Source organism: Vibrio sp. 10N.286.55.E10, assembly GCF_002872555.1.
Lineage (GTDB): Bacteria > Pseudomonadota > Gammaproteobacteria > Enterobacterales > Vibrionaceae > Vibrio > Vibrio crassostreae.
In genome coordinates this window covers 213,577-270,406 of record NZ_MCSD01000001.1, presented here as the reverse complement: position 1 = coordinate 270,406, position 56,830 = coordinate 213,577, and the positions used below count along the sequence as shown (strand labels likewise).

At 44.4% G+C, this 56,830-nt stretch carries 57 protein-coding genes and 1 riboswitch (2 of these 58 running past the window's edge); of the genes, 27 read left to right on the top strand and 30 right to left on the bottom strand.

Going from position 1 to position 56,830, the window contains the following annotated elements; genetic code table 11:
* On the top strand, positions 1-354 hold the 3' portion of the coding sequence (gene sigZ, locus BCV39_RS01185) for an RNA polymerase sigma factor SigZ (RefSeq protein ID WP_102432027.1). It extends 246 nt beyond the left edge of the window; only the last 354 of its 600 coding nucleotides appear in the window; the start codon falls outside the window, past its left edge; it ends in the stop codon at positions 352-354.
* A gap of 152 nt (positions 355-506) precedes the next feature.
* Here sigZ and BCV39_RS01180 read toward each other — a convergent pair whose 3' ends face one another.
* Complete coding sequence (locus BCV39_RS01180; RefSeq protein WP_017065874.1) at positions 507-1,121, bottom strand: YitT family protein; 615 nt, start codon at positions 1,119-1,121, stop codon at positions 507-509.
* A gap of 408 nt (positions 1,122-1,529) precedes the next feature.
* On the opposite strand from BCV39_RS01180, the gene BCV39_RS23305 reads away from it, so the two are divergent.
* The 4 genes from BCV39_RS23305 (at position 1,530) to BCV39_RS01160 (ending at position 4,627) form a co-directional block, all read left to right on the top strand.
* The gene (locus BCV39_RS23305; RefSeq protein ID WP_240699548.1) at positions 1,530-1,757 is read left to right on the top strand and encodes a hypothetical protein; all 228 of its coding nucleotides are present in this window, start codon (positions 1,530-1,532) and stop codon (positions 1,755-1,757) included.
* A 15-nt stretch (positions 1,758-1,772) separates the two neighbouring features.
* Positions 1,773-2,978, top strand: coding sequence for an MFS transporter (locus BCV39_RS01175; RefSeq protein ID WP_102432026.1), 1,206 nt, complete (start codon positions 1,773-1,775; stop codon positions 2,976-2,978).
* A 491-nt stretch (positions 2,979-3,469) separates the two neighbouring features.
* Positions 3,470-4,195, top strand: a complete 726-nt coding sequence (locus tag BCV39_RS01165; RefSeq protein WP_198591307.1) for a sulfite exporter TauE/SafE family protein — start codon at positions 3,470-3,472, stop codon at positions 4,193-4,195.
* Positions 4,196-4,264: 69 nt separating this feature from the next.
* A complete protein-coding gene (locus BCV39_RS01160; RefSeq protein ID WP_048659032.1) occupies positions 4,265-4,627 on the top strand; it encodes an MmcQ/YjbR family DNA-binding protein in 363 nt (120 codons plus the stop codon).
* Between the two features lie 66 nt (positions 4,628-4,693).
* On the opposite strand, the gene BCV39_RS01155 is transcribed toward BCV39_RS01160, so the two are convergent.
* A complete protein-coding gene (locus tag BCV39_RS01155; protein ID WP_102432025.1) occupies positions 4,694-5,437 on the bottom strand; it encodes a phosphatase PAP2 family protein in 744 nt (247 codons plus the stop codon).
* Positions 5,438-5,811: 374 nt separating this feature from the next.
* Positions 5,812-5,962: riboswitch (FMN riboswitch) on the top strand.
* A gap of 186 nt (positions 5,963-6,148) precedes the next feature.
* On the opposite strand from BCV39_RS01155, the gene ribB reads away from it, so the two are divergent.
* Together ribB and BCV39_RS01145 are read left to right on the top strand one after the other, a co-directional pair.
* Positions 6,149-6,805, top strand: a complete 657-nt coding sequence (gene ribB, locus BCV39_RS01150) for a 3,4-dihydroxy-2-butanone-4-phosphate synthase (RefSeq protein WP_102432024.1) — start codon at positions 6,149-6,151, stop codon at positions 6,803-6,805.
* A 388-nt stretch (positions 6,806-7,193) separates the two neighbouring features.
* Positions 7,194-8,042: a hypothetical protein gene (locus BCV39_RS01145; RefSeq protein WP_102432023.1), complete on the top strand. Its 849-nt coding sequence runs from the start codon at positions 7,194-7,196 to the stop codon at positions 8,040-8,042.
* Between the two features lie 131 nt (positions 8,043-8,173).
* On the opposite strand, the gene BCV39_RS01140 is transcribed toward BCV39_RS01145, so the two are convergent.
* On the bottom strand, positions 8,174-9,070 hold the full coding sequence (locus BCV39_RS01140; protein WP_048663766.1) for a LysR family transcriptional regulator: 897 nt from the start codon (positions 9,068-9,070) through the stop codon (positions 8,174-8,176).
* Between the two features lie 162 nt (positions 9,071-9,232).
* Here BCV39_RS01140 and BCV39_RS01135 point away from each other — a divergent pair, with 162 nt between their 5' ends.
* Positions 9,233-9,871: an NAD(P)-dependent oxidoreductase gene (locus BCV39_RS01135; protein ID WP_102432022.1), complete on the top strand. Its 639-nt coding sequence runs from the start codon at positions 9,233-9,235 to the stop codon at positions 9,869-9,871.
* Positions 9,872-9,946: 75 nt separating this feature from the next.
* Here BCV39_RS01135 and BCV39_RS01130 read toward each other — a convergent pair whose 3' ends face one another.
* Both BCV39_RS01130 and BCV39_RS01125 read right to left on the bottom strand, forming a co-directional pair.
* Complete coding sequence (locus BCV39_RS01130; RefSeq protein ID WP_057623834.1) at positions 9,947-10,600, bottom strand: cupin domain-containing protein; 654 nt, start codon at positions 10,598-10,600, stop codon at positions 9,947-9,949.
* Between the two features lie 132 nt (positions 10,601-10,732).
* Positions 10,733-11,500 carry an SDR family oxidoreductase gene (locus tag BCV39_RS01125; RefSeq protein WP_048659026.1) on the bottom strand — a complete coding sequence of 256 codons (768 nt, stop codon included), beginning with the start codon at positions 11,498-11,500 and terminating at the stop codon, positions 10,733-10,735.
* 105 nt (positions 11,501-11,605) lie between these two features.
* Here BCV39_RS01125 and BCV39_RS01120 point away from each other — a divergent pair, with 105 nt between their 5' ends.
* The gene (locus tag BCV39_RS01120; RefSeq protein ID WP_004741127.1) at positions 11,606-11,944 is read left to right on the top strand and encodes a helix-turn-helix domain-containing protein; all 339 of its coding nucleotides are present in this window, start codon (positions 11,606-11,608) and stop codon (positions 11,942-11,944) included.
* Between the two features lie 42 nt (positions 11,945-11,986).
* Here BCV39_RS01120 and BCV39_RS01115 read toward each other — a convergent pair whose 3' ends face one another.
* Positions 11,987-12,892 carry a LysR family transcriptional regulator gene (locus BCV39_RS01115; protein ID WP_102432021.1) on the bottom strand — a complete coding sequence of 302 codons (906 nt, stop codon included), beginning with the start codon at positions 12,890-12,892 and terminating at the stop codon, positions 11,987-11,989.
* Between the two features lie 226 nt (positions 12,893-13,118).
* Between BCV39_RS01115 and BCV39_RS01110 the strand changes: the two genes are divergently transcribed.
* Entirely contained in the window at positions 13,119-13,838 is a 720-nt protein-coding gene (locus tag BCV39_RS01110; protein WP_010433036.1) for an SDR family oxidoreductase, read from the top strand.
* Between the two features lie 230 nt (positions 13,839-14,068).
* Here the strand turns inward: BCV39_RS01110 and ompW are convergent, their stop codons facing one another.
* Positions 14,069-14,710, bottom strand: a complete 642-nt coding sequence (ompW, locus tag BCV39_RS01105) for an outer membrane protein OmpW (RefSeq protein WP_102432020.1) — start codon at positions 14,708-14,710, stop codon at positions 14,069-14,071.
* Between the two features lie 399 nt (positions 14,711-15,109).
* On the opposite strand from ompW, the gene glgC reads away from it, so the two are divergent.
* The 4 genes from glgC to BCV39_RS01085 all read left to right on the top strand — a co-directional run bounded on the left by glgC (position 15,110) and on the right by BCV39_RS01085 (position 18,398).
* On the top strand, positions 15,110-16,330 hold the full coding sequence (gene glgC, locus BCV39_RS01100; protein ID WP_048659023.1) for a glucose-1-phosphate adenylyltransferase: 1,221 nt from the start codon (positions 15,110-15,112) through the stop codon (positions 16,328-16,330).
* Between the two features lie 399 nt (positions 16,331-16,729).
* Complete coding sequence (raiA, locus tag BCV39_RS01095; RefSeq protein WP_102432019.1) at positions 16,730-17,086, top strand: ribosome-associated translation inhibitor RaiA; 357 nt, start codon at positions 16,730-16,732, stop codon at positions 17,084-17,086.
* A gap of 252 nt (positions 17,087-17,338) precedes the next feature.
* Positions 17,339-17,494, top strand: a complete 156-nt coding sequence (locus tag BCV39_RS01090; RefSeq protein ID WP_004732998.1) for a DUF3012 domain-containing protein — start codon at positions 17,339-17,341, stop codon at positions 17,492-17,494.
* Between the two features lie 109 nt (positions 17,495-17,603).
* Complete coding sequence (locus tag BCV39_RS01085) at positions 17,604-18,398, top strand: HAD-IIB family hydrolase (protein WP_102432018.1); 795 nt, start codon at positions 17,604-17,606, stop codon at positions 18,396-18,398.
* Positions 18,399-18,531: 133 nt separating this feature from the next.
* On the opposite strand, the gene phnE (BCV39_RS01080) is transcribed toward BCV39_RS01085, so the two are convergent.
* The 7 genes from phnE (BCV39_RS01080) to BCV39_RS01050 form a co-directional block, all read right to left on the bottom strand.
* Complete coding sequence (phnE, locus tag BCV39_RS01080) at positions 18,532-19,335, bottom strand: phosphonate ABC transporter, permease protein PhnE (RefSeq protein ID WP_048663773.1); 804 nt, start codon at positions 19,333-19,335, stop codon at positions 18,532-18,534.
* A complete protein-coding gene (gene phnE / locus BCV39_RS01075) occupies positions 19,335-20,159 on the bottom strand; it encodes a phosphonate ABC transporter, permease protein PhnE (protein ID WP_102432017.1) in 825 nt (274 codons plus the stop codon). Before phnE (BCV39_RS01075) ends, phnE (BCV39_RS01080) begins: the two co-directional genes overlap by 1 nt.
* A complete protein-coding gene (phnC, locus tag BCV39_RS01070) occupies positions 20,147-20,917 on the bottom strand; it encodes a phosphonate ABC transporter ATP-binding protein (protein ID WP_048663776.1) in 771 nt (256 codons plus the stop codon). Before phnC ends, phnE (BCV39_RS01075) begins: the two co-directional genes overlap by 13 nt.
* 128 nt (positions 20,918-21,045) lie before the next feature.
* Positions 21,046-22,086: a phosphate/phosphite/phosphonate ABC transporter substrate-binding protein gene (gene phnD / locus BCV39_RS01065; protein ID WP_008216587.1), complete on the bottom strand. Its 1,041-nt coding sequence runs from the start codon at positions 22,084-22,086 to the stop codon at positions 21,046-21,048.
* Positions 22,087-22,341: 255 nt separating this feature from the next.
* Complete coding sequence (locus BCV39_RS01060; RefSeq protein WP_102432016.1) at positions 22,342-23,562, bottom strand: glycerophosphodiester phosphodiesterase family protein; 1,221 nt, start codon at positions 23,560-23,562, stop codon at positions 22,342-22,344.
* A gap of 263 nt (positions 23,563-23,825) precedes the next feature.
* Entirely contained in the window at positions 23,826-25,178 is a 1,353-nt protein-coding gene (locus BCV39_RS01055) for a sigma-54 dependent transcriptional regulator (RefSeq protein ID WP_102432015.1), read from the bottom strand.
* Positions 25,175-27,148: an ATP-binding protein gene (locus BCV39_RS01050; RefSeq protein ID WP_102432014.1), complete on the bottom strand. Its 1,974-nt coding sequence runs from the start codon at positions 27,146-27,148 to the stop codon at positions 25,175-25,177. Before BCV39_RS01050 ends, BCV39_RS01055 begins: the two co-directional genes overlap by 4 nt.
* Positions 27,149-27,584: 436 nt before the next feature.
* Between BCV39_RS01050 and BCV39_RS01045 the strand changes: the two genes are divergently transcribed.
* A complete protein-coding gene (locus BCV39_RS01045; RefSeq protein ID WP_102432013.1) occupies positions 27,585-27,872 on the top strand; it encodes a carboxymuconolactone decarboxylase family protein in 288 nt (95 codons plus the stop codon).
* A 246-nt stretch (positions 27,873-28,118) separates the two neighbouring features.
* On the opposite strand, the gene BCV39_RS01040 is transcribed toward BCV39_RS01045, so the two are convergent.
* Together BCV39_RS01040 and BCV39_RS01035 are read right to left on the bottom strand one after the other, a co-directional pair.
* The gene (locus BCV39_RS01040; RefSeq protein ID WP_102432012.1) at positions 28,119-29,144 is read right to left on the bottom strand and encodes a zinc-binding dehydrogenase; all 1,026 of its coding nucleotides are present in this window, start codon (positions 29,142-29,144) and stop codon (positions 28,119-28,121) included.
* Positions 29,145-29,246: 102 nt separating this feature from the next.
* Positions 29,247-29,462, bottom strand: coding sequence for a 4-oxalocrotonate tautomerase family protein (locus BCV39_RS01035; RefSeq protein ID WP_102432011.1), 216 nt, complete (start codon positions 29,460-29,462; stop codon positions 29,247-29,249).
* A gap of 174 nt (positions 29,463-29,636) precedes the next feature.
* On the opposite strand from BCV39_RS01035, the gene BCV39_RS01030 reads away from it, so the two are divergent.
* Positions 29,637-30,569 carry a LysR family transcriptional regulator gene (locus tag BCV39_RS01030; RefSeq protein WP_102432010.1) on the top strand — a complete coding sequence of 311 codons (933 nt, stop codon included), beginning with the start codon at positions 29,637-29,639 and terminating at the stop codon, positions 30,567-30,569.
* Between the two features lie 117 nt (positions 30,570-30,686).
* On the opposite strand, the gene dgcA is transcribed toward BCV39_RS01030, so the two are convergent.
* The 5 genes from dgcA to BCV39_RS01005 all read right to left on the bottom strand — a co-directional run bounded on the left by dgcA (position 30,687) and on the right by BCV39_RS01005 (position 35,251).
* Positions 30,687-31,673: an N-acetyl-D-Glu racemase DgcA gene (gene dgcA, locus BCV39_RS01025; RefSeq protein ID WP_057623846.1), complete on the bottom strand. Its 987-nt coding sequence runs from the start codon at positions 31,671-31,673 to the stop codon at positions 30,687-30,689.
* Positions 31,674-31,730: 57 nt separating this feature from the next.
* Entirely contained in the window at positions 31,731-32,738 is a 1,008-nt protein-coding gene (gene dgcN, locus BCV39_RS01020) for an N-acetyltransferase DgcN (RefSeq protein ID WP_102432009.1), read from the bottom strand.
* A gap of 91 nt (positions 32,739-32,829) precedes the next feature.
* On the bottom strand, positions 32,830-33,720 hold the full coding sequence (locus BCV39_RS01015; RefSeq protein ID WP_102432008.1) for a LysR family transcriptional regulator: 891 nt from the start codon (positions 33,718-33,720) through the stop codon (positions 32,830-32,832).
* A 94-nt stretch (positions 33,721-33,814) separates the two neighbouring features.
* Complete coding sequence (locus BCV39_RS01010; RefSeq protein WP_102432007.1) at positions 33,815-34,651, bottom strand: SGNH/GDSL hydrolase family protein; 837 nt, start codon at positions 34,649-34,651, stop codon at positions 33,815-33,817.
* An 87-nt stretch (positions 34,652-34,738) separates the two neighbouring features.
* Positions 34,739-35,251, bottom strand: coding sequence for an RNA methyltransferase (locus tag BCV39_RS01005; protein WP_102432006.1), 513 nt, complete (start codon positions 35,249-35,251; stop codon positions 34,739-34,741).
* Between the two features lie 275 nt (positions 35,252-35,526).
* Here BCV39_RS01005 and BCV39_RS01000 point away from each other — a divergent pair, with 275 nt between their 5' ends.
* Entirely contained in the window at positions 35,527-37,188 is a 1,662-nt protein-coding gene (locus BCV39_RS01000; RefSeq protein ID WP_102432005.1) for a methyl-accepting chemotaxis protein, read from the top strand.
* 117 nt (positions 37,189-37,305) lie between these two features.
* On the opposite strand, the gene BCV39_RS00995 is transcribed toward BCV39_RS01000, so the two are convergent.
* The gene (locus BCV39_RS00995) at positions 37,306-38,175 is read right to left on the bottom strand and encodes a LysR family transcriptional regulator (RefSeq protein ID WP_048669431.1); all 870 of its coding nucleotides are present in this window, start codon (positions 38,173-38,175) and stop codon (positions 37,306-37,308) included.
* Positions 38,176-38,437: 262 nt separating this feature from the next.
* Here BCV39_RS00995 and BCV39_RS00990 point away from each other — a divergent pair, with 262 nt between their 5' ends.
* Positions 38,438-38,785 (top strand): DUF3316 domain-containing protein, encoded by a 348-nt coding sequence (locus BCV39_RS00990; RefSeq protein WP_048659007.1) that lies wholly within the window; start codon positions 38,438-38,440, stop codon positions 38,783-38,785.
* A gap of 152 nt (positions 38,786-38,937) precedes the next feature.
* On the opposite strand, the gene BCV39_RS00985 is transcribed toward BCV39_RS00990, so the two are convergent.
* On the bottom strand, positions 38,938-40,575 hold the full coding sequence (locus BCV39_RS00985) for a methyl-accepting chemotaxis protein (protein ID WP_055319080.1): 1,638 nt from the start codon (positions 40,573-40,575) through the stop codon (positions 38,938-38,940).
* A gap of 260 nt (positions 40,576-40,835) precedes the next feature.
* Here BCV39_RS00985 and BCV39_RS00980 point away from each other — a divergent pair, with 260 nt between their 5' ends.
* Positions 40,836-41,261, top strand: coding sequence for a DUF3010 family protein (locus BCV39_RS00980; RefSeq protein ID WP_017069797.1), 426 nt, complete (start codon positions 40,836-40,838; stop codon positions 41,259-41,261).
* Between the two features lie 104 nt (positions 41,262-41,365).
* Here BCV39_RS00980 and BCV39_RS00975 read toward each other — a convergent pair whose 3' ends face one another.
* Positions 41,366-42,265: a DMT family transporter gene (locus BCV39_RS00975; protein ID WP_048663788.1), complete on the bottom strand. Its 900-nt coding sequence runs from the start codon at positions 42,263-42,265 to the stop codon at positions 41,366-41,368.
* Positions 42,266-42,389: 124 nt separating this feature from the next.
* Between BCV39_RS00975 and BCV39_RS00970 the strand changes: the two genes are divergently transcribed.
* From BCV39_RS00970 to BCV39_RS00955, 4 genes are all read left to right on the top strand, one after another.
* Positions 42,390-43,817 carry a PLP-dependent aminotransferase family protein gene (locus tag BCV39_RS00970; protein WP_048663789.1) on the top strand — a complete coding sequence of 476 codons (1,428 nt, stop codon included), beginning with the start codon at positions 42,390-42,392 and terminating at the stop codon, positions 43,815-43,817.
* A gap of 119 nt (positions 43,818-43,936) precedes the next feature.
* Positions 43,937-44,941: a LacI family DNA-binding transcriptional regulator gene (locus tag BCV39_RS00965; protein ID WP_102432004.1), complete on the top strand. Its 1,005-nt coding sequence runs from the start codon at positions 43,937-43,939 to the stop codon at positions 44,939-44,941.
* Between the two features lie 145 nt (positions 44,942-45,086).
* Positions 45,087-46,550: a Na+/H+ antiporter NhaC gene (nhaC, locus tag BCV39_RS00960; RefSeq protein ID WP_102432003.1), complete on the top strand. Its 1,464-nt coding sequence runs from the start codon at positions 45,087-45,089 to the stop codon at positions 46,548-46,550.
* Between the two features lie 12 nt (positions 46,551-46,562).
* Positions 46,563-47,738, top strand: a complete 1,176-nt coding sequence (locus BCV39_RS00955; protein ID WP_102432002.1) for a MalY/PatB family protein — start codon at positions 46,563-46,565, stop codon at positions 47,736-47,738.
* Positions 47,739-47,832: 94 nt separating this feature from the next.
* Here BCV39_RS00955 and BCV39_RS00950 read toward each other — a convergent pair whose 3' ends face one another.
* The 3 genes from BCV39_RS00950 to BCV39_RS00940 all read right to left on the bottom strand — a co-directional run bounded on the left by BCV39_RS00950 (position 47,833) and on the right by BCV39_RS00940 (position 50,403).
* Positions 47,833-48,381 (bottom strand): carboxymuconolactone decarboxylase family protein, encoded by a 549-nt coding sequence (locus BCV39_RS00950; protein WP_102432001.1) that lies wholly within the window; start codon positions 48,379-48,381, stop codon positions 47,833-47,835.
* 237 nt (positions 48,382-48,618) lie between these two features.
* Complete coding sequence (locus tag BCV39_RS00945; RefSeq protein ID WP_102432000.1) at positions 48,619-49,182, bottom strand: N-acetyltransferase; 564 nt, start codon at positions 49,180-49,182, stop codon at positions 48,619-48,621.
* The gene (locus tag BCV39_RS00940) at positions 49,183-50,403 is read right to left on the bottom strand and encodes a MerR family transcriptional regulator (protein WP_102431999.1); all 1,221 of its coding nucleotides are present in this window, start codon (positions 50,401-50,403) and stop codon (positions 49,183-49,185) included.
* A gap of 489 nt (positions 50,404-50,892) precedes the next feature.
* On the opposite strand from BCV39_RS00940, the gene BCV39_RS00935 reads away from it, so the two are divergent.
* Entirely contained in the window at positions 50,893-52,056 is a 1,164-nt protein-coding gene (locus tag BCV39_RS00935; RefSeq protein ID WP_102431998.1) for an aromatic amino acid transport family protein, read from the top strand.
* A gap of 183 nt (positions 52,057-52,239) precedes the next feature.
* Here the strand turns inward: BCV39_RS00935 and BCV39_RS00930 are convergent, their stop codons facing one another.
* The gene (locus BCV39_RS00930; protein WP_102431997.1) at positions 52,240-52,674 is read right to left on the bottom strand and encodes a MarR family transcriptional regulator; all 435 of its coding nucleotides are present in this window, start codon (positions 52,672-52,674) and stop codon (positions 52,240-52,242) included.
* A 127-nt stretch (positions 52,675-52,801) separates the two neighbouring features.
* On the opposite strand from BCV39_RS00930, the gene BCV39_RS00925 reads away from it, so the two are divergent.
* Positions 52,802-53,224, top strand: a complete 423-nt coding sequence (locus tag BCV39_RS00925; RefSeq protein ID WP_102431996.1) for an organic hydroperoxide resistance protein — start codon at positions 52,802-52,804, stop codon at positions 53,222-53,224.
* 90 nt (positions 53,225-53,314) lie between these two features.
* Here BCV39_RS00925 and BCV39_RS00920 read toward each other — a convergent pair whose 3' ends face one another.
* A complete protein-coding gene (locus BCV39_RS00920; protein ID WP_102431995.1) occupies positions 53,315-55,294 on the bottom strand; it encodes a methyl-accepting chemotaxis protein in 1,980 nt (659 codons plus the stop codon).
* 393 nt (positions 55,295-55,687) lie between these two features.
* Here BCV39_RS00920 and BCV39_RS00915 point away from each other — a divergent pair, with 393 nt between their 5' ends.
* Both BCV39_RS00915 and BCV39_RS00910 read left to right on the top strand, forming a co-directional pair.
* Positions 55,688-55,861, top strand: coding sequence for a hypothetical protein (locus BCV39_RS00915; protein ID WP_008216632.1), 174 nt, complete (start codon positions 55,688-55,690; stop codon positions 55,859-55,861).
* 193 nt (positions 55,862-56,054) lie between these two features.
* A complete protein-coding gene (locus BCV39_RS00910; RefSeq protein ID WP_102431994.1) occupies positions 56,055-56,639 on the top strand; it encodes a TetR/AcrR family transcriptional regulator in 585 nt (194 codons plus the stop codon).
* Between the two features lie 122 nt (positions 56,640-56,761).
* On the opposite strand, the gene BCV39_RS00905 is transcribed toward BCV39_RS00910, so the two are convergent.
* Positions 56,762-56,830, bottom strand: partial view of a fructose-specific PTS transporter subunit EIIC gene (locus BCV39_RS00905; RefSeq protein WP_102431993.1) — the final stretch only. It continues 1,797 nt past the right edge of the window; only the last 69 of its 1,866 coding nucleotides appear in the window; its start codon lies off the right edge, out of view; it ends in the stop codon at positions 56,762-56,764.

Here is a 56,830-nt window from a genome sequence, read left to right as displayed (position 1 = left end):
AAGCACGCTCGACAACAACGTGATAGCCAAATTGATGCTGAAGATCTTTGGTTTACCGATTTAGACCACAATTCTGAGTTCAAGCAGAAGCTTTCATTATGTATTGAACCCTTTATTCAGGCGTTACCAGAACAAAGTTCATCATTACTGCTTGCTGTCGACATCAAAGGCCAAAGCCAGAAAGAGATCGCAGAGGCTCAAAAAATTAGCTACTCAACTGTTAAGTCTCGTGTTCAGAAAAGTCGTGGGGATCTTAAGAACTTATTCGAACAGTGCTGTAACTTGTCACTGGATAAGCAAGGCAATGTGATTGATTGTGAGCTTAAGTCGGACGCTGATTGCGGTAAGTGCTAATAAAAGTACTGATAGTAATTAACTCAAACCCGTTATTTAAATAGAACAAAGCCAGCAATTGATGCTGGCTTTGTTGTTTTCATAATCTGAAAATCACTCTTTGCTTAAACAAATCTAGAGCTTAAGAGAACCTAGTACTTAAGCGAACCGAACTACGCCGCTTCCGCTTTTACGACCGGTTGATAGCGCCCCGGTTTATGGTTCATCGCTAGAATCAAGTTGGTGACTATCGCACCAAGCACAGACAGAAGAACCAATGACACATCAACAATGAACAGAGAAAGCACAACAATCGTGCAGTCTAATGCCATCTGAACCTTACCTGCTCGAATTCCAAAACGTTCTTGTAAGAACAACGCCAGAATGTTGAAGCCACCTAAGCTCATCTTATGACGGAAGATCACCAGCATGCCGGTACCAATCAAGCCACCACCAAGTAAAGCTGCATACAATGCATGAATTTCGGCAATCTGAATCACGTGATACAAGTGATCCACAGCGAACGAAACAATCGAAACCGCGATAAAGGTATTGATGGTGAAGCGCCAGCCCATACGAGCAACCGACAAAATATAGAAAGGTAAGTTAAGTGCGAAGAACACTTGGCCAAAGCTTAGGTCTGTTACTTTGGTAATGAAGATCGCTAGACCAGCCGTGCCTCCGGTGAGCAAACCGACTTGGTTGAAAAAGATAACGCCGAGTGAAACCAGTGCGCTACCTAAGATCAGTGCCAGTAAGTTTTCGCGAAGGTTATGATCTTTATCCATGTGAATGACTCTCCCTGAATCTTTTAACATCGCGTTTCAGTAGTTTTGAAACGATTTATGCCCAAATTTACGATGTTTGACAGATAAGTCGAGTGAATGGCCAATGTTGATTAGTGATTAGTTTGTATATTAGTTTTTACAGTTTTTTGAAATCTTCAATTAAACAGACAGTTACGATCTTGCATTTGGAATTCAATGCTTAATTACATACTTCTATCTATTAACCAGCAAACTTCGAGTTTTCCTATTTATTGGTGACGTTTCGCCCAAATTCTAACGACGCATAAAATCATGCATAGATCTATGCATAAAACGCATAGACTAAATCACAAATGGTCATTTGATACATACCTCACTCGTCATTATGATGCGCGACTTCTTACAACATTGAGCGCATGTAAACACCGTATGTTTTCACAATCTCTTTTTGCCCAACTGGCCAGAATGACACTATTTCTCGTCATTAGTTTGGTCATTGTGCATCACAGTCAGCCATTGATTGATCTTCTAGCTCAACATGCCATAAGCAGTGGATGCCACCAGCAGTCAGCTCATGAGCATTCTGGGCACGAACATCACCATGAGATGACTGACCAACACATGTCAGCGCAAGACCACTCACATCACCACCATTAATTTAAGAGTATTAGAATGAGCATTTTCCGTTTTCCTTTACTGGTATGGCTTGGGATCGGCACACTTATTATCAGTCTAGGGATCAGACAATCATTCGGCATTTTCATGATGCCAATTTCAGATCATTTCGGCACGGGTCGAGAGTTTTTCAGCTTCGCGATTGCGCTACAAAACCTGTTGTTCGGTATGTTCCAACCTTTTGTTGGTATGGCTGCTGACAAATGGGGAGCAAGACGCATCATTATCGCTGGTGCATGTGCTTACGGTTTGGGTTTACTTCTTACCTCAATTTCTACCGAATCGAGTATGCTTTACGTTTCACTAGGCGCACTCGTTGGCCTTGGGTTAAGTGCGACGAGCTATGTGATCGTATTAGGTGCCGTAGCAAAAGTAGTACCTGCAGAGCACGCAGCGAAGGCATTTGGTTTAACCACAGCAGCAGGTTCATTTGGTATGTTCGCGGTAATTCCGGGCGCGCAATACATGTTGAACGAATTTGACTGGCAGAGTGCGATGCAAGTATTTGGCGTACTTTGTTGTTTCATGATCTCTTTTGCGCTGTTTATGCGAGCGCCGAGATCGGCAACCAATAAACAAGTAGAAGACACTCAGACACTAAAAGAAGCACTGTCTGAGGCGTTTGCGAACAAAAGCTACTGGTTAATTCACGCGGGCTTCTTCGTGTGTGGTTTCCACGTAATGTTCATTGCGACGCACCTACCAAGTTACTTAGCAGACAAAAACCTACCGGCGAGCAGCGCAGCAATGGCACTGGCTTACGTTGGCATCTTCAACATCTTCGGGTCTTACTTCTGGGGTGTAATGGGCGATAAGTTCAGCAAACGCCACGTTATGTCCGCACTGTACTTAGTACGTACTGTGGTTATCGGTGCGTTTGTAACTCTACCAGTAACGGAGTCAACGGCTGCTATCTTTGGTGCGGCGATTGGTTTCTGCTGGTTAGGTACAGTTCCGCTAACGTCTGGTTTAGTTCGCCAGATCTTTGGTGCTCGTTACCTGTCGACGTTGTACGGTTTGGTGTTCTTTACTCACCAAGTGGGTAGCTTCTTAGGCGCTTGGGTTGGCGGTCGTATTTACGATTACTACGGTTCTTACGAGCCAATCTGGTGGTCAACCGTAGTACTTGCATTTGCGGCAGCGCTTATCCATTTACCAATCAATGACAAGCCGATTGAGCGACTGAAATTGGCAATGGCTTAACGTTTAACGCTGACTCCCCCCACCAGCGAAAATCGATAAGCAATCCAATAAGAGAGTGGATATTGAAAGGAGCACATCCTGAGATATTCACTCTCTTTTTTATTGGCCGTTGAAATCGAAATTATAATTAGGGGCTGTTGACCTTTCGAGCTGGCTTTTGCAGCACTTTGTGGGAAGTTTATACTAGGCAGAGGGTTTGACGTGTAGCTAGCCTACATAAAAAGCCGATAACGCAGTAGAAATGAACCACAAATGCTGCCCGAAGGGTTCGGCTAAAATCGTTTTATGCATTGTTGAAGAATATTTGCTTAGAATGACTAGGCCACATACTCTTCGCCGCGCCTAAAACGATTTTATCTCGAACAAAATTCAACCACGAAAGTTCAATAGCCCCTAGCGAAACTTGCATAAACCTCACTGAATAATAAGACTATTCCTGCTGTTTTACTTTATAGTATTCGTTCGCTCCTTTAGAACTTATCCGCAGGCTTATGGAATACATAGATCAGACCGCTCTTATCGCGATGGCACTCATTTTTGTCGGCTCGTTTGTGCAAACCGCAATCGGCTTTGGCTTGGCTATTGTGGCTGCCCCGTTATTGTTTTTGGTCTCGCCTGACTATGTACCCGCGCCTATCTGTCTTGTTGGTCTTTTCATTTCTGTATTCAACGCGTTTAAACACCGAGCAAATATCTCTATTGGCGGATTGAAAATCGCACTATTGGGCCGAATTCCGGGCTCATTGGCTGGCGGGACTTTGTTGGTAATGGTATCAACAAGCGTTTTGTCACTGTGGTTAGGCTTATTGGTAGTATTTGCCGTGATTGTTAGCTTACTTCCGTTTAGGTTAGAACCGACGCCTGCCAAAATGGGCATCGCGGGGTTCTTCTCAGGCTTCTTCGGTACCAGTTCAGGCATTGGTGGGCCGCCAATGGCACTACTGCTTCAACACCAAGATGCCAATCAGCTTCGTGGTAACCTTTCTGCGTTTTTTGTGTTTAGTTCTATCATTTCATTACTGGTACAGATCCCGATTGGCTTCTTCACTGTGCACCATTTGATCATCACAATCCCGTTGCTTCCTGCGGCTTGGTTGGGTTACAAAGTGGCGTTATTGACTACGCAAAGCATTCCTAAAGAAAAGATACGTATCGGCTCTTTGTTGCTATGTTTTATCAGCGGCTTTACTGCCATTTGGCAAGGCTTAGCTGGCTAACTCGAAGCAGAAACATCGATAAAACAACAAACACACAGATCCACCACCAAACTATTGAAAGGGCGTTCTATGACATACGATGAGTTCAATACATTCTGTGAATCACAAACCGCCACCAGCTATGTGATGCAGTGGAATAACTCTCACGTTTGGAAAGTGGGAGGGAAAGTGTTTGCCATTGGAGGTTGGGGGCCGAAAGATGAGCCTGCGTTTATCTTCAAAGCGTCCGACCAGAATTTCGATTTTCTCAAAGAAGAACCGGGCTATAAACCCGCGCCCTACTTTGCTTCGCGTGGCATGAAATGGATTCAGCTTTTTGAGAGCACGTCAGAAAGGGATGAGGAGCTGAAATACTACCTCACAGAGTCACACCGAATTGTGTCCTTAGGTTTAACCAAAAAGAAACAAGCAGAACTCGGGCTCAATCAGTAACCAGAATTTCTGCTTGTTAAATATAGATTTATGCACATCTTAAAAACTTAGGCAGCTCTTAAAACCTTAAGACTCTCTTAATAACTGCGGCAATAAAGGTTCTATCTTTTTCGTTGGAATCAGTGGCACCAATAAATAAATTAACCCCGCAAAGGCGATAGACGCCGCTAAATCTTCAGGTCGATGCATACCAAGCCAAACACGGCTATAGGCGACACCACCAGCCCAAACCAACAAACCGCCGACTAGGTAAAAGCGTTTCGCCTCTAGGAACAATCCGCCAAAGAATGCCAAACACACACCGACGAAGATCATGTGTCCAGACGGGAAAGAGTAGTCCGTTTCACCCAACCAATGACGAGTTCTCCAATCGCTGACCTTATCTTGCACAGATTCAATCGCGGCGTTTTTTTCTACCAAAGGCAGCTCATAAAACAGCTCTGGCATTTCAACTACTTCTTGGGTAACCAAATACTCAGTATATGGGCGTGGACTCTCTGTTGATGATTTGAGAAATGTCTTCGCTGCAAAGCTTAATACCAACAAGACACCGAGCTGCAGACAAAGGCTGACTAACTTTGCTTTTGAGAACTTTAGCGTCAACACCAATAAAGAAAGTACCGCGAGTGTGATTAGGAAGCCCTGATTACCCGCAGAGTAAGTCACAAATGTCATCACAGCACCATAGAAAGGCAGAACTGCACTTCCAAGGTCGAAATGAGATCCAAAGATCAGAAAGGGAACGAGAGAATACAGACTTAGAACGAGCAGTAATAAGCCTTTGGATTTGTTAGAGAACAGAGAAGTCATGGCTAAGATCTTTTAGATAAAGTGGTCGGATGCTATCGCAGCTTAGCATCGTCAATATCAATTTTATGTAAAAACGGTCAGTAAGACGTCATGACGTAACATTATTCGGCTATTGGAGATTATTGCCATTGATTCGGTGAACAATGATTTGATCATCAATAACCTTTGCCATCCACTTATACGCATACCGACAGTAAAACCGACCAAAGACCAGCTGTACCGCACTAAACACAACGGTATTGTGTTCTGCTGATAAAGTGAACACTCACCGGGTTAACAGGCCAAAATCTGAAAAACTTTGCTGTCAGTCCTTTAAATCCACTATTGAAAGGATTACCATCTGGTCTGCTTTCAAAGCAAAACAGATTATTAATTTTTATTCTCAGGGCGGGGCGAAATTCCCCACCGGCGGTATGTCCTTAGCAAAATCTAAAGATAAGCCCGCGAGCGCTCGATTCGTCGAGGTCAGCAGATCTGGTGAGATGCCAGAGCCGACGGTTATAGTCCGGATGAGAGAGAATGGAAACACACTCGTTTAAGTTGGAAAGGCGTACTCATTTATTGGGTTCATGCCTCCAACTCGAAAGGGTGCATTTCGTTTTGGATAAAACCATAATGAGCTAAGGTCGACTTATAATGAGTCGGCTTTGTCGTGCTCGGTTGAGATCCCTCATGCAGCCCTGATTCTGGTGATATTTTAGGAGTTTAACCATGAATCAGTCTTCACTACTTGCCGAATTTGGCGAACCAATCACTCGCGTTGAAAACGCACTGCAAGCCCTACGCGAAGGTCGTGGCGTACTTTTACTTGACGATGAAGATCGCGAGAACGAAGGCGACATCATCTACTCAGTAGAACACCTAACCAATGCTCAAATGGCACTTATGATCCGTGAATGCAGCGGCATCGTGTGCTTGTGTCTAACTGACGAGCAAGCAAACCAACTTGAACTTCCACCTATGGTTGTTGATAACAACAGCACAAACCAAACTGCGTTTACTGTCACTATCGAAGCAAAAGTTGGCGTAACAACAGGCGTTTCTGCCGCTGACCGTGTAACAACGATCAAAACAGCTGCAAACCCAACAGCTAAGCCTACTGACCTAGCTCGCCCTGGCCACGTATTCCCACTGCGTGCTCGCAAAGGTGGTGTACTTGCTCGCCGCGGTCACACAGAAGGTACTGTGGATCTGATGCAAATGGCTGGTCTTCAATCAGCAGGTGTACTGTGTGAAGTCACCAACCCAAACGGCACAATGGCAAAAGCGCCAGAGATCGTTGCTTTCGGTAAACTGCACAACATGCCAGTACTGACCATTGAAGATATGGTGATGTACCGCAACGAGTTCGACCTTAAGCTTGCATAACGTTTAGCCCTCAATGCTGAACACTTAGCAGTTAAGGTAACTACACTGCGAAATGAACACTGAAAGGCCTCACTCTTACTGCTTTTTATAGTAAAAGCATATAAGGGGTGAGGCCTTTCTAATTTCTGCAGCTTGAAACAAGCCAGAGGTGGATCGTCAAAGTGTCTCTACTTATCGAAACCTCCCCAACCTAATCGTTAGAAAAGCGTAACCTCTCAAAAAATCCTGCAAAATATGAGAAACATTCACCCGAATGGTGAAGTCATGCACCATGATTGATCATCCATGATTAAAGTAAAAACATAAATCAATGAAATATAACACTTATTTATTTTGGCACGGTGTCTGCACTACCACTAAGTAGGTATACAAATGTTAGGAGTTGAATATGTTTGTAGTTATTTCAGTGGGTTTATCCCTATTAGTACTTGCAGCCCTGTTTCATTTCTCAAGGAAGAGACAAACTGCGTTATCACACAGGTTTGAAACCTTAGTTCTACTTAGAGAGCTATTGTTGTTATCACGTAAACATCGCGCTGCAACGCATTACGCTCTGGCGTATAAATTGTCTAGCGACTCGATTCGTAAAGTGAACGAGATTTACGACAACATACTTGAGGTCTCTGAATTGCTTCAATCTCATGTTTCGTTTGATAGTCGCCCTATGTATCGCATCTATCACCTTAAGCTCATTGCCATGCACAGCGACTGGCAAAACCGCAGCTTGGTGCGTAACCAATCGATTCATGGCAAAACAATTCGCCACAGCATGTTCTTGATGGATGAAGTGATGATCATCTGGCTGATCCAGTCTGAGCGAGAAGACATGAGTAGTGAATACCACATGAATTGGCAACAGATCTTAGACTGCATGGAGATCTTGACCAAGCTGAGAATGTGCATACCTGATATGGAGAAGCCTGAGGAGTATGCGAGATTCAAATTCTACGCATCTCAGACACACCGTAAACTCAACCAATTATCGATTATCTGCCCTATCAGCAGTGGGTCACCCATTTGTACACGTGCGATGCATGCACTTACCGAGATCGCATCAAGCACTGAAGCGATCCAACCAGTAGATAGCATGTACGAATTAACCAGTGATATCTCTAGCGTCGTGTCCCAAGTATACGACCAAGTATTATCCGACATTACGAGAAGCTTGTATCAGCCTTTACCAGACATCAACGAAAAGGTGATAAATACTCGATTATCCGTACATCATTACATGTAAAGACTTCGTGAGAGGAGAGCGTGCTGGAACTCTTAATTATTGAGTTCAAATCCGATATCACCATTGATATCGGATTTTTGTATTTATGGGCTTTTAAATTTCTATCGCTATGTATCATTGCCTATGAAGTTTCAAACATCACCAGACTTGATATCGCTAGCCCAAGCTTGTGCCGCAAAATCAATGAACTGACGAACAATCGGAAGCTGGTAACTGCGAGATAGATACACCGCCCAAAGAACGCTGCTTGGCGAAACAAAATCATCCAATATGCGTATCAATTTGCCATTAGCGATCAGTGGATTGGCTAAGTCACAAGGTAAACGAACCACCCCTTTTCCGTGCTGTGCGGCGCGAGTTAGCACCCCAACATCGTTAGCCTTAATGGTGCCAGACACCTCAACCGAATAGTGCTGGTTATCCTTAACAAAATCCCACTTAGAAACATTCAAGTGACGAAAACAATTGTGTTGTCGAAGCGCCTCGACCGTTTCAGGTTCACCATGTTTGTCTAAGTAGGCTTGCGAGGCACACACTACTGAATCAATTACCATTAGCTTTCGTGCAATCAAACTATCGTCAGGTTGATCCGTATAGCGAAGTGCAATATCGATCCTTTCATCCACTAGCTGGGTAAAACGGTCTGAGGCAAACAGTTCGACCGTGATATTAGGGTGGCGGTCGGTGAACTGTTCGACCACATCCAACAACATGTGCTGAGTTAAACCAATGGGGGCAGCAATTCGAATGGTTCCGGAAAGATCATCGGTTTGATTGAGTGAAGTAACTTCTAGCTCAGCGGTCTCATGGAGGATTTTCTCACAGCGCTGCAGAGCGATTTCCCCTGCCGCCGTCAAGCTCACCTTTCGAGTCGTCCTATGTAATAGCCTCTGCTTCAACCACCCTTCTATCTCTTGAACATGACGTGAAACCTGCAACCGACTCATGTCCAAATGCTCAGCCGCTTGGGTGAAGCTGGCACAATTCGCAACTTCGACAAAGCTACGCATTGCCGTCAACCTATCCATCACACTCTCCTTGAGCTGTTTAGCAGCTAATCGAATCTTATTAGATCAATATATAGATACAATCTACATCATTTTTCGATATTTATCGCAACCTAGTGAGCTATTAGACTGCAATGGCTGTCGAGAAAACGACTCAATAAATTAGATAATTGGAGAGACATTATGAAAATTGCAGTATTAGGCGCATCAGGCTGGATTGGTAGTCACATCGCTCAAGAAGCTCAATCTCGTGGTCACGACGTAGTTGCTGTTGTAAGAGATGCAGACCGCGTGGAAACCAAGGGCATTGAAGTTCGTTCATTTGATTTACAAGATGAAGCCGCTAGTCTAGCAAACGCACTATCCGGCGTTGATGCAGTAATTACTTCGATTGGCGGACGTACTCTGGGTAATCACGAAATCGTAAAAAATACTGCGGCTAAATTGCTGGCAACATTACCGAGCATTGGTATCGAGCGCCTACTTTGGGTTGGTGGTGCAGGCTCACTAGAAGTGGCGCCAAACGTACCGCTAGTGACCGTTCCGGACTTCCCTGCGGATTATAAAAATGAAGCGCTAGCACAGGGTGAAGCTCTTGAAGTGTTCAAGCAATCGAACAGCGAAGTGAACTGGACGTTTGTTAGCCCTGCAGCAGAAATATTCCCGGGTGAGAAACTATCGACCTACCGTACTGGTGGCGACCAGCTGCTCACCGACGAAGATGGCAACAGCAAAATTTCAGTCAGCGATTACGCTATCGCGATGATTGATGAGCTCGAAGCTGGCAAGTTCCCGCGCCAACGTATTGGTGTCGCTTACTAGTCAATTCATATAAAAACTAAAAAAGCCGCTTGTTCAAAACAATGCGGCTTTCTCATATTTATATTGAGCATTCCTTTAATCCAATGGCAAGTGACCCGTTTTCACTAGGATAACCGTCTCTTCTTCCACATAAGGGAAATGCTCGCTCATGTGAGGGCTACGCATCCAAGTATGTTTCGGGTACACGCCGTGTTCATCTTTGAAAGTGCCCGACAACACAAAGATCTCTTCTCCACCAAAGTGACGGTGCGGCTGAAAACGTTCGCCAACAGGCCACTTCACTAAAGCGACATGTTCGTGCTCGAACTCATGCAGTGGCATGACTTGTAAGCCACCAATGCCCGGAAGCCACTCCGTTTCTAGCGTATTGATTCGAACTTGAGTTAAGTCTCTCGCGTCAAACTGGTTGAGCTTAACCAAGATCGTGCAGCCATCTTTACTCGATGGAGAATGCGCACTGCCCGGGGGATTACGGATATAAGTGCCCGCAGGGAAATCTCCAGTTTCATCAGAAAATACACCCTCTAATACGAAGATCTCTTCTCCTTGCGGATGTGGGTGTTCGGAGAATGAAGATTGAGGGTCGTATTTCACCACGCTAGTCGTGTGACCTGATTCTTTCTCTTCTCTTTCTAGGGGCTTACGCCACACTCCTTTGGCAGGGCTTGCAACCCAATCTAGTTTATCGGTTTCGATAACCAATCTCTTTGAAAAGTCCATGTTAAGCATAATGACGACCTTACTCTAAATATTGTTTTAATTATGATTGTCTTTCTAGCTTCTATTCTACGCGAATACTCATCAAGGAGGCCATCTCGCTACTATTTTGCCTGCGCGACAGCCACCTAAAAAGAATCCTGATTAATTGCGGCCAGCGATCACGCCACCATCAACATCCCAGATTGCGCCCGTTACCCAATCTGCACTGTCTGACAGTAAGAAAGAGATGCTGTTTGCGATGTCTTTCGGTTGACCCACTCGACCAATAGGATGGAATGCGTTGAAGCCTTCTAGCGCTTGATCTACTTCTTCCGGCTTAATGAATGATTCGTAGATCGGCGTTTTAACTACTGCTGGAGACACTGCATTCACACGAATATTGTGGTCCGCAAGTTCCATTGCCATGTGTTGCGTTAAAGCGTGTAGTCCTGCCTTTGCCATTGAATACGCAGAAGATGGGGTTGCTTTGATCGCTTGCTTCGCCCACATAGAACCGACATTTACCACGTTTCCGCCACCGTTTTTGATCATCAACTTGCTGACAGCTTGAGTGATAAAGAAGGTTGCTTTGTTAAGTTGCATGTATTGCTCGTAATCTGACTCTTGGTGCTCAATAAACGCTTTTGGGTTGAAGTAGCCAGCGGCATTAACAAGGTAACCAATACCCTCTTCAAGTGACTCTAGATGCGCAATAAGATTCGACACACTTGCATCATCATAAAGATTAGCTTGCCAGCCAGTAGCGTGGCCTAGTGATTGAAGTTCTGATACTGCTTTATCTAACTTAGTTGGGTTATTGCCGACAACTAGCACATGGATATTTTGAGCGACTAACTGCTTCGCTGTTTCAAAGCCCATACCACTTGTGCCACCGATTACTACTGCAATACCATTTTTAGTGAAGTTCATTTTGTTATCTCCTAAGTCATGTGAACGTGGTAATCTTAGGCTTTGAACTAACACTATGAATAGTAAGTACAAATCGGTTAGGTAGGTACTTATTGGTACATCTTTATGAAAAATCAGGAAAACTTTTTTTCAAGAAAATCAGCGCCAGAGCGTTCCGCTCGCATGGTAGAGACCATCTACGGTTGTAAATGGTCGCTCACGGTTTACCAATTATTGGCAAATGGCATCAATCGTCCCGGTGAAATGGTACGCTCGGTCGAAGGGTTATCGACCAAGGTCTTGAATGAATGTTTAAAGCGAAATGTAGAGTTTGGGATTTTAGATAAGCAAATGTTCAACGAACTGCCACCAAGAGTGGAATACCAAGTGACACCCTTTGGTGAGAAGTTCTTACTGATTCTGGATCAACTAGAAAGCCTACAAAACGAAATCGACGAGATGTAAGCTCAAGCCGGTCACACTATTAGCAAAATACAGAAAGCACGATTAGCTCACTGGCATTTGTTCAAAGCGACTTTTCACAAAATCAATAAAGGTTCTAATCCGGCTTGGTTGATAGCGGTCTCGATGGTAGATCGCTGAAAAGTCGACCTTAGGCACCACCCATTCTTCAAATACTTGAAGCAACTGCCCGTCGTTCAGTTCTTGTAAGCAATAGATGGTTGGCACACGAATAATTCCGTTGCCCGACTTCGCGCCTTGTACCAACACTCGACCATTTTTACATTGCAGCCTGCCCGTCACATGCACATCGACCGTTTTCTTAGTGTCGTCCAGAGCTTGAAAGCTCCACTTACGCACCGAGCCGGTTAAGCAATCATGATGGATAAGGTCTTTGGGGTGACTAGGCTTTCCTTTGCGAGCAAAATACTCTGGACTCGCGAGTGTTCCCATCTCGATGTCTAATAGCTTTCTTGCGATAAAGCCCGCGTCTTCTATGCTTCCCATGCGAAAAGCGATATCGAACGCGTCTTCAATCAAGTCAACTCGGTTACTACTGAAATCAAGGCTTATGCTGATATCTGGATAAAGCTGCATGAACTCATTGACCAGATCCGCAATGACTACTTCACCAAGATAACCGCCTACACAGTTTACTTTTATGTCACCACGTACTTCTTCAACATCGTCCACAGCAGCAATCAGAGCTTGGTCTATATTATCTAAGGCTTGTTCGCATCTCGCGTACAGATCTTGCCCTGCGTGCGTCAATCTCAAGGTTCGAGTAGTGCGGATAAACAACGTCACGCCCATCTGCTTTTCTAGGCTACTCACTTGGCGTGATACGTGGGAGCGCGACACATCAAGCTCCTCCGCTGCTTTAGTGAAGTTACCTAAACGAGCGATAAGCACGAAAGAACGAATATCAGACAGGTTAATTTGATTGAGCATGGTCGCCAGCTTAGTTGTGAGATTTTAAGATGATGAAGTAATAGAGAGCACATGCTCATTGTTGCACCACAGCAACAGTGTTTCAAGTAAAGCGCTATATATCAACAATGCTATTTTCCTTAATATACCTCCATCGCAACGAAGCAAGACAACAAGCACTTGATTCGAATGCACTTAAACAACACGTCGTAGCCAACCGACGCAATAAAAGTACAGAGGAAATAAAATGAAAAAACTAATCGTAATTACAGGTGCAAGCTCTGGTATTGGTGAAGCAATCGCTCGTCGTCTAAGCGATGAAGGTCACCCTCTGCTACTTTTAGCTCGTCGTGTTGACCGCCTTGAAGCACTGAACCTACCAAACTCTCTATCAGTAAAAGTAGACGTGACAGACAAAGCGTCTTTTGATGCAGCAATCGCACAAGGTGAAGCGAAATTTGGCCCTGTAGACGCGCTTATCAACAACGCTGGTGCAATGCTTCTTGGTCAAATCGATACTCAAGATGCTCAAGAGTGGAAGACAATGTTCGACGTGAACGTCATTGGTCTTCTAAACGGCATGCAGTCTGTACTTGCTCCGATGATGGAACGCAACACAGGTACTATCATCAACATCAGCTCAATTGCGGGTAAGAAAACTTTCCCAAGCCACGCAGCTTACTGTGGTACTAAGTTCGCGGTACACGCTATTTCTGAAAACGTTCGTGAAGAAGTTGCTGCTTCAAATGTTCGTGTTACGACTATCGCACCGGGTGCTGTAGAGACTGAGCTTCTGTCTCACACAACATCTCAAGAGATCAAAGACGGTTACGATTCTTGGAAAGAAGACATGGGCGGCGTATTGGCAGCTGACGATATTGCTCGCGCGGTATCATTCGCTTACCAACAACCACAGAACGTATGTATCCGTGAAATTGCTCTGGCACCAACTAAGCAGCAGCCATAGGCCTTTGCTATCGCTACTAAATCGGCGATGAAATAAGCAATGAACTAAAAAAGCGCCACTACTTAACAAGTCGTAGCGCTTTTGTTTTAGTGGTAACTATAATTGCAATCGCCACATCAATTTTTACTCATACGTGATTTACTTACGTTCATCGTGAGGTTGTCGATGAAAAGAAAAAAGCGCCCAAGCTGGCTGGTGCTTGAGCGCCTTTTGTAAACTGAATATGTGGATTAGAAGTTGTAACCACCACCAACCATGAATACCCATGGGTCGATATCAACGTCTGTTTTGAACTGTTGACCATTAAACTTATATTTTGCTGTAGTACCAATATCTGCATACCAAACTGATGCGTTCAGGAACCAGTCTTCATTAATCATGTAGTCCATACCAATGTTTGCCGCTAAGCCCCAAGAATCATCAAGAGATAAGTCACTTAAGCCTAGATCTTTCGCTCCTTGGTTTAGTGACTCATCGAAAAATACAGTGTAGTTGATACCCGCACCTACGTAAGGACGGAAATCACTGTTCGCTTGACCAAAGTAGTACTGAACCATAAACGTTGGTGGTAGGTGTTTAGTCTCTGCTATGTCTCCGAGGCCAGTAGCTGAAATGTTATGAGAGAAAGGGCTAGCTGCCAATACTTCAAAACTGATGTTGTCGGTAAACATGTAACCGAAGGTCAAACCAAGTTGAGTATTAGAATCGACACCGAATTTAACTCCAGCTGTATCAAGAACGTCACCGCTGCTGTCGTTTGGAGATACTGTTGCTGCACCTGCACGGATGATGAAATCACCTTCTTTATGAGCAAGAACATTGGTTGACATAAGAGCCGCAATAACCGCAATACCACATACTGTTTTTTTCATTATAATTTCCTTTTGAGGGCTTCATATTATTGGTGAATGAGTAATCATTTCTTATTTTGCGTGCAAGGTAACACACAATAACCCTACTTTATTGATGGAAATCAATTTGTGAAAAGTTATGATTATTTATGTAAATTTATATCGACCTGATCACTTTATTCCTTCATTTTATTGACAGTTTTGTAATGCGACTTTTCCGTGCATCATTTTGTTAATCCAACCCAGTCACTTTGCTCAGATATCTTTGGATCAAAATAGAGCAAGCCAACATCCCGTACGCATCAATTTAGTGCAATCCAACAAGAAATATCCCCTCCTTGTTTAATATTCAATGAGTTACATTTGGCTTAGTGCTTGCAAGTCTATGTTCATAATCATAAATACATTGAGGTTCTGACCATGCAAGACACTCTAACAATCGTTCTGGCCGGCGGTGTTGGCTCTCGGCTTTCTCCCCTCACCGATAACCGCGCAAAACCTGCGGTCCCCTTTGGTGGCAAATATCGAATCATCGATTTCACTCTCGCGAACTGCTTACACTCTGGGTTACGCCAAATTTTGGTGCTGACTCAGTACAAATCACACTCATTGCAAAAACATTTGAGAGATGGTTGGTCGGTGCTTAACCCCGAGCTCGGCGAATACATCACCAATGTTCCCCCACAAATGCGAACCGGTGATAGCTGGTACAGCGGCACTGCCGATGCCATCTATCAAAACTTGTATCTGCTTTCTCGTAGTGAAGCCAAACATGTGGTGGTGTTATCCGGCGACCATATCTATCGCATGGATTACGCGCCAATGCTCAAGCAGCACAAAAAGAACGAGGCTGACCTGACCGTGGCGTGCATGGAGGTTTCGATTGACGAAGCCAAAGAGTTTGGTGTGATGGAAATAGACGAGTCTCTACAAATCAATAACTTTACCGAGAAACCACGTTACCCCGCGTGCGTACCCGGTAGACCAACTCGAAGCATGGCTTCAATGGGGATTTACATCTTTGATAAAGAAGTACTAACACAGGCATTATTGGCAGACGCAGAAGATCCAGACTCAAACCACGATTTTGGCAAAGACATCATTCCTAAGTTAGTCGGCAATAACAGCGTTTACGCGTATAAGTTTGGTGATGAGGAAGGACGTGTGACGCAAGATGCTTACTGGAGAGATGTTGGTACTATCGACTCTTATTACCAATCGAATATGGATCTGTTGAAACCGGCCTCGCCTATCGATTTATACCAACCGGATTGGGCTATTCGCACTTATGAGCCACAACTGCCGCCCGCACGAACCATTGCTTCGGTCGAAGGTAACCAAGGGATATTCATCAACTCGATGATCGCCAATGGTGTTGTGATTGAAGGTGGTTCGGCGCAAAACTCTATCTTCTTCCCAAAAGTGAAAGTCAGCAATGCCGCGATTGTGATTGATAGTATTCTGTTTGAAGATGTTGAGATTGGAAAAAACTGCCACATACAAAACTGCATCATCGATAAGAACGTCAAAGTGCCTGACGGAACCCAGATCGGTGTTGATAGCCTTGCCGACGCCAAACGCTTCCATATATCAAAACAAGGCGTGATTGTGGTGCCCTCTTCTTATCAATTTGAAGAGTAATCTTTGACGTTGGAATAGCTTTTATTTAAACGAGAAAAGGCAGCGAGTTCGCTGTCTTATTATCATTCGAAATAACCTTAACCAAAACCTAAATTCATCCCGCGTTGAAAGAGATTTATAAAACAAGGCTAGAATAAGAATTCGTAAGAATGTTTGATTGAGGCGATAAAGCCTAAGTCCTATAGAAGGCTTAGAGCAATACTTCAAAGATGAGGGATTTTTAAACACGTTTGAAATTCACGAAACATAATATGCGATCAGTTAATCGGACTTTCAAGGGAGTAAGGGGAGATTATTTGATAACACTGAAGTTAATCACACATGTGTACTTTCTCTATTGGTGAATCTATCCGATGTTTGCTACGTTTAAATGACACAGTCATTGGAAAGGTATGATTTATGAAAATAAACGTTCAAACACATCACGTATCAATTAACGACGACTCACGTAAAGACATCGAAGGTAAGTTCGAAAAGATATCAAACCATTTTCCATCACTGATTAGCTGCGACATCATCATTACAAAAGAACACAGCCAATATCAGGTTGAAGTGTTCACCAACTACGAAGGTGTACGTGTAAACGCAAAAGCTACAGATGACGTTATGTATCCAGCTATCGCTTCAGCACTCAAGAAACTTGAAGCAGGCCTAAGTAACCGTAAGGGACAATTGAAAGCCGACCTACACGAGAAGCCAACAAGTACGAAGCCAGAGATTGCTTCAGACATCATCCAAGAGATGAAGTTGGTATAACTCCACAGTAGAAGCTCGCTAATCAATAATAGCAGCGCAAAAGAATTTCAAAGCCAGCACATGTTGCTGGCTTTTTCGATCTATACATCAATTTCCTTGATTTTTCCGACCACCGACCTTCGCTTCCTATATTAGAAATAAGCCCAACTCTATATCGTTTTAACAAACTTATGTCGCTGGCTGCTATAACAATCGCTAGCGGTATTTGATACAGTGATAAGTAGAAATTTAGACAATAAAGGAATGTTTATTATGAAAAAAATCGCGCTAATTCTATTTCTAGCGACTCAACTGATGGCTTGTACAGAAGTGGGCAGTGAAGCTTGGTGTACAGATATGAAAGAAAAGCCGAAAGGCGACTGGACTGCCAATGAAGCCGGTGATTTTGCTAAGCACTGTGTTTTCTAATCACTGTTAAGCGTTAATTAACAACACTTAGTAGCACTGAGTGGAAGACATTTAACAACGAACTGAACACTCCACGCAATACAATAGATCCGAATAAGTGAGTTTGAGGATGGAACACCAACTAGGCAATAACTGGAAGCACATCGAATGGGTATTAACCGATGTTGATGATACGCTCACTTGGCAGGGTTCACTCCCTCCAGAAACATTGATTGCGTTACAAAAGCTAAGAGATAACGGAATTAAAGTGGTCGCAGTAACGGGAGCCTGTGCTGGTTGGTGTGATCATATTGCACAACTATGGCCTGTAGACGCCGTGCTTGGAGAGAACGGCGCCTTCTTATTAGAGAAACAAGATGGTGCATTACAACTCTCATCTGAAACGCCGCTAGAACAAGTGCGCCAGAATCAAGCCAAGCTCAAACAAGAAGTTGAATCGATCTTGCAGAGTTACCCAGACCTATCCCTAACTTTGGATCAATCTTACCGCTTGTGTGAGGTCGCGATTGATATCGGCCAAAACCGTCAACCTGTTGACCCTGAAATAGTGCAAGCGGTACTCGAAAGAATACATGCTTTAGGCGCACACGCGACAGCAAGTTCGATTCATATCAATGCTTGGTATGGCGAGCACTCAAAGAAAAACGCCGTGCACCGTTTCCTTTCGAGTAAAGGCCTATCGCTTGAACAAACCCACAAGCAAGCGTGTTATGTCGGCGATTCAATGAATGATCAACAGATGTTCGAATCACTACCGCTCACCGTTGGCGTGGCTAACATTGAGCATTATTGGGATAAGCTAGATCATCATCCAAGCAAGGTGATGTCACAACCGGGTGGTTATGGGTTTGCAGAATTTGTGGGTTTACTGCTGACGCTTAAAAGTGAGACAGCGAAAAGCTAACCATCCCCTTCTAAACAAGCTTTCTGTCCATTCAAACAACATAAAAAAACGACCGCTAGGTAGACCGAAGTACCTAGGGTCGTTTGAGCTTCAAAATGCTAGATAAGCTCTTAACTTTCACACAAAATATTGTCTATATGAGTTTGTTGCGAATGTGGATCACTACAGCTTCTGCAATGATAACCACAGCAAAAATACTCACCAATACCATCGACACTTTTTGCCACTCGAAAAGGTTCTGCGCATCGTTGAGCACTACGCCAATACCACCAGCGCCCACTAAGCCCAATACCGCAGATTCACGCACGTTGATGTCCCAACGGAACAGTACAATTGAGTAGAATGCGGGCATCACTTGTGGCCAATACCCTTTCAGAAGAATACTCATCCACGAAGCGCCTGTTGCGCGTAAAGCTTCAATAGGCCCCATGTTCACTTCGGCAATGGCTTCCGCTAACAGCTTCCCTACAAAGCCGATACTGCGAATTGCAATTGCCATGATACCTGCGAGAACACCGGGGCCAAATAGTGCGATAAACAGTAATGCCCACACTAGTGAGTTCACTGAACGTGAAGACACAAGGAAGAATTGAGCAACCCAGTTCAACGCTTTATTAGGTGTAATGTTCGGTGCGTTTAACAACGCCAAAGGGATCGCAAACACCAAAGTAAACAGTGTGCCTAATGTCGCGATGTGTAAGGTTTCAATCATCGCCGCGTGAATCGACTCAGGGTAGAAACCATAGTCCATTGGCACCATGCGCTCGAACATATCCGCAAACTGGGCGGGGGCGTCATAAAGGAACTCAGGAATCACTTCTACCGTCTGCCAAGACCAAACGATGGCACACACAAGGCTAAGGTAAACGGCAAATCGAGCCACACGTTCGTTGGGTGTAAAACGCTGCCACTCTCTATCAATAGATGCAGTTGTCATTAGAAGATTCTCCTAACAATGTTGGAAAGGAATTCGCCTACAAGAATCAGCGCGATGATCGTTATCAAAATAGCAGCGACAAAGTCGTAGTCGAAACGTTGGAATGCCGAGAATAACGTCCCACCAAGGCCGCCCGCGCCAACGATGCCCACCATAGTTGAGTTACGTAAATTCGAGTCCAACTGGTAGCTAGCGAAGCCAATAAAACGAGTAAACACCTGCGGCATTACCGCATACAGAATCACACTGATGAAGCTAGCGCCGGTCGCTTTAATCGCTTCAACAGGCTTGAAAGAGATCTCTTCAATCGCTTCTGCGAACAGCTTGGCAATAAAACCAATCGATGCGAACACCAAGGTCAGAATCCCAGCCAGGGCACCAAAACCCACGGCTTTCACAAACAAGATTGCGATGATCACTGGATGAAAAGAGCGACACAGTGCGATAAAGCCCCGAATAGGTGTCGATACAATCGAAGGCATCATGTTTCTTGCAGCAAGTAAGCCAAGAAACAGCGAAATGATGATGCCGAAGAAACTCGAAATGATCGCTATCTGTAAGCTCTCTGCTAAGCCACTTAGCAGTAGATTAGTACGCGAGAAATCTGGCGGAAACATTCTTGATAGTAACCGCTCACTCTCACCAAAACCGATGACCAAACGATCAAAAGTCAGCCCTAACGTTGAGAAACTGTAAAACAGATACGCAACTATCGCAACGATGATTGCTCGGTTAGTCCATGAGGTTTTGAACGGGTTTTCATGCTTCGCTGGCGACTGGTTTGACGATGCACTTGGCGATGAGCTTGGGGTTAATCCAGCCATGATTCACCCCCATAGATGATTTTTAGATCTTCCTCTGAAATGCCTTCAGGGCTGCCGTCGTAATGTACTTTGCCATTACACATGCCGATGATGCGTTTGGCGTAACGCTTGGCTAAGTTGACATCGTGGATGTTAACCAACACAGGGATGTTCTTCTGCTCGGCGAAAGTTTCCATCAGCTCCATGATCTCAACCGCGGTTTTCGGGTCGAGTGATGACGTTGGTTCATCCGCTAATAAGATATATGGGTCTTGCATGACTGCGCGAGCGATACCGACACGCTGTCTTTGGCCGCCTGACAAACTGTCGGCACGTTGGTTTGCAAAGTCTTGTAGGCCTACAAATTCAAGTAACTCGAACGCTTTTGCTAAGTCTTGTGGAGAATAGTTACGACGCCACGCATTCCAAGCCGTCATGTAACCCAAACGGCCGCTTAACACGTTCTCGATAACCGTTAAACGTTCCACGAGGTTATATTCTTGGAACACCATGCCGATGTGTCGACGTTGTTTACGTAGCGCTTGGCCTTTTAATTGAGTCAGGTCTGCGCCATCAAAAATGATTTCGCCTTGGCTTGGATCATTAAGGCGGTTGATACAGCGCAGAAGCGTACTTTTACCGGTACCAGATGGACCAATGATCGCGATGATGCCTGGCTCATCGATATCAATATTAATGCCTTTAAGGATTGGCTTGCCTGCCACATATTCGTGGAAAAGGTTGTTTATCTTTATTCCTTCATAGCTTGCTACGGCCATACTGCATTTCCTTGTGCGAATTTTAGAATGATCTATGCCCTACCCGCGAGGGCATAGATATTTAGTTGAAGTAGGTGTTTTTAAAGAACTAAGTCTTTCGAGAACTTAGTCTTCTAATAGAAAAAGAATTAGCCGTTGTTTGCTTGTTTCGCTAACTCAGCTGCTTTTTTCTTCGCGCGTTTAGCCGCATCTTTTTCCGCGAGTTTCTTAAGGCCAGCTTTAGTGTAAGCCGTACCTGTCGCGTGGGCGATATCACGAATCACGTCCCACTCTTCTTTGTAGCTGATTGGTGAGAAGCGGTCTGCACCTTTGAATGATGCGCTCATCTCTGGTGTGAAGCGGTAGCTAAAGAAAGCTTCGTTGATCTTCTCAACCAGCTCCGGTTTTAGGTTGTACGCGTAACCAAACGCAGACGTTGGGAAGCGCGGGCTACGGTAGATGATCTTAAGCTCAGAATCATCAACACGACCTGCTGCCACCATACGATCGTACACGTCAGATGCCACAGGTGCTGCATCATAGTCTCCGTTGAATACACCTAGAATCGATTGGTCATGCTTACCTGAGTAAAGCACTTTGTAGTCTTCATCTGGCACTAACCCTTTAGCTGGGAACAACGCACGAGGAGCTAGGTTGCCAGAGTTTGATGATGCAGAAGTGTGTGCAACCTTTTTGCCTTTTAGATCAGCCATGGTGTTGATACCACTGTCTTTGCGTACAATGGTAATCAGGTTGTAGCCTTGGAAACCAGACTCATCGCCTTTCACTGCAATTGGAACGTAGCCCGCTAGGTTAACCGCGTAGCCAGTTGGGCCCGTAGAGAAACCAGCTACGTGCAAACGGCCAGAACGCATCGCTTCTACTTGTGCAGAGTTCGAGTGCACCGTGTAGTAAATCACTCGCTTACCCGTGATTTTGCTTAAGTGAGCTTGGAAGTCGGCAAACGCATCTTTGTACAAAGCAGGGTCTTCTACTGGCGTGTAAGTAAACACAAGCGTGCTTGGGTCATTCCACTCATCTGGGTTCTTCGGTGAATCGGCGACCAAATCTTGGTTTTCATCACAGTATCGATCGTCTAACACACCACGACTAGAGCAGTCGCTTGCCATAGCCATTGAAGGAAGTAGTAATGAGCTAGCGATTAACAGTCCTTTAACACTGATTTTCATATTCAAACCTTACTTTTACTTATTGTTGAAAGTCACCTTCGCTATTGCAGCCTTCGTGCCATATTTTTATTTGCTAAATTTCAATGACTTACAACAAAAATCAAACTAACCAAGATCTTTTGAGTCATTGATGTCCAACTCAAAACCAATCATTTGGGTCATTTCTGTCCCATCAACCTTGATGGTAAAAAAAGAGCCCGAAGGCTCTTTGGTTCACTGCTTTTTCTCTTATTATTCTTCAATAATCCAGATAACTTAGGCGTCGCTGTCCATGCAGTTTGCGTAGTAAGTGACCGTTGCAGGCCAGTCACTGAATACGCCCATCACACCCACATCTTGTGCTAACACATCGAGCATTTTCATCATGTCGCCATCATTGTTGATACCATCTTTCACGCTCTTGTAGTACCAACCGCCGCCTTGCGCGAGTGGGCCTGAACGTTCCAGAGTCCATGCGATGATGTCGAGGTCTGCATCTTTAGCAAGCTTGGCGTAGTTAGACGCAACCAGTTCGTTGTTTTCGTCTAAATCAACCAGAGCAAACAGAGGTGGCGCGATGATGTTCACACCCGCATCGTGCAGCTCTTTCATGTTTTCAACAGAAGCAACAAAGTTCGCTTGCTCGTAAACACGGTCATCAAGATAAACGGCTTGTTTACCGAATTTTGGTGCAGCTTTGATCCAGTACTTCACGTCATCCAGGTTGAACGATTGCAAGTAAGTCTCTGAAGGTGCAAAGCCCGCTTCTTTTAGTTCATCCACCAGCTTTTGCGCGTACATCTCTTGGCTGAAGCCATTGAAAGGCATCTCAACCGCTGCCGATTTCAATTCAGGTGTCACTTTCACACCGTGTTCTTTAAACAGCGCCGCACTTTCTGCGTGTGTCATCAGCGTCCCACTCTGGCTGTAAAGATCGGTTCTCCAACCCGGAGTACCGTTCATGTACTCTTCGACTGTGGTGGCTTTCGGGTTCGCCCCATCCATTTTACCTTTTAACGTCTTAAACTCCGCCAGCGTGAAATCGGAAGTACGACACTCAACCTGAGCATCTTCACCTGTCGCTGGGTTCGCAGGTTTAAATGGAACTGAACACTTCTTAGCGAGTTCAGGATGCGCCAACACATCAGTTGTGGTGTGCAGGTCACTTTGAGAGTGTCGACATACCAACGCCTTATCTTTAGTGAAGGTCACATCACACTCTACGACACCGGCTCCCATCTGAATTGCCGCTAAGTATGATTCTTTGGTGTGCTCGGGAAACTGCATTGCAGCTCCGCGGTGCCCAATAGAAAAATCACTACGATGAAAAGGCCCTTCGCTACAACTGAGCAGCTTGGTTTTCAAAGGGCTCTCATCCATATTGTTGACTAAAAAGAGGGGACGAGGTCCTAGGTTTGCTGACTCTGTTGCCGCCCATGCTGTCATTGAGCTAACGCCGAGTATCAGAGCAATCGAACCTTTCAGTATTTGCTTCATGTTTGTATCTCCTTGCAACAAGCAATTATTTTTCTAATTTCCTTAATCCGGTCATTTCTACCTTCTGTGAGATGACCTCATGTGGGCAGGTGCCACAATGTAGGGATTGCACGCTTTGTGCCAAATGTTAAAACTCTTTTATTACAATTACTTGAAACAGTTAATCATTCGACTAAATGATAAATGGGTCATTGTTGTCTTGTGCTTTTTCTTCCGCTTTGTCTTTTGGTTTAGGTTTGCTCCTCAAGAACCAAGTTAATGAGTTAGGCTTTAAAGCTCTCTTTATCCAACTGATGTTTCTTCATTTTTCGATAAAGCGTTTTTCGGGGTAGATTCAGCTTATTCGAGACCTCATTGATATTGCCCGCGCTCTCTATCAAGGCTTCGGTTAATACATTTCTCTCGTACTGCTCCATCTGCTTTTCAAAGGCGAAATCTTCCCCAGTCGATTCACAAATTGGCGATTGCAGATCGAAGCCATCACCGACAATGCCAAGTACAAATCGGTCGGCGACATTACGTAACTCACGCACGTTTCCTGGCCATTCATGTCGGCAAAGCTGCTGTATCTGTTCGGGATAAATCGTCGATGGACGCGTCTTGTACTTGTGGCTCGCTTGTATCACAAAGTGGCGGAACAACACCTGAATGTCTTCTTTGCGTTGACGCAATGCGGGAAGGTTTAAGCTAGCAATATTGAGGCGATAGAAGAGATCAGCTCTGAACTCACCTGATTCACTCAGGCTCGCGAGATCGGCTTTACTGGCCGCGACCACAACGATGTCGACGGGTATCAACTCATTACCGCCTACACGCTCAATCATTCGTTCTTGAATCACGCGCAGCAGTTTAATTTGCACCGCAATTGGCATACTTTCTATTTCATCAAGAAACAGAGTGCCGCCATTGGCTTGTTCTATTTTGCCGATACGTTTCTTATTGGCACTGGTAAACGAGCCCGCTTCATGACCAAACAACTCACTTTCGATAATGCTTTCTGTCATGCCGCCACAGTTTATCGCGACAAACGGTTTGGCTTTACGACGGCTGAATTGATGCAGAGCTCGAGCTATTACCTCTTTGCCCGTTCCCGTTTCTCCGTTGATAATGGTGTCGACGCCAGTATGTGCTAAGGCAAGCACTTGCTTACGTATGGTATCCATCGCTTTCGATTGGCCAATAACCACAGACTCAATCGGAAGATCTGAGTCCTGATCGTCGTCTAACGTTGCAGGGCTGTTGTGCTGACACTGTGCCAACGCCAAGTCGAGCTTTTCTACCAACTCACTGGCATTGAGGGGTTTCTCCAGAAAGTCGAACGCACCCAACTTCATCGCCTCTATCGCCATCGGAATATCACCATGCCCGCTCATCAGTAATACCGGAACATTGGCTGCGCGATGTTGGATTGAGCTCAACAACGTAAGCCCGTCGACTTGTGGCATTCGCACATCACACAATACCACCGCCTGACTGTTCGCTTTCAGCGACTTTAGGCCAAGGTTAGGGTCGGTAAAGCTAGTGACATGAAAACCCTCGAGTTCCAACATTTCGCTCACGGCTTCAACGACGTCGGTTTCATCGTCGATAAGAACTATGTGTTTTTCTGCAGTCATGAGCCTGTGCCTTTTGGTAGAGTGACAATAAAAGTGGTGCATTGGTGTTCAACCGATTCCACGTGAATCGAGCCGCCAAAGTCTTTGATTATGTTGTATGCGATAGACAAACCGAGACCGAGCCCTTTGCCTGTTGTCTTACGGGTATAAAACGGATCAAACAGATAAGGAATGTCCTCTTCGGGTATTCCTAATCCATTGTCCTTAACTGCAATTTGAATAGTGTTCGGATACTCTTGAGTGGAGATGCTGAGCAGGGGCCGCTCCCTGTGTTCAACGGCATCCAACGCATTGCTGATTAAATTCACCAGCACCTGCTCTAAGCGAATGCTGTTGGCTCGTACCATTTGATCGCTTTGTAGGGAATACTGAATTGACACCCTACTCTGCCGAGTTTCAAAGAGGTCGATCGCATCGCCAATCACCTTATCCACCTCGACGTTATCAATTTTGCCGTCACTCTTGCGTGAGAAGGCTTTCAAGTGGCGTGTAATCGCAGCCACTTTGTCTAATAAGATCTCGATCTTTTTCAGGTTATCTTCTGCTCTGTCTGGTCTTTGCTTACCTAACCATAATTGAGCACTTCGAACGTGACTATTTACTGCGGTCAGAGGTTGATTGATCTCGTGAGTAATGCCGACACTTAACTGCCCCAACGCGGCCAGTTTTCCAGCTTGAATGAGCTCATCCTGAGTAACACGCAGCTTGGCCTCGGCCAAGGTGCGTTCTTCCACCTCAGCCTCCAATTTACGGTTGGTTTGCTTGACGACTTTGGCTGTAGTTTGAAATACCTTTAGGTACTTAGCCATTTGCGTCACTTCGTCTTTGCCACGAATGGACACTTCGGTATCTAAATGGCCGGTAGAAATCGCAAACATGTTATCTTTAAGCTGTAAAAGTCTTTCCAAAATGCTCTTACGCACGTAGAACCATGAAATCGCAGCGGCAGCTAAAACACTGAACAAGGAAAAGAAAAGTGATAAACGTTGGTTCGATTGCAAAGAGTGCTGCGCCTGCTGAATCGACTGATCAATATTGCGATTCACTTGGCTGGTGTTACGTTCGATTTGCACCGTTAACTGATTCAAATGCTCACGGCTATTTTGCAGGAAATATTGCTCTTGATAGAGATGATCGAGCGCTTTGTTTTTCATCCTATACAAGCTGCTATCACTTGAGGCGAGGTTATAAATCACCGTGAGTTGATGATCTAATTCAGGAAAGGTACTTCTGAGATCGCCACTTACCCAAAGCTGCCACCACTCTTCTCCAACCTGCTCTAATCTTAGACTGGTGTAATCCAACTCATTAAAGCTTGAGTCGTTATACAGTTTTTCGACTAAGCCTAATTGGTAATACAACAGGGATTTTAACTGGGTATATTGGATTTGATCTTTGGCTGGGTCAGGCAAACTATCGAGTGAGTCACTGGCTTGTTGCAATAGAGGATAAAAGCCTTCAAGTAAATTACGAAGTTCTTGATTGAGTTGTTCTGACTCAATTTCACTTTGATACAACAAACTCAGACTATTGTTAACTTGAGCAATAAGATCTTTAAAATAGGAGTGATAATCGGGGAATTGAACCATTACGCTATTCATGACGGAAATGGCGTCTTCAATTTTAAGCATCGCTTGTTTGCGTTCTAAATTCGATTCCGCATCACTGAGTTGCGATGAGGTTGTGATAATCACACGCACCATGTCATTGAGGCGTGCAGCGTTATCTAAAGCGGGGATTTCACTCTCTTTTAGCTCAACAAGGCGTTGATTTAGGTTATCAAAGGTGAAACTGGAGACTACCGAGAGAAAGATGGTGGTCATCGATAGCATGGCTAACGCCAACACTAAACGCAGCTCTATGCCCTTCCAGCCAAACCACTTACGACGCGGAATCTTGATCGGAAATGGACGTTCAAAACTGTCCTTGTTATCTATCACTTTTGAGACACGACTGCTCACTCGCCCCACCTTCTTCTCATCAAATCGTCAACAGGAACTGCTAATGATTCAATTAGTTATGGCATGAGCCTTACTTAGGCTTGCATCGAATAGCTTTAGTGAAACTATTAAATGAAGAGTAATCATTAACATTTCACATAAGATATCATAACAATTATTTTATAAAGCTTGCGTGGTCTGTTTTGCGATAATAGAAAGTGACCGCACCGACAGAAACGTGATTACTTTATCAATCCCTGTCGGAGGGCATTTTAGTTTGAGCACTTCCAATAAAGTCTGATCATTTATCATAGAGATTGATCGTATTGGGCAGTTCACTCGCAAAACGGGACTTACCATACTTCTGCCCAAATCAAGTTAGATCAAGACCATTTACTTCTTCCTTGCTATAAAATCTCCACTAGTTTAACTTACTTAACATACCCACAAATAATGGATGGTTTTTATGCTAGGAAAGCACCAAGAGCCCTATGGCGCATTTTATCGTTCAACTCATGATAATGAATACTTAGACTCTAAGACTGAACTTCTAGTCGGTTTAGCCGCTGCCATGGGGATGAATTGTCTGCCATGTACAAACTATTACTTAAAGCAGGCAAAAAAAACTGGAATCACGAAAGGCGAGATTTCGGATGTAACAGCCAAAGTTATGGCTGTAGCCGCCGGTCAAAAAAAACTTCAGTTTCAAGAAGTATTGGAACGTTATGACATAGACTTAAACTCGTTTAACTAGAGAATTGTGTATGACGTTGTGAAGAGACTAAAACATAGGGAACAACTTCAAAATTAACCTTTGGATCTGAGTGACTAAAATATTTTCCACGAAGTTTGTATGACCATTAACGCCGTTGTTCCAAAGAACGACTTTAATGGTCTGAAGTACTTTATCTGCACCTAACAACTATAAGGAAGCAAGTTCTAGTTATTAAGGTAACTGACAATGACATATTTGATTACCTTCCCCCGAACAATGATGACATTAAGGAATAAGTACAATCGCTCCAAGCGCTTGATTGCTTGCCATTCGTTCATGAGCTTTCGCTGCCAAAGATAACGGTAGTGTACTATCAATCAATGGTTTGATTTGCCCTTTTTTGATTGCTGGAAGCCATCGTGAAAAATCTTCAATATCTCCAACTAATGTTCCTCGTAACTGCTTTTGGGTAAAGAAGAAATTACGAACATCTATTGTCGCTTCAGTACCAGCCATGAAGCCCATTGTGACGATAATGCCCTGAGGGCGTACGACATTAATCGTTTGTTGAAGAATATCACCTCCTAAATTATCAATAGCAACGTCCACGCCTTTGCCTGCAGTCCATTCATTGATAGCAGCAACAAAATCTTGCTCAGAAGAATTGATAACAAAATCAGCGCCACAATCTTTAGCAATGTTAGCTGAGTCTTCATTTTGTACCGTAGTAACGACACGAGCACCAAGTGCTTTTGCAATTTGAATGCTCATCATCCCTGTACTTGAAGCGCCCGCATGTACTAAGACGGTATCACCTGCTTTAACTTCACCAACAATTTCAATAGAACGAATGGCGATTAACAGAGGCACTGGTAATGCGGCTATCTGCTCAACAGGTAATCCAGTATTATCAATTAGCAACCACTGTGCTGGTACAACAATATATTCTGAGTAGGTTCCCTGACGATGAGCACCCGGAATCGCATAACTGTTGGCTACAGTAACCGGACGGACATGCGATTCTGCTGGATCAAGTGGATAACCAGGCATCGAAATAACACGATCACCGATATCAAATCCAGTAACGTCATCTCCAAGTTCAACCACCTGGCCGACAGCATCAGAGCCCAGAACATGAGGGAATGTTAAATCCGGTGAAATCTGTCCTAAACGAACATAATGATCAAGTCGATTTGTACCAATCGCCTGTGTTTTTATCAACACTTCTCCAGGACCTGGTTGAGATGTTGGAACCTCTTCAAATTTAATTTCTTCAGGTCCACCAAAATTATGAATAACAGCAGCTTTCATACGATTTTCTCCAGTATATGGTTTAAGGTGATCGACGATTTATCGATCACTAATGTTACTTAGGTATAGAAATAGCAAATGGTTAAATAGAAAGTTTAAAATCTATTCTTTGACAGATTCCTGTTTGTTTCGAAGTGTTGTTACTGTCTCCCCGCCAACACCCCAATTATCGGTTTCCACTTCGTCAATCACGACAAATACCGTTGATTTTGGTTTATCGAGCACTTGATAGAGCAGATCAGTTGTTCCTTCAATCAGACGTTTCTTTTGTTCAGCAGTCACACCTTCTCGTGTCACTTTAATATTGACGTATGGCATTTTGAATTCGTCCTCATTATTTGGTTGCCAATGTAGAGTCCATATCTTGTCTAGATTCTGGTTCTAACTCGGCATCTTGATGATGGAGGTTAAGATAACCTGTTACTTAAAATTGAAAAATGAGCTTTAAGTCATTACAGTTGATACACAATGTAATCAATCTATGAGGGCGTTATGCAACGATATTTTGACAATGTACAAATGAGCAGCATCGAGCTTTTTTGCCTTACCGTGGAAACTGGCAGCTTTACGGCCGCTGCTAATGCTGCTGGTGTGACACCTGCAGCAGTCAGCCGTTCTATTGCTCGACTCGAAAAGAGATTACAAACTCGACTGTTCATTAGAACAACTCGCAATATGAGAACGACAGATACAGGTCAACGTTATTACGTGGATTGTCGAAATGCCTTGAATCAATTAATTGAAGCAGAAGAAAAAATATCGGGAGAAACTCAAGAACCGGTGGGAGTACTTAGCATTAGTGTCCCTACTCTGTATGCACATTACCGCTTACTACCACGGATAAATCAGTTTTGTGACCTTTACCCACAGTTGAAAATCAACATAGAGGTCAGTAATCAAAACATTGATTTTTCGGAGGATAATTATGACGTAGCCATTAGAGGGAGTGAGTTGCATGATTCCGGTTTGATTGCACGACGCCTTGAGGATGCAGAGCTCATCATTGTTGCTGCGCCGTCATACTTAAAAAATCACCCCGCACCAAGTGTTGTTGCTGATCTTCAGGAGCATGAATGTATACAGTACATATTGCCTAGCAGTGGTCGAAAAGTACCATGGACATTTCTTTCTAAAGGCGATCTCATCAAAGTAGAAACGAAGGGACGTTTACTGTGTCAGGAAGATTTCTTAGCCACGCTGACATTGGTTAAAAGTGGTGCAGGGCTCATGCAGGTCTATCGCTTCACGGTTGAGCAAGAGCTACAAAAGGGAGAGCTAGTCGAAGTATTACAAGAGTATTCAGGAACAACACGTCCATTCATTATGATGTATCCATACGCTCGTTATACGCCTTTAAAAACGAGAAAATTCATTGAGTTCATGATGACCTCGGATCAACATGAACTGCAGTACAAGAACACTTAATATAACTTTCATAATATTAATCAGTTAAGGTTTATTAATACCAACAAAAATCGCACAAGCTTTCACTCACGCGATTTCATTGATGTCATGTAAAACTACTGGTTGAAACTCAACGAGTTAAAGAATGATCATCCCATCTTGATAAGTCAGTGCTGGCGACACGTCTTGACCAAGTAATACAGGTCCATCTAGGTCGACGATTTCAGATTGCACTGCGATCGGCAGAGCTGCACGCATGGCCAGTGAGGTACCAAGCATACAGCCCGACATCAGAGTAAATCCGAGCCTTTGCGCTTCTTCGGCAAGTGCTAATGCTTCTGTCAAACCACCGGTTTTATCAAGCTTGATGTTGACCATTTCATACTTGCCCAACAACGAAGACAGTTGGGAACTGGTATGGCAGCTTTCATCAGCACACAGTGGAATTGGATGCTTGATGTGTGCCAGTGAGGCATCATGCTGTTGTGGTAAAGGTTGCTCGATCATCGCGATATCAAACTCAGTCAGCTGATTGAACAGCTCTTCAAGGTTCAGCCCAGTCCATGCTTCATTGGCATCCAGTACAATTTTAACCCCAGGAGCCGCTTCTCGGACAGCGCGTACACGCTCTACTACTTGCTCACCATCAAGCTTCACTTTTAGAAGTTTCGCACCGTTCGCCACATAATCTCGAGCTTGTATTGCCATCGCCTCTGGTGTGCCAATCGAGACTGTCATAGCGGTAACAATCTGCTTAGGTAACTCGAACAAGCTATTCGGAAAGATCTGGTCGTTCTGCTGCGCTTGATAATCCCAAAGCGCACAATCGATAGCATTACGCGCTGCTCCTCCAGTCAATGAAGACTGAAGATGATCTCGTAATTCTTCAGGATCGGTCATACCACGCTCAAAGGCCATTTCAAGAGAGCTCGAAGCTTGTTGGATTTGCGCCAACACAGACTCGGATGACTCACCATAACGCGGGTAAGGAGTACACTCGCCTTGAGCTTGTTTACCATTATGTTCAATGTAAACGCGAACAACATGACACTCTGTTCGGCTGCCTCGAGATATGCGAAAAGGCGTTTGCATCGCGATAGTAACTGGTTCTGCTGTAATCTTCATAATTTCACTCGGTTGATGTTCGCTTTAACAAATGGAAACGTAGAAATGATGAAGTCGTTAAAGTGAATGTCGCAAATGATCAGTAATATGTTGTACACCAAATCGCACCGGATCCGTCACGGGCACTTGATAGAGTGTGGTCCATTCTTGGCACAATGTCTCAGCCTCTTCAATGCTAATAGCCGATGTGTTCAGGCAAATACCCACCAACTTCACATCTGGATTTGTCAGTCGTGCCGCCTGCAAGTTAACATCAATCGTCTGTTCAATCGTTGGTAGTTTAGCATGCGGAAGGTTGCGAATATGTGGTCGTCCTACTTCATGACACAGCACCAAAGCATCAGCTTGCGCGCCATGCAACAAACCCAAGCTCACGCCTGCAAAAGAAGGGTTGAACAAAGAACCCTGCCCTTCAATAATGTCCCATTCGTGATCGGTAAATTCAGAGCTGATCGCTTCAACCGCGCCAGAAATGAAATCTGCAACCACAGCATCAATCGAAATACCGCTGCCTTCAATCAAAATACCTGTCTGCCCTGTCGCTTTGAACTGAGCAGATGTTCCCGCTTCTTTAAGTGATTTTTCAATCGCCAACGCCGAAAACATTTTGCCTACCGAACAATCGGTTCCGACCGTGAGCAGGCGCTTGCCTAGGCGAGACTTACCGTTACCAACGTTTAGATCACCATCAAAATGGCGTACATCATGAAGCTTAGTCAATCCTCGCTGTTGCATGTCAGCAAGCGGTGAGAATTCACTCAAGCGCTGGTGCATGCCGGATGCAATCTCAAATCCCATTTCTGCAGCTGCCAATATGGTTGGTTGCCATGACTCAGGAATAACGCCGCCCGGGTTTGCAGTGCCAATCACTAGCGTTTTCGCACCCTGCGCTTGTGCCTGTTGCAAAGTCAGATCCATCAAACCAAGAGAAACTGTCTGTTCTGTTAAACGTAACTGGCCAAGGCAGATTTCTGGTCGCCACTGATGAATACCACGAGCTGTTTTTGCGGCCAGTGGGTCAGTAACATCCCCAAGAAAAAGAAGGTAAGGTTGAGCGATAGACATGAGCATTCCTAATTAATAAGTCCTTGTATGGAATTACTTTAATTAAGAAGTTAAAGGCTGCCGAATACCTATTTATCGAGTGCCTATAACCTTAAGTTATAGGCTGAGTATGGCTCTTCAATGAAGCGATCAATTGCTTAACGGAAATCGACTGAGGGGTGTGCTCTGCGCAAAGCATCGAGACCGAAAATTGGATGTCTGGTTGAAGTGGCAACACACAGACTGCATCGTCATTTTGATATTGCTCTGCCGTCCACGGATCCACAATCGCAAACCCCGCTTGGTGCTTGACCAGTTCCGCCGCCGCGCTGTATCCACGTACCGATATCGGATGGTGATAATGCTCATCTCGCGCAATAAGGCTTTGATGTAATAGGAGGCCTAATGGATCGCGGCTATCAAGCCCGATGATTGGTAAGGGATAATTGATCAGGTCATCAAGGGTTAATTCAGTCGGTAACTGTTCAACAGTGTGGGATGGAACCAGAGCCTTAAGTGATTCGGCCAGTAAGGCTTCAGACAATATAGCTGGCGGTGCTTCATCTCCAAATGCGATAGCAATATCGAGCTCATGCTTTAATAGCCCAGCACAAAGTTCATCACGGTTAGCAGTCAACAACTCAAAAGAGAGCTCTTGTTCACGAGACATTTGGGCTATTACCGGAGTCAGCAATTTGGTCGCTAAAATCGGCGGTGCGCCAATACGCAAATGCTGATGGCCTTGCTTCACTTTGTTAGTCAAAGAACGAAATTGACCCAGTTGTTGGTAGACCTTCTCCGCTTCCGGTAACAAGGTTTTCGCTTCAACCGTTGGCACCAATCGCCCTTTGACACGCTCGAACAAGCCAAACCCCAACTGCTGCTCAGTGTGCGCCAAAATACGCGTCACATTAGGCTGGGACACATGCAAGCTGCGTGCAGCTCCAGATACGGTTCCGGTCTGCATAATGGCGTAAAAGACTTCCAGTTGTCTCAGGTTCAAATTGATGTCCTTTGGTTCACCGAACAGGTTTAGGGCTTGGATTCTGTTGTATTAACTAAACTGTCTATCTATCAACTTAGCTATCTACATGGGTTTATTTTAGTAACTCAGCTATCGCAGGTTGAAGAACCTCAGCCCAAGCTTGATAAGCCTTGGCATTCAAATGCAGATCGTCACAACTATATCCATTTGATAGTAATTGATTAGGTGCTAGAACACGGTTCACATCCAAAAACTCGATATCATGCTGTCTGCAATAAGCTTCTAGTCTTTGGTTTAATTCTGAAACCTGAGGGTTCAAGCTTTGCAGTTTAGACCCTACATAAAGCGTTGATTGCACCAATATTCGAATATCGTTTTCTTGCCACACCTTAAGCATATCAACGTAGTTCTGGTAGATATGCTCGACATCGTAACCTTGCGCTAAATCGTTTATCCCTGCCATAAAACACACCAGCTTTGGCTTCACGTTTAACGTGGTATCAATGCGGCGTAACATGCCGGTTGTGGTATCCCCCGCTAAGCCGCGATTGACCATAGAAACATCACGGAAAATATCCGCCCACGGAGCCCATTCAGTGATCGAGTCACCAAACAAGACTAAGTCTGCACTTGGAGAAAAATGACGATGATTATCTGATGTCATGATGTAACGGCTCATGCTGTGGCCTCGTTGATGAATCTCTGACTGAAGAGCAACTGCCTTGAGGATTTCACTGTCAGGTGTGGTGCTATCGAATTGAGCCAGTAACCCTTCGATGTGAGGCTTGAAAGGGCTGAGACGAGTGCTCAATTGATGATGTTCTTTAAGGGAAGATAGCCTCTCTAACAATACGTACAGAGAGCGATTTTGACCAACTTCTTGGAATAACTGATAGAGATCGAGGACAGGGTGTTGTTGTAGTGCGGCAAGTAATTGCTTGTCTTCCATAGTGTTATCTAACCCTTCAATTATCTGGTAATGAACTCAAGATAATATCCGATTGCGTACGGGATAGATAACACTAGAAGTAGAGATTTACTTTTCTTTGATTAGCAGGTGATTACGGTTATCACGACTTTTCTTAATCAGCTCGTTGCTCTCATCCATTTCATCAGATTTAGCAAGACGATCGTAAAGTAGCACATTCACTGTTGCGGCTAAGTTCATGCAGCCAACTGTTGGAACGTACACAACGTGATCTGCTCTATCGGCAACATCTTGAGAAATAGAGCCGTCTTCAGGGCCAAAGATATAAATGGCATTTTCTGGGTGTTTAAAACGCGGCAGTGGTGTTGCACCTTCAGCGAGTTCCACACAAACGATCTTAGTTTCTGGATCAAGATTGTCTAAAAACGACTCAACACCGGTCAACGGGATGGTACGCGCAGCACTCTTGGTATCGGTGTGAAATTTCGCGGCTTTTTCGTAGCGTTGCCCTGTGTATCTAACTTCGTCGACTTGGTAACAACCAGCCGCGCGCATAACAGCACCAACGTTTGTCGGGCTCTTTGGGTTAGTTAAACCAATAGTCACATGGCTTTTGTTCATGAATCTTTCTCACTTAACGAATAGACATAGCAGGGTGCTACAAAGCGTCGCATTCTAACAAAGCAGCGTCGATTTCAAAAGCATCGATACAAACTCACTTTTTCGCTCTTAAGCCTCTAATTGCAAGGCTTCTCACCTTAAAAACTTAACCGTCATCATATTTATAAAACAAAAACACTCTAGGGTAACAATTAAACAACAAGCCCATTTACATTTTGAAACCACATTAATAATGTGTTGAAAATTGCATGAGACAATCACACAGGAAGCGTGACATGACCCTAACCATCAAAAACCGCCTTTATATCCTCTCTTTCATTCCACTGCTACTGATGGCAATCGGGATGATGAGTGTGACGTATATGAAGAGCACTGAGCTAACCGCACAACAAGTAGAATCGACGCGTAGCAATATGATGGCGATGAAAGAAAAGGAACTCAAAGCGTATCTGCAAATGGCTCAATCTTCTATCAGCCCGTTCTTGGAAAGAGGTGCAACATTAGAAGAGGCCTTGCCAACCTTAAGAACACTCGAGTATGGCGAATCTGGTTACATCTTTGGTTACGACTCTAAAGGTGTGAGAGTGGTAGTCGGACAAAATACGGATGGCATTGGGAAAAACTACTACGACCTGCAAGACAAAAAAGGCAATTACCTGATTCGTGACCTCATCAAGAACTCAAAGCTTGGCGAATTCACCACCTACTACTTTCCTAAACTTGGTCAATCTGAAGCCCTACCAAAACTCAGCTATTCAATATTCATCCCACAATGGGATTTGATGCTTGGTACCGGTTTTTATACTGACGACATTGATGCTGTCATTGCAGAAATGAAAAAGAGCTCGAACGCTGCGCTGCAAAGCTCACTGACTGCCATCGCTATTTTCTGCGGATTGATTGCCTTTGTTGTCGCAGCGTTTGCTGTTGCTGTGAACCGCACCATTATGAAGCCACTTGAGCAGTTTGACCGTTCAATCAGCGCATTCGCAAGTGGTGAAGCCGACTTAACCGCCCGAATGGAAACCTTCAAAGCGCCCGAGTTCACTAAGCTCAGTGAAAACTTCAATGCCTTTGTTGCCAGCCTGCAAACCATCATTCGCAGCGTCAGTGATGTCGGTCAGCAAGTCGTAGCCGAGACATCTAGCATGTCTTCTCGCGCCGCTCAGGTCGACGAAATTGCTACAGGCCAACGTGAAGAGACAGAACAAGTTGCAACGGCGATGACTGAGATGACCACAACGGCGCAAGAAATCTCTAGCAACGCAAGCCAAGCCGCTGATTCCGCTAAACTTGCAGAGGGCAATGCCAAAGAAGCACAACAGATCGTAAACGCAGCTGCAGATTCGGTTGCAGGCCTAGCGAGCGAAGTTTCAGAAGCCAACACCGTAGTATCACGATTAGAAGGCGATGTGCAGAACATCTCCTCTTCACTGGCAGTTATCCAAGATATTGCCGAGCAAACTAACCTACTTGCATTGAATGCCGCGATTGAAGCTGCGCGTGCAGGTGAACAAGGTCGTGGTTTTGCAGTGGTAGCTGATGAGGTACGTAAACTGGCAAGCCGAACTCAAGAGAGCACGGGCGATATTCATAAGATGATTGAGCAACTAAAAGCCGCTTCAGACGCCGCTGTAAAAGCGATGGACTCAAGCCAAAATCGCAGTGCTCAAACCGTGGAAGAAGCAAACGCTGCCGCCGCTGCACTGGCGAAGATCCAAGAATCGATAGATACCATCATGGACATGAACTCGCTTATTGCTACGGCAACAGAACAGCAGAATATTGTCGGCCAAGAGATATCTCAACGCATTGTAGTGATTTCAGACCAAAGCTCACAATCGGCGGCACTAGCAAATCAAAACCGCACCGGTAGCCAAAACCTCAACAGTCGTGCAAATGAGCTGTATCATTTAGTGGATCGCTTCACTGTCTAATGTCGAGTAAGTGAACGCTACTCAACGTTCAAAGCTATCATCATTAAAAGTAAACGGGCTTCAGAATATCTATTCTGAAGCCCGTTTTTTTTATCGTTGGTGGCTTTAGATCATAAACTAATCCAATTGCTCAGACAGGAAATCCACCAGCAGGCGAACCTTTGAAGATAGATTACGGTTCTGAGGGTACAACGCCCAGATCCCTTCTTTGTCGTCTCGGTAATCGGAAAGCACTTCGACTAACTCTCCAGAGTCTAGATCTTCACTCACGTAGTATTCAGGTAACTGCACCAAGCCAATGCTCTGCTTCGCAGCATCTAATAACGCTAAACCACTGTTGCACTTAATGCGTCCGTTAACACGAACCGAACGAGGGCGACCATTTTCTTTAAAGCGCCAGTGTTCAAATCCACCAACTAAGCATTGATGATTATTTAATTCAGATAATGTATGCGGTTCCCCATAACGTTCAATATATTCAGGGCTGGCACATACATAGAGTTGGCGTTGAGAGAGCTTCTTCGCCACAAGACTTGAGTCTTCTAAGCGACCAAGACGAATCGCTACATCAACACCCGAGTCGATTAGGTCGAGCTTTTGATTAGTCAGCATCAACTCAAGTTCTACTTGTGGGTGAAGATTTAAGAATTGATGAAGTATCGGAGCAAGTTGGCGCTCACCATAAGTCACAGGCGCGGTGACTTTCAGTAAGCCTTTTGGTGTGGATTGCATCTGCGTGACCGCAAGCTCAGCAATTTCTAAGCCCTCGACCAGCAACTTACACTGCTGATAATAGAGTTGCCCAGCCTCTGTTAGAGACACCTTTCGGGTCGTTCGATTGAGCAGTTTCACTGCGAGTCGTTCTTCGAGGTTTGCGACCCTACGACTGATTTGAGCCACCGACGTAGCGAGTTTCTGCGCCGCACCAGTAAAGCTTTCACGCTCTGCCACTGCAACAAACTCAATTACCCCTTCCCAATTGGCCATGCCTTTACCTTATGCTGAATTTTGGTTACCCATACAGTGTATTGAAGATAGATATCAGTGTCACCTTGCTTGATATGCTTTGCGCATAAATCTTCGCCAGCCACAACTGATTAAAATAACGCCAACCGATACCTGACATTTCTCAAAACTCCTTACCGAACACTAACAAAATCGTATTTCCCCCTGACACTCCTCCTACCACTTCATTGATATGTTGGTTCTGTACCGGAACACAGGTACTTCAACACAGTAAGGTACTCCTATGAAAAAATTAATCATACTTGCATCAACTCTTGTACTCAGCACCACAGCGTTCGCAGCAACCAAAACAACGATTCAAGAAACAACGCTAAAATCTGATACATTTGTTACTGAAGCGGAAGCATACGATGCAGGAACTAACCTTATGGATGAGTTAAGCGCAAAAACACCTTTTGAGCTTTCAAGAGAACTGCCACAGTTCCAACAAACAACCAAATACGATTCGTTCAAGATTGATGACGCGAACATGGAAGTGAAAAAAATCACTAACATGAGCGGCGATGTTCATTACCAAGCGAACGTAAAAGTTGACTACCGTTACACATACAAAGACGGTCGCAGCAGCTAATACCGAACGATTAATTAGGTCTCAAAACCGACCTAGTATCTAAAAGAAAGCCCGTACTCATTGAGCATGGGCTTTTTTGACCTTCAGCGCTGATTAATGGAATTCAAACGAACAACCAGTATCAGCTCATATTCGTCTGTCTACTTTGAAAATTAAACTTCAAACTGAGACACTAGGCTATCTAGCGCCTCACACTGTTCTGCCAATGCCATACATGCATTTTCTGCGCTGCTCGCCATTTCAACCATTTGCATTGTGCTTTCAGCGATGCGTTGAACATTCTTATTCACTTCTTCAGACACTTGAGACTGTTGCGAAGCCGCCGTTGCGATTTGTGTGTTCATGTCGTTCATCTTTCCGATTGAGTTGCGAATCTCACTCAATGAAGATGCCGCTGTTCCTGCCTGAACAATGGTTTTCTCGCCACTCACTTTGCTTTCAGTCATTACACCAACCGCGTGTTTCGCACCAACTTCTAAGCGTTCAATCATTGATTGAATTTCGCCAGTGCTGTCTTGAGTTTTACTTGCAAGCGCACGAACTTCATCAGCTACAACCGCAAAGCCACGACCTTGTTCACCGGCACGTGCTGCTTCAATCGCAGCATTTAATGCCAATAGGTTAGTTTGTTCTGCAATACCTTTGATCACACCAAGGATTGAGGCGATGTTCTTCACATCTGTGTCCAGTTCTTGAACTACACCACCCGCGTTCTCAATATCTTGCGCAAGGCGTTCAATCGAAGTCACGGTCAAGCCAAGCGTGGTATCTGCCGATTCCACTTCATGGTTCGCCACGTTACTTGCGGTTGCTGCATCTAATGCATTGCCACTGACCACTTCACTGGTTGCTTGCATCTCATGAACCGCCGCCGCGACTACTTCACTTTCTCGCTGCTGATTTGAAGAGAACTCAGCAACACTCTGGGTTAACGATTTGATGTTTTCCATCTCAGCGCGTACCGCATTCGATGTGAAAATAACTTGTTCGACCGTGACGTGGATCTTGCCAACAAACTGATTGAAAGCAGAGCTTAAACGAGCAATCTCATCATTACCTTCGACCTTCATTCGTTGAGACAGATTACCGTCACCCGAAGCGATTTCATTCATCGCTTTCTCAACGTTCTGAATGGGTTGAATAATGAAACGGTTCGACAACCACATCGCGAAGATTGCAGCGAATACAGCAACGGCCATACCGACTTCGATGATCAACTTACTTGATTCAATAGAGTCATCGGCTTGCTGGCGAAGCTCTTTCTGCTTCAGTTCAATCAAGGTTCTGATATCACGCAGTTGCTTACGAATAGTCGCAAACTCGGCATCTAATGCAGGTGAGTAATCAATATTGTATTGATGCGCGTTCGCAGGGTCTGCAAACATTGGCTCATGCAGCGCCACCCAGTTACTCATCGCGTTCACAAGCTTTGATAACTCACCACGTGAAGATGGATCCAACACGCCCGCTTGATACAAGGTTTCGACACTTTGAAAACGAGGAACCGCTTTGTAAGCGTTGTCTTTAAATTCAAACTTTTGGTACTCAATCGCCGCTTGGTCTTTAGCAAGCAACAAACCTTGTGCCGAAGCGATAATTTGGTAGATATCTCGGTAGCCATCTTCTAGGTTATCTAACACAGGCTGAACCACATTATTGAGCTCGTTATTAATCGCAGCTTGAGCATTTGATCTGATAACGTTGAGTACAGTAACGGTAGAAAAAACAATCACAATCACCAACAGCGGGATCGCGATTTTACTCTTAATCGAAAGATTATTGATATTCATTGGGATTAATAACCACACTTCAAATAGGGATGCGCGCGCAATATACAGCACACATATGCAATCTCACTAAGGATTTGTGAGCCCTATCTCATAGCAAACGATATCGTTAATTTTCGTGGTGATTATTCAACCAGAGGTTAACTCTCAAACATTAAAGTATGCTCTGATTTAGACTTATTTGCCGCTGAGTACGCGCAAATACTGGAGAAGTGTGAGAAATAACACCATAATGTAGGGCTCTAAAATAAGTAGGTAAGAACATGAAAATTTGTGGTGTTGAAATCAAAGGTAACGATGCAGTCATCTGTCTTCTTTCTCTATCAGATGGTGTATTTAACATTCCTGATTGCCGAGTTTCTAAAGTTTCAATTAGCGACGCAAACGACACACAGAATATGAAAGACTTTCAATTCTCTTTTGCAAAGTTAATGGAAGATTACCAAGTAGATAAAGTTGTAATTCGTCAACGCCAAACTAAAGGCAAATTTGCTGGCGGTGGCTTTGGTTTCAAACTAGAAGCAGCAATTCAACTGATCGACGGCCTAGACGTAACCGTTGTATCACCTGCTGACATCAAAGAGAGCCTCAAGCGCAACCCTCTAATGATGAAATTCAAAGAAACTGGCCTTAAGCAATACCAAGAAGCACCGTTTACTACGGCATATGCTTGCTTGATGAAGCGCTAATCAAAAGTCGCTAGCCAATATTTGATACAGAAAGAGCCTGAATATTCAGGCTCTTTTTTGTTTCTAGTTACTGACGTTAAGTGGAGTTAATTATGATATACACACTACCGCTCTAACACTGTTCGCCTGCGAGCCTTAATCCATTCTGGCTTCCTCACCACCAAATAAACCGCCGCAGCAGACAAGGCAAAGCCCATCGCGCCATAGATGTCGAACGACTCACCGAAAATAAGCCACGCTTGGATTGCTGTCGTCGGTGGCACCAAGTAAAAGACCGAAGCCACACTTGAAGATGCACCGTGCTCTACCATGTAAAGCAACAATAGGATGGCAACACAAGACAGAACGACCACCAGCCAGATTAGAGTCAACGTGAATTCTACCGTCCAGTTCACTTGCATAGTTTCATAACGCATTGCGAACGGCAGAAACAACGCTGCAGAAGCCAAATATTGCACCATCGCACCGCCGACCATATCAGTGCCCTGACAGAAGCGCTTCTGATACAGAGTCCCGCAGGTAATACCAACCAAAGAAACCAAACACAATAACGTTGCCAAGCCTTTTTGGTCGTCTGACTGCCATTCAATATTGCCCATCAACACCAAACTAATACCCGCAAAACCAAGCGCCAATCCCAACCACTGTGCAAAATTAAAACGCTGCGAAGTACAGCTGATCATAATTAATGCGGTGAGAATCGGTTGTAAGCCAACAAGTAGAGAACTCAACCCGGCAGGCATACCCATATCAATTGCCAGATAAGTGCCACCAAGGTAGAAACCATGAATCAAGATGCCGACCACAGCAGCGTGGAAGAATGCTCGACCACGAGGGATACGACGCTTAAGGATTGCAATTAAAACCAAGAACAGCGCCACGTTGGCTACCATCCTTAGTGAAAGTAATGTTGCGGGTTCTGCGTATTCCACGCCAAGACGAGCGCCAACAAAGCCTGACGACCACAATATTACAAACACAAACGGAATCATTTTAATCAGCATTACAAACCTCTGGTCAACTCTTCATCAATGCTGTTACCTTAGTTGGGTACAGATAACTAATAAAGATACAGATATAACACTTTAAATGGTTACAGATTGAGTGTGAGCTATGAGGGAGAACAACGTGGAAGCAGAAGTCAGCGGCAATAAATATCTCGCTACCGAACAACATATTAAGGCTCAGATTGATAAAGGGTTATTTCACCCAGACGATCGCCTTCCCTCGATCCGCCAATTAAGCGAACAATTGGGTGTGAGCAAAAACACCGTGATTCGCGCCTATCAAGAGTTGGAAGCGACGGGCTGGGTGTACTCGGTTCCCAAGTCGGGTTATCGCGTGAAAGCACCCAACACCACTAGCTGGGATGCATCAAGCCAACCTCAAAAAGTTGATCTATTATCTGTCACCAAATCGGTACTCTCTCGTCCAAAAGGTCGTCTAAAACTATTGGCAGGCTCAGCACACCCCAATATCAACAACCCTGCGATTCGTAGCTTGTACGCCGAGATCGGTCGCCACAGTCGTTTGCAAACTCAGCTTCCCGGTTATTACCAACTGCCTCCTGGAGACGAGCAATTAGTAAAGCAATTGTTAAAGATCACCCATGATCTTGGTGTGCCTGCGGGATCGAAAGAGATTGCGATTACTCATGGAGCTCAACAGGCGATCAGTTTAGCTTTACGTGCGCTCACCAAGCCGGGGGACATCGTGGCGGTCGAGTCGCCATGTTACTTCGGCAATCTACTTTTACTTGAGTCGCTTGGCTTACAAGCCCTTGAAATTCCCAGCAGCGTTAGCCACGGTATTGATATCCCATCACTACAAAGTGCGCTGGGCAAATGGGAAGTGAAAACCTTACTGCTAACGCCAAACTTTACCAATCCAACCGGTTCACGGATGCCATTGGCGAATCGAAAAGCATTACTGGAGATCACCGGATCCTTACCGATTATCGAAGACGATGTGTTCGGTAGCTTGGCATTCGACACACCAATCGCGAGCCTCAAAGAACTGGATGATCAAGATAGAGTCATCTACGTCAACTCATTGTCTAAAACCTTAGACTCACGCTTACGAATCGGCTGGTTACTGTCGGGGCGCTATCAGCCCTTGGTCGAAAAGTACCTTTTATGTGACAACATGGGCAGCTCAAACCTCATGCAATCCGCGGTGGGTCAATTCCTCACTACCGGTAAATATCGCAGTCATTTATCCAAAATGAAACGGCTCTATCAAACCAATCAAAAACAGTTCCAAAGCTTGTTAATTCAAGCTCTTGATAGTTACCCGCACCTTGTCGGACACTACCACCTATCAAAGCCGGAAGGCTCATTTCTCAACTGGATAACACTGCCTGAGTCGGTCGACAGCTATGCCGTCTATCAAGACTGCTTAAAGCATAAGTTGGGGATTTTACCCGGTACAGTGTTTGGGACCAATGACCAATACAAACACTGCTTGCGCTTCACTGTCGCTAACATTGAGGAGAGCAAAGAGTGGAAAGAAGGGATTGTGACGCTGGCGAAGATAATAGCTAAGCACGTACGTTAGATATTTTCAGTATTCGACTAATATTCTCAATCAAGAGTTAATAGCTTTGACCTTATTAACATATTAAATATTAGAGATTCGCTACACTCGCAGCCTTTCTATGCTTAGCAGAATTAAACGTGGCAACAATAAAAGATGTAGCAGCACTTGCAGGGGTTTCAACAGCAACGGTTTCTCGTGTATTAAACCGAACCTGCTACGTTGAACCTATCACGCTAGAGCGCGTAGAACGTGCAGTAAAAGAGCTCAATTACCACAAAGATGCTCGCGCAACAGCCTTGGCAAGTAGAAGCAGCAATACGCTTGGATTACTGACTGGCAACCTTGCCGATCCATTTTTTGCTCTGGTCGCGAAGAGTGTCGAAGAAGTGGCTAGAACCAATGGTTACCAATTGGTCGTGGTAAGTGGCGGACACAATGCTCAGCGAGAAAAAGAAGGCCTCGACTTTCTTATCAGCCAAGGTTGTGAAGCAATGGTCATTCATTCAAAGATGCTCGATGACACCACGTTACTGCGTTACTCCGCTCAATTACCTGCAATGGTTTTACTCAACCGCACGATTGCTCAAATATCAAATCGCTCTGTATGGGTAGATAATAAACTCGGATCTCAAATATCAGTAAAGCACCTCATCGAGCTGGGTCATCGAAAAATCGCCTATGTCTCGAGCGACCTTCCAATCCAAGACCGAACAGACCGTTTACAGGGCTACCAAGAAGCGATGAAAGCGGCCAATATCGAAATACAGCCTAATTGGATCATCAACCAAAACTTTAGTGAATCAGGTGGTGAAGCGGCGGGTGACATCTTAGTAAACCAATGCCCCGAGGTCACAGCCGCCGTCACCTTCAATGATGTAATGGCTGCAGGCTTAATGACGAGCTTGCAAGATCAAGGCATCTCGGTTCCCAACGATATTTCTGTGATCGGCTTTGATGATGTTTTGCTCGCTCGCTATCTTTACCCTCGGTTAACCACCATGCACAACCCTATCGACGAGATGTCGACTTATGCGGCTAACCTTGCCATAAAACTTAAAGCCGCAGGATACGCCCCTCCTAAGCAACATAAATTCGAAGCGACACTGGTTGAAAGGCAGACGGTTAAGTCAATCAAGCACTAAAATGAGACGAAATGTGACCAAAATCTCATGTATACACCTCATGTAACCGCTTACATGAAAACAGCATTGAAGTCGCACTTTCGATTTCAGAGCACGCTTATTATCCATTCCGAACAAACCCTACATTCACCTGAGGACAACAAATATGAATAACTCAAAGCCTCTACCATCGTTCGGATTAGCATTAGCGCCCATCGCCGTTATGTTTGCGCTACTTGCTATTGGATACGGTGTTTTAGGACTTCGCATTGAAGTTCTGCTACTCATTTCTGCGACTTTCACCGCATGCATTGCTTGGAAGATGGGCTACAACTGGGATGACATCATCAACGCGATTGTTGAGAAACTTGCAAAAGCGATGCCTGTTATCTTGATATTGGTTTCGGTGGGCGGTCTTATCGCAAGCTGGATGATCAGTGGCACGATCCCTTATATGGTTTACTGGGGGCTTAAAGTCATCAGCGCTGAATACATACTTATCGCTGCCTTTTTCGTTACTGCTGTTGTCTCTGTATGTACTGGTACTTCTTGGGGATCTGCGGGCACGGTTGGTGTTGCACTGATGGGCGTTGCGGCCGGTCTAGATGTATCATTGGCAGCTGCCGCGGGTGCTGTTGTTTCTGGCGCATATTTTGGCGACAAGATCTCCCCTCTTTCAGACTCAACTAACTTTGCGCCTGTCGTTTCAGGCACCACATTGTACGAACACATTCAGCACATGCTTTACACAACGCTGCCTGGGTTTGTGATTGCATCAGTTGTCTTCTTCTTTGCTGGACAAAGTGCAGATATCGCGAACGTAGGTGAACCAGAAAAGGTCACTCAAATTCTTGCGGGACTGGATAGCCTATACAACTTCAATATCCTTTTGATCATCCCACCAGTGATGATTCTGTGGGGCGCACTCACCAAAAAACCTGTTCTGCCACTGATGTTAGGTGCGTCTGCTCTTGCGATTGTATTAGGTATGGTTCTACAAGGTTTCTCTCTACAACAAGGTTTCCAAGCTTATGTCGACGGCTTCAATGTCGCTCTGTTTGAAGCGAAAGGTACAGCGATTGATGGACTAATTCCTGATGTGTCTAAACTGCTAAACCGTGGTGGTTTGTTCTCAATGATGAGCACCATCCTACTGGTTTTCTGTGCGTTCTCTTTTGCAGGTGTTTTAAGCCTAACCGGCGCTTTGAATGTGGTACTAGGTCGTTTCTTGCATATGATTCACTCAACAGGACAACTTATCGCATCAACAGTGATTGCAACCATCACAGTAGTATTCACGACCTCTGACGGTAAATTAGCACTTCTCATCCCTGGTGAACTGTTTCAGAACGCTTACCGTAAAATGGGGCTAGACACTAAAAACCTATCTAGAACCATTGAAGACGCAGGCACAATCATCGAACCACTGGTTCCTTGGACTGCGGCAGGTATTTACATGGCAAGCACGCTCGGAGTTGCAACGCTAGATTACCTACCTTGGGCAATCCAATGTTACACCGGTATCGTTTTCGCTCTGATTTATGGTTTCACTGGGTTTGGTATTGCACACACAAAGCCTGAACAATCAGAAGACTCCGTAGAAACTTCCCTGGCTCACAGCACTAAGTAAGGCTCACATCCTATGAATTCTTTCGACAATACAATTAACCGCAGAAATACAGGGTCGGTAAAGTGGGACTTTATGGAGCAGAAGCTTGGCTTAGAAAGTACCAACTTACTGCCAATGTGGGTTTCTGACTATGATTTCCAAGCGCCTCAACAAGTATTAGATCGCTTAGCTCAAGATATTTCTCATGGTATTTTTGGTTACTCAGAACGTCAAGACGACTACTACCAAGCCGCGATCGATTGGTTTAGAAACCAACATCAAACAGAAATCAAACGAGAATGGATTACAACGGTGCACGGCGTTTTGCCCGGTATTGCTATGGCGCTGCAAATGCTCACACAAGTGAATGACCAAATCGTAATTCAAAGCCCGGGCTACGGTTCGTTCCGTAAGATCATCGAACTAAATGATCGTAAGGTGTTGAACAACCCATTGATAGTATCAGAAGGTCGTTACCAGCTTGATTTCGCACATTTGGAAGACTGCTTTGCGAGTGGCGCCAAAGCGTTGATTTTCTGCAACCCACACAACCCAACAGGCAGAGTATGGAGCGAACAAGAGATCCTGCAAGTTGCCGAGCTTTGCCAAAAACACGATGTATGGCTGATCAGTGATGAGATTTGGAGCGACCTAGCGCTAACATCCAACATATTCCATTCAACATTGAAACTACCAAGTTCGCTAACCGACAAACTTATTGTGGCAACTGCGGCCAGTAAAACTTTTGGCTTATCATCATTAAGAATTTCGAACTTTATCATTCCAAATGCAGAATTGAAGGAGCAGTTTGTTCGACGTTTGGATGCTCATGGCATGGATTGCTTCAACAATCTATCAATGTCCGCAGCGACCACTGCATATCAAGAGTGTCAAGCTTGGTTAGCGGACTTAAAACAGTATCTGCAAGACAACATAGAAACGCTGAGCGGATTCCTAAAGACAGAGTTGCCTCATATTCGTTTCACTAAACCCGAAGCGACGTATCTTGCATGGCTAGATTGCCGTGCAATGAAACTAAGCGATGCAGAGCTTGAGCGCAAACTCATTGCAGCCGGTATTGTACCGAGTATGGGTTGTGCCTTTGGCGAGGAAGGTTCAGGATTTATTCGATTGAATCTAGGGTGCCCTGCAGAAGTATTAGCAGACGCTTTGGTACGACTAAAAGTAGCATTAGCTGTAGATAAGTAAGCAACTAGAAAACGTCACCCACGCCAAACAACAAAGCCCCACTCAACTGAGCGGGGCTTTCATCATTCTTACTATTTACTTATTTAAAGGTAAATTAGCCTTGCCAAGCAAACTGTTCGAACACTTTGTCTACCGGCGTTTCAGCAACACGGTTTACATAGTTACTGATCACTTTCTGAGACAGGCCAAGAATCACTTCTAACACTTGCTGTTGGCCGTAACCCGCCTCAAAGAATGCTGCCATTTCACTTTCAGACACATTGCCACGATTACGAACCATGCTGAGCGTGAAGTCGTGCAGTGCTTGCAACTTCTCAGTTGGCATTGCGGTGCGATTACGCAGTGCTTCAGTGATCGCAGGATCAACCTTCATTGAGTGTGCAATGCCAGTGTGTGCAGGAACACAGTAGTGACACTCGTGTTCAACGTTGATGGTTTGCCAAACCACCGTTAGCTCTTCAGCATCGAAAGATGAGTCACTAAACGCCTGATGAAGCTGAGTGTAAGCTTTAAGCGTGTTTGGGGATTCAGCCAACACACCAAACAAGCCTGGAACTCGCCCCATCTGTTTTTTAGCGCCTTCAAGAATAGGTTTGCTCTGCGCGGGTGCTGATTCTATTGAGTGAATTTTGAAGTTGCTCATTGTTTTATCCCTATCAATTTATGATTTTAAAGTTATTCAATTACGGAGCAATTAATTACTGTTCTCCGTTAGTGTGAAAACAATATAGAACAAATTAGAACGATCGTTCAAGTGTTATTTTGAACATATGTTCAAGTTTTACATTGAAGCATGACGAATATCTTTTGCTCATAACAAGAAAGCCCATCAAGTGAAACCTGATGGGCTTTCATTCATCTAAGATTTTATTTTAAGCAACTACCAGTATTCAGCATGAGCCAAAGCTTCAACACAGCTAGACTGTTCGCTCGCCACTTTGATTTCACCGCCAGTCAGCGATTGAGCGATCCAACCGTGAGGGTAGCTCAACTCGAATGGTTCTGGGATCTGCTCAGTAGTGATTTGCTCAAAACCTACTTTTGAATAGTAACTAGGATCACCGTATGTCACAGCAAGCTCGACACCCTGTTCCTTTAGAGTCTGTAAGCCGAAGTTAATCAGCTTTTGGCCGATCCCACGCTTTTGAACTTGAGTGCTCACCGCTACTGGAGAGAGCAAGTAAGCCTTAGTTTCGTCATCAAATGAAAGCGGAGTAAAAATAATCGCGCCTACAATTGTGCTTCCTAATTCACGAGTATCATCTTCCGCGACAAAACAAAGTAGCTCTGTTGGATCTGTGGTCGTTAAAAGATCCTTGGCAAGCTTACCTACTGTTTTACCCTCGTTCTCGCCTTCTGAATCAGTAAAGGTTTGAGTAAAAAGTTGCGTGATCGTTTCGATCTCGCTTGAATCATATAGTCTAAATTTCATGGTGTTCTTCACTTACTGTACTTTCTTCAACACAAAGAAGTGATAATCAAAATCACGCTTAGCTGAGCCTTGAGAACCTTCCACAAGTTCGCTGTTACTGAAGAATTGTTTAATTTCATTGTCGCAATCTGCGAGCGCTTTTGAGTTTGGCATCGTTGCTTTCAAAGACTCGACTTGCTTTTGCAAAGGCTGATAATAGGCAAGCCAGCCGGCGTCGCTCATCGCAAAGTCATCCAAGACTTGGTAACCCGCCGCCTTTGCATGCTTGATACGTTCAGCTACCGTGGTCATATCTGGGTACTCTTTCTGCCAGAATACTTTGATTGATTCGTTTGGATTCTCGGTGTTCCACACCAAATCATTCACGACCAAGATGCCATCATCGATGAGTAGCTTCCGCCACTGCTTAAGTGCTTTCTGAACACCCATGATGTAAGCGCTACCTTCTGACCAGATCAGGTCGAATGACTTAGCTTCAAACGGTAGATCCATCATGCTTGCACATACCGTTTTAATATTGCTTTCGAGACCAAGTTCTAGTGCTTGTTGACTCAGAATATCCAAACTCGGTTGATCATTGTCTAACGCTGTTATTTGCACGTCCGTTTGATGTTCAACTAAGGCTTTCGCTAACGCCTTGGTCGCGATGCCTTTGCCACAACCAATCTCAAGTACGCGCTTAGGTGTAACCGGAACTTGTGCCAATGCTGCTAAGGTATCTTCAACCGTTCCTGGCCCTAAACGCTCTAAGCCCTCAAAAATAGCGCCAAAATCCGCCATGTATTGATCATGTTCATTCATGTCTTTCGATAACCACTTCAATCGCAGAGCCTGTTTCTCATCAAAACCCTGCTTAATTAACCAATCGAGGTGTGCATCTGGCGCAAGCTTGTCCATCGACTCATGCCACTCTTCTAGACCACCTTCACCTAGCATTGCTGCTAGTAGGTCGCGTGATCGTTGCTTTTGAACGAGCTCTTCGTCTAACTGCTTAAGACGATTTTCCAGTAAGCTGCGCTCTATCTTTGCATCTAGACAAGCTTGGCACTCTTTGAGCGTCAACCCACCCGCTTGTAACTGCTGCAACAACCGAACACGTTGTAGGTCCTTTTCAGAATAAAGGCGATAACCATTGCTCTGACGCTGAGCTTCAATCAAACCTAGCTTGCCGTAATACAACAATGTGGAGCGGCTCAGCCCAACCAAATCGGCCAGTTCAGAGATACGATACATGCACTTCCCCTCTCATTTCGGTAGCAAAGATAAACTATGAAGCTGTAGTCAGGTCAACAGAATTTTAGACACTTTTCTCGTTCTTTACCTATTTACCTTCAAACTGATAAAACGATCTGAGTGTGGTTTTAACCATAGAACGGTTAGTCATCGACATTGCCTGCACGGGATTCAGGAAAAGGAGAGGATTAAACTTGATGAATTGAAAACAATTGGCTCATAAACATACTTCTTTCTAACCGAATTTTGCTAACTTCTAAATTATTCAACAATGGACGAACGTTAACTAAACGATAAATACAATCACCCAGCAAATAGATCAAAAGAGCACAGATATCACCTGAAAATGCCTTCTTAACTTTTTAGAAAAATTCAAAAATAATTAGAATTTAATCCCTAACTTTACTGAGTAATTTGTTAGTCTTGGAAACAATTATTTACAATCCGACTAAAAATTAATTGGATCGCTAGAGGTTGTTTTTCTTGAATATGAAATTATTCGGCAGTTCCCTAATCCTTTCAGGGACTGCATTAGGGGCTGGCATGTTGGCTATCCCAATGGTGTTGGCCCAATTTGGCTTCATGATCAGCTCAGTGCTGATGCTACTTATCTTTATCGGCACCACTTACTCTGCACTCCTACTGGCAGAAGCGTGTACTAAAACTAAAGACAACAGTGGCATGAGCAGTGTTGCTTACCTCACTCTGGGCAGCAAAGGTAAACACTTTATCAATGCACTCTTTTATCTGCTGTTGGTATGTATGCTTATTGCTTATATCTTGGGCGTGGGTGACATCATCCATAAGCTACTGCTCGATGTTGGCGTAAACATCTCTGCATCTGCTGCTTATACCGTTTTCAGCCTATTTATGGGTGTGATTGTAGTTGCGGGTAAGTCTTATATCGACAAGTTGAACCGTGGCCTATTCATCATGATGGTGGTGATGCTATTTATTGTTATCGCTTCTCTGTTTAGCAATATCCGCCTTGATTACCTAACTCAAACTAGCCAATACACGGCCAATGATGTGGTGCAATACAGCGCGGTTATCTTTACCAGCTTTGCCTCTATGGTGGTGATCCCATCACTGGTGATCTACAACCGTGAAGCGACTCAAAAGCAGATCCGCAATATGATTCTGCTTGGCTCAGTGATTCCGCTCGTGTGCTACCTCACTTGGTTGTTCGCGATTATCGGTAACCTTGGCACAGACGCGATCAGCCAGTTCCACAACATTTCAGAGCTGATCTCTGCGTTTAGCGGACAGTCTGCTTGGTTGAAAGTAGTGATTGCTCTGTTCTCAGCACTGGCATTAGTGACCTCTTTCCTCGGCGTGTCGATGGCGCTGTATGACCAAAACAAAGACGCTGTAACCAACAACAAAGCGTTGGCTTATACGTTGACCTTCATCTTACCTTTGGTATTAGCAGAGCTGTTCGCTAGCCAGTTTGTAAGCATGCTCGACTATGCAGGCATGGTTTTGGTGTTCCTAGCTATCTGGGGTCCACTCGCAATGGTGGTTAAGGTGCGCAGACCGGACTTCCCTCACCTACAAACCGAGGGCAGCTACACAGCAGCCGGTGGCGACACCGCACTAATGGCAACATTCGGTTTTGGCGCGCTGATTTTCGTGTCTTGGTTTATGGGTTAGATAGAGACACAGTATCAACCGCTGCCGTGGTGATATGTATGTGTTTGTGAGTGAAGACTAAACAAGTACCTCACACTCACATCAAAATACAAAAAGCCAGTGAGTATCTGCTATTAACAGTAGATACTGACTGGCTTTTTCAGTATTTGAACGTGATTACTGAGAATTAAAGAGACGTTCTTATTAAGTTAAGTTGTCAAGTAACTGCTCACATTGCGCTTTGAGCGATTTAAGTTCGTTTTCATTCATCTTAGACAAACAAAATATCTCTTCTGGGACAGTTTGCGCGCGCTCTTTGAGTTCAGTCCCTACAGGAGTTAGCGTAATTACTCGCACTCGTTCATCTTCAGTACTACGTTTACGAAGCACATAACCTTTTGCTTCTAAACGCTTAAGTAATGGAGTCAAGGTTCCTGAATCTAAATGTGTTTTAGCGCCTAACGCTTTGACATTTATCTCTTGTTGCTCCCAAAGCACCATCATCACAATGTACTGTAAATAAGTAAGATCAAGCGCTTTCAGCAGAGGTTGATAAGCTCGACTCATTGCATTTGAAGCACTGTAAAGTGCAAAGCACACCTGATTATCTAACTTTAGATATTCATTTTGGTCGCTCACGATCACCTCGTCAATAAATTAAATTGCACACAATATACTTGCACACGTAAGTTTTATCAATTAAGCTAACCTCAAAATAAAGTTGCGCACAATTTAATTTTACACAACTATTTTAAGGATTAAGACAATGACAACACTCTACACTACTTCTGCTACTGCAATTGCTGGTCGTAACGGCCAAGTTTCTACTGACGATAATTTGCTTTCTGTTGCATTAAGCTACCCGAAAGAAATGGGCGGTTCAGGTGAAGCAACGAACCCTGAGCAACTGTTTGCGGCGGGCTACTCTGCGTGTTTCTCAAATGCTCTACTTCACGTAGCGAAAGAAATGAAAATCAAGATTGCATCGGCGCCAACAACTGCAACGGTTGGTATCGGTCCAAATGAAAATGGTGGTTTTGCTTTAACCGTTTCATTAGCGATTGAGCTCGACTTGGCTCAAGAACAGGCTGTTACGCTTGTAAAAACCGCTCACCAAGTTTGCCCATATTCAAATGCGATTCGTGGCAACATTGATGTGAAATTGTCGGTTAACGGACAAGCGCTTTAGTCGCTTTACCCAAAAATGTCCCACTAAAAAAATGTCCCGCATTAGGCGGGACATTTTTATATAAGATGGAAAACTTCTAACTCTGAAAGATTAGCTCTTAAACGTGTTTGCAATCTCTTTCAATGAAGCCGCCAGTTCAGCTTGTTCTTTGGCTGTTGCTGCAATTTGAGTTGCGCCTGTGGTCGACTCCGTCGATTTCTGCTCTACTGCCATCACGTTTTGCGCGATATCTTGGGTCACAACCGCTTGCTCTTCCGTTGCTGTGGCGATCTGTTCGGTCATGCTGAATATTTCGCTTACCGATGCGGAGATTCCTTGTAAGGTGTGCTCGACCTCTTTTGAATCCTCAACTGCTTTAGACGACATCTTTTGACTGTTATCAATCACATTAAACGCCGTTTGAACATCAGACTGTAGCGAGCTGATAAAGCCTTCAATTTCAGCTGTCGATTGCTGAGTACGTTGTGCTAGCGTGCGAACTTCATCAGCCACTACCGCGAATCCACGGCCTTGCTCACCCGCTCGTGCCGCTTCAATTGCCGCGTTCAATGCTAACAAGTTAGTCTGTTCAGCGACCGACTTAATCACATCAATCACACTGTTAATGTTATTGCTGCTCTCGTGTAGATGCGTGATTTTTTCCGCTAGGTCATTAATTTCAGATGCCAGTTTTTCGATAGAGTGGTAAGAGTTTTGAACCGTATTCAAACCTTCTTGCGACTGCTCATCGACCAGTTTAGCAGAGCTTGCTGTCTGCTGAGTTTTAGCGGCCACTTCATTTACCGTTGCTGATAACTCTTCTGTAGCAGTCGCAACTAAGCCAATTTGGTCTTTTTGTTGAACTAGTGTGTTCGAGTTGTAGTGACAAGTTTGCGAGGTTTCTTCAGCGGCTGAAGCTAAGGTCAGACTCGACTGAGACAGATTGTCGATAACGTTTGAAAACTTCTCTAGCGTTTCGTTGAGTGCCGAAGATATCTGGCCAAGTTCGCTGTTACCAACGTACTTAGCACGAACCGTTAGATCGTTGTCATTACGAACTTTAGACAACATCACTGTCAGGTCTTTCACTCTCATCGTCAGGTCGCTGATCACCTTAAAGCTCACGAAGGTTGCGAACAAAGTAATCAAAGCAAATAGACCAATACTCATCATCATCGCAGACTGCGCCTCTGACATCTTTTTCTCGGTCAGCGCAATCAGTGATTCAGCTAGGTGGTTTTCTGTTTTCTTTAGCTGAACAATACGAGCAGTAGATTGAGAGAACCAGTAGACAGGGTCAACATCAAAGCCGCTCATCTTAGATTCAGCCAAGCTACGAAGCTTTTCTACTTCTGCCACAGAGCGGTCATTTAACTGTTGTTCAAAGAATCGAACGTTCGCTGGGTTGCTCAACACTTCATAGTTCGAGAAGTAGGTATTTTGCTCTGTCACTAAAGAGATGAATTTCACCAGCATACCCGGGCCAAATTCATTTTTAGAAAAGGTGTTATTCAGGACAGCACGCTCGATACCCGCTCGCTCTTTACCTTGCAAGAAGTTGTAGTAAGCGATGGTTTCTGTAGTGATGGTAGCATCAGAACTTAGCTCTGCAATTAACGCCGATACGCTAAGAAGCTTTGCATTCAATTGGGTGTAGTAACCCAAGGCCTCAGAAAGTGGGATAGATTGAGAATCCACTCGATTTCGAATGGTCGTTATCTGATTAAGGCTTTGGCTTATCCCTGTGTTCAGGCGATTAATCTGTGGCAGATTGATATTGGCAGACTGCCAGTAATCATTTCTTTCATTACGTCGGTTATCGGCATTGGTTCTCTGCGCGGCTAATTCACTGACAAACTTGGTTCCTTGAGAGCCAATAAAGCCAGCTGTCATGCCTCGCTCTTTTTGTAACTCATGCACTAACTCACTGTACACAACCGAAAGGCGTGTCAGTTGATTCAATGAGGACATTTCAGTCTTTGTTTCTACGCCTTTGGATATCGCAGAAACACTGAGCCAGAGAAACCCTAAGATCGGTAAAATAAGCAAAGCGATGATTTTTTGCTTAAAGGACATATCGGTTAATTTCATTTTTATTTCCTAGCAGCTGACGAATCTTTATCTGTCATGTAATTAGACACACTTCTAAAACGGTGTACCTTTACCGAGATCATAATAATATTTAGTTTTATCAATTACCGTGCCATAACGGACGACAATCGATAACGCTAGCATTTAACCTTACAAAATTCATTGGTTTATTTATAAATTTGTTAGCTATGCAGCTTTAGAAAACACAAAAAGCGTGCAACAACATTTTATTGACGTAAGCGACTGAAATATGGCAGGTTTTATTAACCCTAAAGAGGTATGTGTACACCCTTTTCTGCTCAGTTGTCGCTACATATTCAGCGCCAACTATGTATAATGCCGGGCTCAAAAAGTTACGAATTCAATTAACGTAGAAGCATAATTAGAGGTTTTATGGACTGTCCCGCTTGCGAAGAACACATTGGATGGGAATGGGTAGAAGAAGCAGCAATCGAACCTAATGAAGAATTCGATTGCCCAGAGTGCGAAGAAACGCTGATGTACACTATCGATGAAGGCACCTATTACGGCGCGCAGCATAAAACCGTCGAAGTCGTCGACGACTAGTCTTACTTAGACATTAGATAATGAGACCAGAATAAAAACTGCCAAACCTTGTCTATTAATTGCATTCAATCGAGCACCTTATGCACCAACAAGATGCAAGGAAGACAATTAAGTTGAGCAAAACACACCTTTACTGGAACGAGCGTTCAGCATAAAATATTGAACATATGTTCAGATTAATGAAGTAAATGTTATGGCCAAGACCGCAAAGTTCGATAGACAAGATGTAGTAGATAAAGCAACGAACCTGTATTGGGAAAAGGGCTTTCACGCAACTTCTATGCGTAACCTGCAAGATGTGATTGATATGCGTCCGGGTAGCATCTACGCGACATTTGGCAGCAAAGAAGGTCTGTTTAAAGAGACGCTTGCTCGCTATACCGAACTTGGCATCCTCAATCTGAACCGTTTCCGCAGCGAAACAGACTCTCCAATCAAAGCGCTCGAAAGTTTCGTCAAACGTGCTGTGGTCGAATCAAAACAAAGCTCGCCAAATGGCATGTGTATGCTAGCAAAAACGGTCGCAGAACTGACTGATGAACACGCAGAGTTATTAGAAGAGGCGAAGAAATCACTGAAGATCATGGAAGGTGAGTTCGCTAAGCTGATTACCGAAGCACAAGAGCTTGGTGAAATAAGCAAAGAGCGTGAACCTGTTCAGCTTGCTCGACATGTTCAAGTTCAAATAGCAGGTCTGCGTACGTACGCTAAAACCTGTGATGACATTGATTTACTTAACTCAATGGTTGAAGACGTATTTAAGTATCATCCTTTTTAGAAGCTGAACTTGTTTTAGAAGCCATACAAAAAGACTCCACTGTTAGCCTAAAGCACTAGAGCGGAGTCTTTTTAGTTTTGAGCTAGTTAACTTTATAGATGATTAACTTTAGTGTTTAAGGGTTACACCTTTCTCATGATCAGCGCCTGCGCATTGAGCATCGCCTCTTTGGTGCTGACATCTAACGTTTT

What these genes read in the sequence shown, in the direction of transcription:
- BCV39_RS01180 (WP_017065874.1), bottom strand. Translation starts at nt 1,121, where the DNA reads ATGGATAAAGATCATAACCTTCGCGAAAACTTACTGGCACTGATCTTA.
- BCV39_RS23305 (WP_240699548.1), top strand. Translation starts at nt 1,530, where the DNA reads ATGTTTTCACAATCTCTTTTTGCCCAACTGGCCAGAATGACACTATTT.
- BCV39_RS01175 (WP_102432026.1), top strand. Translation starts at nt 1,773, where the DNA reads ATGAGCATTTTCCGTTTTCCTTTACTGGTATGGCTTGGGATCGGCACA.
- BCV39_RS01165 (WP_198591307.1), top strand. Translation starts at nt 3,470, where the DNA reads ATGGAATACATAGATCAGACCGCTCTTATCGCGATGGCACTCATTTTT.
- BCV39_RS01160 (WP_048659032.1), top strand. Translation starts at nt 4,265, where the DNA reads ATGACATACGATGAGTTCAATACATTCTGTGAATCACAAACCGCCACC.
- BCV39_RS01155 (WP_102432025.1), bottom strand. Translation starts at nt 5,437, where the DNA reads ATGACTTCTCTGTTCTCTAACAAATCCAAAGGCTTATTACTGCTCGTT.
- ribB (WP_102432024.1), top strand. Translation starts at nt 6,149, where the DNA reads ATGAATCAGTCTTCACTACTTGCCGAATTTGGCGAACCAATCACTCGC.
- BCV39_RS01145 (WP_102432023.1), top strand. Translation starts at nt 7,194, where the DNA reads ATGTTTGTAGTTATTTCAGTGGGTTTATCCCTATTAGTACTTGCAGCC.
- BCV39_RS01140 (WP_048663766.1), bottom strand. Translation starts at nt 9,070, where the DNA reads ATGGATAGGTTGACGGCAATGCGTAGCTTTGTCGAAGTTGCGAATTGT.
- BCV39_RS01135 (WP_102432022.1), top strand. Translation starts at nt 9,233, where the DNA reads ATGAAAATTGCAGTATTAGGCGCATCAGGCTGGATTGGTAGTCACATC.
- BCV39_RS01130 (WP_057623834.1), bottom strand. Translation starts at nt 10,600, where the DNA reads ATGCTTAACATGGACTTTTCAAAGAGATTGGTTATCGAAACCGATAAA.
- BCV39_RS01125 (WP_048659026.1), bottom strand. Translation starts at nt 11,500, where the DNA reads ATGAACTTCACTAAAAATGGTATTGCAGTAGTAATCGGTGGCACAAGT.
- BCV39_RS01120 (WP_004741127.1), top strand. Translation starts at nt 11,606, where the DNA reads ATGAAAAATCAGGAAAACTTTTTTTCAAGAAAATCAGCGCCAGAGCGT.
- BCV39_RS01115 (WP_102432021.1), bottom strand. Translation starts at nt 12,892, where the DNA reads ATGCTCAATCAAATTAACCTGTCTGATATTCGTTCTTTCGTGCTTATC.
- BCV39_RS01110 (WP_010433036.1), top strand. Translation starts at nt 13,119, where the DNA reads ATGAAAAAACTAATCGTAATTACAGGTGCAAGCTCTGGTATTGGTGAA.
- ompW (WP_102432020.1), bottom strand. Translation starts at nt 14,710, where the DNA reads ATGAAAAAAACAGTATGTGGTATTGCGGTTATTGCGGCTCTTATGTCA.
- glgC (WP_048659023.1), top strand. Translation starts at nt 15,110, where the DNA reads ATGCAAGACACTCTAACAATCGTTCTGGCCGGCGGTGTTGGCTCTCGG.
- raiA (WP_102432019.1), top strand. Translation starts at nt 16,730, where the DNA reads ATGAAAATAAACGTTCAAACACATCACGTATCAATTAACGACGACTCA.
- BCV39_RS01090 (WP_004732998.1), top strand. Translation starts at nt 17,339, where the DNA reads ATGAAAAAAATCGCGCTAATTCTATTTCTAGCGACTCAACTGATGGCT.
- BCV39_RS01085 (WP_102432018.1), top strand. Translation starts at nt 17,604, where the DNA reads ATGGAACACCAACTAGGCAATAACTGGAAGCACATCGAATGGGTATTA.
- phnE (WP_048663773.1), bottom strand. Translation starts at nt 19,335, where the DNA reads ATGACAACTGCATCTATTGATAGAGAGTGGCAGCGTTTTACACCCAAC.
- phnE (WP_102432017.1), bottom strand. Translation starts at nt 20,159, where the DNA reads ATGGCTGGATTAACCCCAAGCTCATCGCCAAGTGCATCGTCAAACCAG.
- phnC (WP_048663776.1), bottom strand. Translation starts at nt 20,917, where the DNA reads ATGGCCGTAGCAAGCTATGAAGGAATAAAGATAAACAACCTTTTCCAC.
- phnD (WP_008216587.1), bottom strand. Translation starts at nt 22,086, where the DNA reads ATGAAAATCAGTGTTAAAGGACTGTTAATCGCTAGCTCATTACTACTT.
- BCV39_RS01060 (WP_102432016.1), bottom strand. Translation starts at nt 23,562, where the DNA reads ATGAAGCAAATACTGAAAGGTTCGATTGCTCTGATACTCGGCGTTAGC.
- BCV39_RS01055 (WP_102432015.1), bottom strand. Translation starts at nt 25,178, where the DNA reads ATGACTGCAGAAAAACACATAGTTCTTATCGACGATGAAACCGACGTC.
- BCV39_RS01045 (WP_102432013.1), top strand. Translation starts at nt 27,585, where the DNA reads ATGCTAGGAAAGCACCAAGAGCCCTATGGCGCATTTTATCGTTCAACT.
- BCV39_RS01040 (WP_102432012.1), bottom strand. Translation starts at nt 29,144, where the DNA reads ATGAAAGCTGCTGTTATTCATAATTTTGGTGGACCTGAAGAAATTAAA.
- BCV39_RS01035 (WP_102432011.1), bottom strand. Translation starts at nt 29,462, where the DNA reads ATGCCATACGTCAATATTAAAGTGACACGAGAAGGTGTGACTGCTGAA.
- BCV39_RS01030 (WP_102432010.1), top strand. Translation starts at nt 29,637, where the DNA reads ATGCAACGATATTTTGACAATGTACAAATGAGCAGCATCGAGCTTTTT.
- dgcA (WP_057623846.1), bottom strand. Translation starts at nt 31,673, where the DNA reads ATGAAGATTACAGCAGAACCAGTTACTATCGCGATGCAAACGCCTTTT.
- dgcN (WP_102432009.1), bottom strand. Translation starts at nt 32,738, where the DNA reads ATGTCTATCGCTCAACCTTACCTTCTTTTTCTTGGGGATGTTACTGAC.
- BCV39_RS01010 (WP_102432007.1), bottom strand. Translation starts at nt 34,651, where the DNA reads ATGGAAGACAAGCAATTACTTGCCGCACTACAACAACACCCTGTCCTC.
- BCV39_RS01005 (WP_102432006.1), bottom strand. Translation starts at nt 35,251, where the DNA reads ATGAACAAAAGCCATGTGACTATTGGTTTAACTAACCCAAAGAGCCCG.
- BCV39_RS01000 (WP_102432005.1), top strand. Translation starts at nt 35,527, where the DNA reads ATGACCCTAACCATCAAAAACCGCCTTTATATCCTCTCTTTCATTCCA.
- BCV39_RS00995 (WP_048669431.1), bottom strand. Translation starts at nt 38,175, where the DNA reads ATGGCCAATTGGGAAGGGGTAATTGAGTTTGTTGCAGTGGCAGAGCGT.
- BCV39_RS00990 (WP_048659007.1), top strand. Translation starts at nt 38,438, where the DNA reads ATGAAAAAATTAATCATACTTGCATCAACTCTTGTACTCAGCACCACA.
- BCV39_RS00985 (WP_055319080.1), bottom strand. Translation starts at nt 40,575, where the DNA reads ATGAATATCAATAATCTTTCGATTAAGAGTAAAATCGCGATCCCGCTG.
- BCV39_RS00980 (WP_017069797.1), top strand. Translation starts at nt 40,836, where the DNA reads ATGAAAATTTGTGGTGTTGAAATCAAAGGTAACGATGCAGTCATCTGT.
- BCV39_RS00975 (WP_048663788.1), bottom strand. Translation starts at nt 42,265, where the DNA reads ATGCTGATTAAAATGATTCCGTTTGTGTTTGTAATATTGTGGTCGTCA.
- nhaC (WP_102432003.1), top strand. Translation starts at nt 45,087, where the DNA reads ATGAATAACTCAAAGCCTCTACCATCGTTCGGATTAGCATTAGCGCCC.
- BCV39_RS00955 (WP_102432002.1), top strand. Translation starts at nt 46,563, where the DNA reads ATGAATTCTTTCGACAATACAATTAACCGCAGAAATACAGGGTCGGTA.
- BCV39_RS00950 (WP_102432001.1), bottom strand. Translation starts at nt 48,381, where the DNA reads ATGAGCAACTTCAAAATTCACTCAATAGAATCAGCACCCGCGCAGAGC.
- BCV39_RS00940 (WP_102431999.1), bottom strand. Translation starts at nt 50,403, where the DNA reads ATGTATCGTATCTCTGAACTGGCCGATTTGGTTGGGCTGAGCCGCTCC.
- BCV39_RS00935 (WP_102431998.1), top strand. Translation starts at nt 50,893, where the DNA reads ATGAAATTATTCGGCAGTTCCCTAATCCTTTCAGGGACTGCATTAGGG.
- BCV39_RS00925 (WP_102431996.1), top strand. Translation starts at nt 52,802, where the DNA reads ATGACAACACTCTACACTACTTCTGCTACTGCAATTGCTGGTCGTAAC.
- BCV39_RS00920 (WP_102431995.1), bottom strand. Translation starts at nt 55,294, where the DNA reads ATGAAATTAACCGATATGTCCTTTAAGCAAAAAATCATCGCTTTGCTT.
- BCV39_RS00915 (WP_008216632.1), top strand. Translation starts at nt 55,688, where the DNA reads ATGGACTGTCCCGCTTGCGAAGAACACATTGGATGGGAATGGGTAGAA.
- BCV39_RS00910 (WP_102431994.1), top strand. Translation starts at nt 56,055, where the DNA reads ATGGCCAAGACCGCAAAGTTCGATAGACAAGATGTAGTAGATAAAGCA.